Raw genomic sequence first — 54,354 nt, 5'->3', positions numbered from 1 at the left:
CACGGTTCCGCCGGGGCGGTCGCCGCCCAGGCGCTGCGCCGACTCGGTGGGGAACCGGCACCGACGGCGTCCGTCGACGGCGGGATGACGGTGCTGCTCAGCGGACGCGAAGCGGCCCTGCCGCCCGCGGCGCTGGCGTACGCGGAGGGCAGGCTGCTGTCGGCGGTCAGCCCGGCGCGCTGACCCGCGCTCGCGGTCGCCCCTGCCGTCGCTCGGACTGCCGCGCGCACCGGTGACGTTGCGCGACCCCGTGCCCGCGATGCGGAACCTCGGTACCCTCGGAGGCATGAGGGACCACCCCGATGGCGACACCGCCCCGCACCCCGAGGTGTGGACGGGGCGCGCGACCAGCCGAGTCCAGTGGCTGCTCGCCCTCGTCGGTGCCGCCTGTATGGCGCTCGGCATCGAACTGGCCGTCGACTCCGCGTGGACGTCCGGTGTCGCCCCGCTCGTCATGTCCGTCGTGGGCTGCATCGCCGCCGGACTGCTGGTCCTGTTCGGCACGCTGGCGTTCGTCCATGTCGCCGTGAAGGTGGACAACGACACCCTGGAAGTGCGCTGCGGCCACATCGGCCTGCCGCGCCGCCGCATCCCCCTCGCCCAGGTCGCGGGCGCCGACTTCGCTCCCCGGGTCACCCCGTGTCAGTGGGGCGGATGGGGCTATCGCTGGCGGCCCGAGAAGGGCACGGCCGTCGTCGTACGGCGTGGTGAAGGCCTCGTACTGCGCCTCTGGGACGGCCATACGTTCACGATCACCGTGGACAACGCCGAGTCCGCGGTACGGGTCATCCGTGCCCGGCTGCGGCCGAGCCTGCCCGGCGCCACGCACTGACGCCGCGCGTCACTTCTCTTGGTCACTCCTCTTGCGGCGCGGCTCTCTCGGACGCCCGCTCCCCTTCTTCTCCTCTCTCCTCGTCCTCACTCCCGAGCGGATGTTCCTCGCTTCCGAGCGGACGAGCCGTGGCGAATCCGGCCAGCAGGCCCGCCCCCGCCGTCACCGTCGTGAAGCTGAGCGCGTTGCCGACCGACGCGATCACCGCCAGCGCCGTCAGCGAGACACCGGCCGTCAGCGCGACCGGCGTGGGCCGTGATGTCCGCCACAGCGCGTACAGGGCCCAGCAGTAGACCGCGGCGAGCAGCGCCACGCCTACCAGCCCCTGTTCGGCGGCCTGCTGGAGCGGCGCGGAGTGCGGCTTGCCGTCGGGCAGGAACGTCTGCGCGGTGGTGGGGCTCAGTTCGCCGAAGCGCCCCGGGCCCGCGCCGAGCGCCGGATCGTGGTGGGTCAGGGCAAGGGCGTCACGCCACAGCAGGACCCGATGCGTGGTCAGCCGATCGCTGAGGAAGGCGGTCGGGCCGTCCGGCAGTACGTCCTCGGCGATCGCCCAGATCGCCCCGGTCACCATCGCCGCGACGAGCGCGAGCCCCACGAGCGCGGGGCCGCGGCGGCGCAGTCGCGCGGCTGCGAGCGAGCACAGCAGCACGACGGTGGAGGCAACCAGCCCCGTCGTCGAGCCGAGAGCCGCCGCGGCCACCACGATGCCCGCGGCCGAGACCCTCAGGCCGAGGCGTGGCCACGGTGCACGGGTCGCCCACGCGGCGCAGCACGCCGCCCCCGTGGACAACGTCAGCAGCGCGGCACTCGCGCCGTTGTGCCCGAGCGGCGCGACGAACTGCGGCGCGGCCGTGACGTGCGGGGCGGCGATCGCCAGTCCCAGCCCGGCGAACGCTCCCGCGGCGGGCGCGGCCAACGGCAGCAGCGCTCCGAAGATCCGGCCCGACGCGTAACCGGCGGCGACCGCGAGCACCGCCAGCAGCATGCCCTCGGGTCTGCCTCCGTGTGCGGCGGCCGTGATCAGTGACCAGGCCGCGCAGGCACCGAGCACCACGAGGCCCGTCGCGTCCGCGGTGGTGCGCCTCTCGTCCTGTGTCTCCGCGGCCTCGGCCGCGGGCCCTGTCCCCGTGGATCTCACCCCGCCGCCCCCCTGTGACGGGCCCCGGCCGTCCCGGCCGCAACCGGCCGTACGTTCGAAGCTCCGGCACACGGTAACGGTGTTGCGCCGTGTTGTGGACGAGTCGTGCAGAAACGATGCGTCGGAGAGCTGCGCACAGGGCGGCGGAAGGTGGCAACGCCGGGGAAGAGGGGGTGCGGGCCCGAAAGGGCCGAGCTGCCCGCGCTGTCCGCGGGCTGGTCACGCACCGTACACTCCCCGGGTGACCGTCACCGCACCTTCCGTGGGCGAGCCGGAACAGCTCGAACCCCAGGCCGCACCCGCACTCCGGGGTGCCCGCCGGGTACGCCGCCTCGTTCCGGCCGCCGTCGCGGCGCTCTCCGGAGTGCTGCTCTACGTGAGTTTCCCGCCCCGGACCCTGTGGTGGCTGGCCCTCCCGGCCTTCGCCCTCTTCGGCTGGACCCTGCGCGACCGCACCTGGAAGGGAGGCCTCGGCCTCGGCTATCTGTTCGGCCTCGGCTTCCTGCTGCCGTTGCTCGTATGGACCGGCGTCGAGGTCGGCTCCGGCCCCTGGCTCGCCCTCGTCGCCGTGGAGGCCCTCTTCGTCGCGCTGGTCGGCGCGGGCATCACCCTGGTCTCCCGGCTGCCCGCCTGGCCGGTGTGGGCAGCCGCCCTGTGGATCGCGGGAGAAGCGGCACGCGCGCGTGCGCCGTTCGGCGGCTTCCCCTGGGGCAAGATCGCCTTCGGGCAGGCGGACGGAGTGTTCCTGCCGCTCGCGGCCGTGGGCGGCACCCCGGTGCTCGGCTTCGCGGTCGTGCTGTGCGGCTTCGGGCTCTACGAGATCGTGCGCGTGGTCGTCGACGGGCGGCGTGCCGGGGGCACGCTGCGGCGCGGCGCGGCCCTCACGGCCCTGCTGAGCCTGGCCGTTCCGCCCGTGGGCGCTCTCGCCGCGCGATCCCTGGTCAGCGACAAGGCCGAGGACGGCACCACGACCGTCGCGGTCATCCAGGGCAATGTGCCGCGCTCCGGGCTCGAGTTCAACGCCCAGCGGCGCGCCGTCCTCGACTACCACGCGCGTGAGACCGAACGCCTGGCCGCGAAGGTCAAGGCGGGCAAGGCGCCGCGGCCCGACCTCGTGCTGTGGCCGGAGAACTCCTCCGACATCGACCCCTTCGCCAACGTCGACGCCGCCGCCGTGATCCAGGGCGCCGCGCAGGCCATCGGCGCGCCGATCTCGGTCGGCGCCGTCGTCGAGCGCGACGGCAAGATGTACAACGAGCAGATCCTGTGGGACCCGGACAAGGGGCCCGTCGACACCTACGACAAGCGGCAGGTGCAGCCGTTCGGCGAGTACCTTCCGCTGCGCTCACTGCTCGACGTCATCAACAAGAACTGGACGTCGATGGTGCGCCAGGACTTCAGCCGGGGCCACGAGCCCGGCGTGTTCACCATGGCGGACGCCAAGGTCGGGCTCGTCACCTGCTACGAAGCGGCCTTCGACTGGACCGTGCGCTCCACGGTCACCGACGGCGCGCAACTGATCTCGGTACCCAGCAACAACGCGACCTTCGACCGCAGCGAGATGACCTACCAGCAGCTCGCCATGTCCCGGGTGCGCGCCGTCGAACACAGCCGCACCGTCACCGTGCCGGTGACCAGCGGTGTCAGCGCGATCATCATGCCGGACGGGAAGATCACCCAGCGGACCGGGATGTTCGTGGCCGACTCGCTCGTCCAGAAGGTGCCGCTGCGCTCCTACGAGACCCCCGCCACACGGCTCGGTACCCTCCCCGAACTGCTCCTCGTGCTCGTCGCGGCCGGTGGGCTCGGCTGGGCGGTGACGTCGGTGGTGCGCGGTCGTCGCCGGAGCGGTGACGGCCAGGACGTGCGCGCCGATGGGCAGGACGTGCGAGCCGATGAGCAGGATGTGACCGAGGCCGCCCGCTAGGTCCTGTCTGACAATTCCCGTCGTCCGCCCGGAGGGCGGGCCCCGCGGCGTCTGGTGCGTGCGATCGCAAGGCGGAGGGTCGTCCTCGTACTGGATGTACGAGGACGATCCCGACAACGCAGCGAGCGTGCGTGCCAGGCGTCGTGGGGCAGGCGGGAATTGTCAGACAGGGCCTAGGGTCGGCCCATGGCTACTCCCGATTTCATCCGGACCATCCGGGCCTCCGCCGGTCAGCAACTGCTCTGGCTGCCCGGCGTCAGCGCCGTCGTCTTCGACGACGAGGGCAGGGTGCTGCTCTGCCAGCGCGCCGACAACAGGGAATGGACGGTGATCACCGGCATGCCCGACCCCGGTGAGCAGCCGGCGGACTGCGCCGTACGCGAGGTGTACGAGGAGGCGGCCGTCCGGTGTGTGGTCGAGCGGGTCGTCCTTGTCAGGTCCGGGAAGCCGGTCACCTTCGACAACGGTGACATCTGCCAGTTCATGGACGTCACGCTCCGGTGCCGGGCCGTCGGGGGAGAGGCGGCCGTGAACGACGACGAGTCCTTGCAGGTCGGCTGGTTCGACGTGGACGCGCTCCCGGAGATGCGGGAAGGCCAGAAGTTCCGGATCAAGCAGGCGCTGTCTGACGCACCCACGTGGTTCGAATCCACGAGTTCTGACTGAAGTGTGGGGGGCGGCCATATAGAGCCGCAGGTGGCCGCTTCCTAGAGTCGACATATGACCCCGCCCCCGCCCCGCGCCCTTGCGGACTCCGAAGCCTTCGCCCTCGACCTCCGCGGACGCACCGCTCTCGTCACCGGTGCCGCAAGCGGCATCGGCCGCGCCTGTGCGCTGCGGCTGGCCGCCGCCGGGGCCGAGGTGAGAGCGGTCGACCGGGACTCCGACGGCCTCGATGCCCTCGTCGGCACGGCACACGGCCTCGCGGGCGGCGTCGAGCCGCTCGTCCTCGACCTCACCGACCTGGACGCCGCCGAGCGGTCCGCCACCGGCACCGACGTCCTCGTCAACAACGCGGGGCTGCAACTGGTGCGCCCCTTGGAGGAGTTCCCGCCCGAGGTCTTCCACACCGTGCTGACGGTGATGCTCGAGGCCCCGTTCCGGCTCATCCGCGGGGCACTGCCCCGGATGTACGCCCAGGGCTGGGGGCGCATCGTCAATGTGTCGTCGGTCCACGGGCTGCGCGCCTCCGCGTTCAAGTCGGCGTACGTCGCCGCCAAGCACGGGCTCGAAGGGCTCTCGAAGACCGCGGCCCTCGAGGGCGCCCCGCACGGGGTCACCTCGAACTGTGTGAACCCGGGCTATGTGCGGACACCCCTCGTGGAGAAGCAACTCGCGGACCAGGCACGGACGCACGGGATCCCGGAAGAGCGCGTGCTGTCCGAGGTGCTGCTCCAGGACAGTGCCGTCAAACGGCTGATCGAACCGGAGGAGGTCGCGGAGGCGGTGGCCTATCTGTGCAGCCCGTCGGCCTCGTTCGTCACCGGTACGTCGCTGGTCCTCGACGGCGGTTGGACGGCGCACTGACCGGGTTCCCGGCGGCAGTTGGACGGCGTACTGGCGTACTGGCCTGGTTCTCGGCAGCGGTTCGACGGAGCACGGACCGGGGCCTAGACCGCAGTTGGACGGAGCAAGCGTGGTGAGCATGCCAAGAGTTGTCCACAGGGTCGGGTTGCCCGGTCCGCCCGTGGGTCATCCTGAGGGCATGTCTCGCGATCACGTTCAGTCCCCCCAGCGCCCCGGCACCAGTGCCGAGGAGCCGTTCCTCCAGCTCCTGGCCCGCGGCGCGTCCGCCGACGCCTACGAGCAGCCGGTTCTGCTCGCCCGCGCCGAGGGCCTGCCGACCGAGCACGTCCGCGCGCTCGAGCAGGCCAAGCGGCTCGCGCTGCGCGTGCGCGCGGAGATGGAGGGCAGACGCCGCCGCGAGGCGGAGCTGTCCGCGCTCTTCGAGACCGCCCACGACCTGGCCGGGCTGCGCGACCTCGACGCCGTTCTCCAGGCGATCGTCCAGCGCGCCCGATCGCTGCTGAGCACCGACATCGCGTATCTGACGCTGCATGACGAGGCCGCGGGCGACACCTATATGAGAGTCACGGAGGGTTCGGTCGCCGCCCGCTTCCAGCAACTGCGGCTCGGCATGGGCGAGGGGCTCGGCGGCCTCGTCGCCCAGACCGCCCGCCCGTATGTGACGCCCGACTACTTCCAGGACGACCGTTTCCGGCACACCTGGACGATCGACACGGGCGTCCGCGACGAGGGGCTCGTGGCGATCCTCGGGGTGCCCTTGATGATCGGACCCCAGGCCATCGGGGTGCTGTTCGCCGCCGACCGGCGGGCCCGGGTCTTCGAGCGGGAGGAGATCGCGCTCCTCGGCTCGTTCGCCGCGCTGGCCGCCGCGGCCATCGACACCGCGAACCTTCTCACGGAGACGCGGTCCATGCTGGACCGGCTCGCCCGTGCCAACGAGATCATCCGCGACCGCAGCGCGGCGATCGAGCGTGCCTCGGACGTCCACGACCGGCTCGCCGAACTCGTCCTGCGCGGCGGCGGAGTCCACGACGTGGCCGCCGCGGTCTCCCAAGTCATCGACGGCACGGTCGAGTTCACAGAGGCCACCGCCGCACCCACCACGGCGCTGGAGGCGTCCCGCGCCGAGGGACACGCCGTGCGGCACGGGGCCGACTGGATCGCCGCCGTGACGGCCGGCGGCGAACTGCTCGGTGCACTGGCACTGCGTGGCCATCCGGAGCTCGACCCCGTCGACCAACGCACCCTGGAGCGCGCCGCGATGGTGACGTCCCTGCTGCTGCTCGCCCGCCGCTCGGCCGCCGAGGCCGAACAGCGCGTCCGCGGCGAGCTGTTGGACGACCTCCTCGACGCCCGCGACCGCGACCCGCGCGTGCTGCGTCAGCGAGCCGCCCTGCTGCGTGCCGACCTCGACGCCACCCATGTCGTGCTCGCCGCCCATCTCGACGGCGCCGCGGCCGACGCCGACCAGGCCACGGCCGCCCGCCACCGCCTCTGGTCCGCCGCCTCCCACCTCGCGGCCACCCGGCAGGGGCTCGCCGCCGCCCGGGACGGCGGTACGGTCCTGCTGCTGCCCCTCGACCCGGGGGACACGGCGACCGACCTGGCCCGCCGTACGGCACGGCAGCTCGGCACCGCCGTCCGCGACCAGGTCACCGTCGGAGCCTCGGCTCCCGTCGCGGACCTCGCCGGCCGCCCGGACGCCGTGGCCGCGGCCTATGCGGAGGGGCGCCGCTGCCTCGACGCCCTGCGGCTGCTGGGCCGTTCAGGAGACGGGGCCGCCGCCGAGGACTTCGGCTTCCTCGGGCTGCTGCTCGCCGGGGAGCGGGACATCGCCGGCTATGTCCAGCGCACCCTCGGCCGGGTCATCGCCTACGACGAACGCCGCGGTACCGATCTCGTCCGCACCCTCGACGCGTACTTCGCCTCGGGGATGAGCCCGGCCCGCACCAAGGACCATCTGCACGTCCATGTGAACACGGTGGCGCAGCGCCTGGAGCGGGTGGGCCGCCTGCTCGGCGACGACTGGCAGAGCCCGGCCCGCGCCCTGGAGATACAACTGGCGCTGCGGCTCCTGCGGTTGTCGTCGCCGCCCGGCTCCTGACGCGAGCGCGTACTCACACGGCGCGGGCGTCCGCCACCGGGGCGTCCTCGGACTCGGCATCCGCCGAGGAGTCGATCCGGGCCAGATCGCGGTCGCGCGTCTCCTTGGCGACGCCCACCGCGATCAGGGTGAGGACGGCCGCCGCGATGACGTACAGAGCGATCGGTGTCGAACTGCCGTAGTCGGACAGCAGCGCGGTCGCGATGAGCGGGGCGGGCGCCCCGGCCGCCACCGAGGAGAACTGCGCGCCGATGGAAGCGCCCGAATACCGCATCCGGGTCGCGAACATCTCGGAGAAGAAGGCCGCCTGGGGCGCGTACATCGCTCCGTGCAGCACCAGGCCGACCGTCACGGCGAGGACGAGGTTGCCGAAGTTCCCCGTGTCGATCAGCCAGAAGAACGGGAACATCCACAGGCCGACCCCGGCCGCACCGAGCAGATAGACGGGCCGTCGGCCGACGCGGTCCGAGAGCGCGCCCCACGCCGGGATGACCACGAAGTGCACGGCGGAGGCGACGAGTACGGCGTTGAGCGCGGTCTGCTTGGAGACACCGGCCGATGTGGTGGCGTACACGAGGATGAAGGCGGTGATCACGTAGTAGCTGATGTTCTCCGCCATGCGCGCGCCGATCGCGATCAGCACGTCCCGCCAGTGATGGCGCAGGACGGAGACCAGAGGCAGCTTCTCCACACTGGCGCCCTCGACCGCCTTGCGCGCCTCGGCCTGCTTCAACGCCTGCTGGAACACCGGCGATTCATCGACGGAGAGACGGATCCACAAGCCGAGCATCACCAGAACACCGGACAGGAGGAACGGAATGCGCCACCCCCAGGTGCCGAACGCCTGGTCCGAGAGCACGGCGGTCAGGAGCGACAGCACACCCGTCGCGAGGAGTTGCCCGGCGGGCGCCCCGGTCTGCGGCCAGGAGGCCCAGAAGCCACGCCGCCGCGCGTCACCGTGCTCCGACACCAGCAGGACGGCACCGCCCCATTCACCGCCGAGGGCGAAGCCCTGCACCAGACGCAGGGTCGTGAGCAGGACGGGCGCGAAGGTACCGACCGTCGCGTGCGTGGGCAGCAGCCCGATGGCGAAGGTCGCCCCGCCCATCAACAACAGGCTCAACACCAGCAACTTCTTACGCCCGAGCCGGTCCCCGTAGTGCCCGAAGACCAGAGCCCCCAGCGGCCGGGCGGCGAACCCGACGGCGTACGTCAGGAACGACAGCAGCGTGCCCACGAGCGGATCGGAGTCCGGGAAGAACAACTTGTTGAAGACGAGCGCGGCGGCGGACCCGTAGAGGAAGAAGTCGTACCACTCGATGGTGGTCCCGATGAGACTCGCGGCGACGATGCGGGGGAGTTTGGAGGGGGCTGGCGGAGAGGCTGCGGGGGAGGACATCGGCACCACTTCCTGACGATCGACGGGGGACGTTCGCGTGTCGCCACACCGTAGGAACGCGCAGGTCAGGGGCGTATGTGGTGGGACACCATAGTTCTGGGCGTGGGAGTGCGTGTGGTCACCATGGATGCGGTGCCAGAGCCTCTGGTTGTCGTTGACTTGCCTGCATGAACCGGTCGCGGCGTCGGGCCAGGCTGGTCACCCCGCGGACGGGGGGCGGACGTCCACCACGGCCACGGCCGGCTGGTGGGAGCACGCGGCCGTCACGAAGGACTCGGCGTTCTCGGTTGTGGTGAGCACTTCGTTTCCCAGGGCCTCCAGCATGGCGGAGAGTCCCTGGGCGAGCAGTGCGTTGTCCTCGGCTATCAGGATGCGCACGGGCACTCCACGGTGATCACTGTGGGCCCGCCGGGCGGGCTCTGCACCCGCAGCGCGCCGTCAACTGCCTCGACGCGCTGCCGCATGCCGCGCAACCCGGTGCCTCGGCCGTAGTCGGTGATCTCCGCACGGACCGTGCCGCCGACCCTGGTCAGGGTGACCGACACGGAACCGGCGTGGCCGTGCTTGGCCGCGTTGCTCAACGAGTTCGCGCTGCCGCTGGCCCACGATGTCTCGGGCCACCTCGTCGACCCGCTGCTCGCCGGACCGCTGAGGATGGCGCCGCCCCGCCCGGACCGGTCGCGGTCCGGAGCAGCGGCTCGACAGAGGATTGACCAAGAAGCGTTGAGTCTCTGAGGTTCAGGAGCGGTACTGCCAAGGCTTGAGTCGGCCGCGCTCCATGGCTAGTATGCTAGCAATCTAGCGAGCTAGTATCGACCTATGGGTGATACGGAAGTCAAACAGTTCAACGTGTATCTGCCGCTGGGGCTCATCAGGCAGGTCAAGCATCACGCGATCGAGACGGGCATGTCGTTGTCCGCGCTGGTCGCAGAGGCCTTGCGTGCCTACCTCGACGACGCCCATGGGCAACGGCAGTCCTCTTCCGGAAAGGAGTCATGACATGGCAACCGAAGGGTTCGAGGCGGTGTTCGTGGAGACCCACAACTGGGGGAAGAGCGCAAAGTTCTTCCAGGAACTGGGTTATGAGTTGGAGACCTCCACCGGCGACGGCTCCGGTGTGTTCCGCAACGGCGAGGGTCCTTACCTTGTCGTTGTCGAGATCCCCCAGGACCGGGAGCCCGGCGTGCAGGTCGCGCTGAAGGTACCCGATGCGGACCTGTTCCGTACCGATCCGGCCGTGGAGGTGGTCACCCCGTTCCAGGACACGCACTACGGGACCCGGGAGATGACCGTCCGGGACCCCGACGGGCGGCTGTGGAGTCTGCAGGCCCCGGCCAAGGGCTGACGCTTCCCTCTCGTCCGGGTGGGCTGATTCGCCTCGGCCGACGGTGCCTTTTGCCCTGCCTGGCAGTGGCCCTTGCTCACGAACAGGAGGTTCAGCAGCACGCTGCTGAACCTCCTGTTTCGTGAGGACGGCCTGATCGAACCGCCGAGGCGAACTCCGTGGAACGGCAGCGGATGTGCCATGACGGAGACCGAACGCGGCCGCCCATCGAGTCGGCGAGCAGCTTCGCGGGCTCCTGGAGCGGCCCGTGCAAGCACCGTAAGGCGGTCAGGCACTCGCCTTCCCTGGCAGGCGCTGTCCAGCCCGCCCACAGCCGAGGTCGCACGCCTGCGGGCAACGGCGTACGGGAGGAGCCGATGCGCGGGTACCGGGCGGGGACATCCGGAGCAACAAGACGTGTTGGGCTCACCCGGTGGCGGCGTTTCTGCCACTGACCGTGGGGATGCGAGGAGCGAAGGATGGGATACGAATGAGCAGATGGCGCGGCAATCCCTGGGCAGTGCTGCTGACGCTCAGCCTGGGATTCTTCATGACGCTGCTGGACCTGACGGCCGTCAACGTCGCCATCCCCAGCATGATCGGCGACCTGCACGCGTCGCTGGACGAGGTGTTGTGGGTGATCAATGTCTACATCCTCGTCCTCGCCGCACTGCTGATCACGTTCGGCCGACTGGGGGACATGCGCGGGCCGCGCACCATGTTCATCGGAGGTGTCGCGCTGTTCACCGTCGCATCGGTGCTGTGCGCCCTGGCTCAGGATCCGGCCCAGCTCATCGCTACCCGGGCGGTGCAGGGCCTGGGTGCGGCGGCGCTGATGCCGCAGACGATGACGATCATCATCGGCACGTTCCCGGCTGAGCGCCGGGGCGCCGCACTCGGCGTCTGGGGCGGAGTCGCGGGCGTGGCCACGATCGCCGGACCCACCCTTGGCGGGTTCCTGGTCAGCACGGCCGGCTGGCGGTGGATCTTCTTCCTCAATGTCCCGATCGGGGTGATTGTTCTGGCGATGGCCGTCACGATCGTGCCCGACACCCGGCACGGCAACCACCGAAGAGTGGACGTTGCGGGTGTCGCGCTCGCCGCGGCGACGCTGGTATGCCTGACCTTCGCGCTCACCGAGGGGCAGCGGTATGACTGGAACACCGGGATCTGGGCGTTGCTGGGCGCGGCTGCCCTGCTGCTGGTGCTGTTCCTGATCCACCAGGGCACCCGGCAGCACGGCGAACCGCTGCTGCCCTTCGTGCTCTTCCGCGACCGCAACTACGCGGTCATGAGCTTCGTGTCCGCGACCGTCCAGGTCGGCATGCTCGGCCTGTTCCTGCCGGTGATGATCTATCTGCAGTCGGTGCTGAACTTCAGCGCCCTCACAGCCGGACTCGTGATGGCGCCGGCGATGGTGGTGTCAGCGGTGCTGTCGCCGGTCGCGGGCCGGACGGCGGACCGGATCGGCGGCAAGTACGTCCTGATGGCCGGTCTGGCCCTGTTCGCGGCCGGCATGGCCTGGCTCACCTGGGCCATCGATATCGGCCGCGCGTGGTGGGAGTTCCAGCCTGCCCTGGTCACGGCGGGGGTAGGCATCGGCTGCGTGTTCGGCCCGATGGTCACGGTCGCCATGTACAACGTGGAGCCCACGATGGCCGGTGCGGCCTCTGGGGTGATGAACACGATCCGCCAGATCGGCACGGTGATCGGCAGTGCCGCAGTCGGGGCAGTGCTGCAGAACCGCCTGGCCGCCTCGCTGCAGGACGAAGCGGCAAAGCGGGCTGCCGGCCTCCCGGCCGGCGTCCGCGGTCAGTTCCTGACCGACTTCCGAAACGCCGCCAAGAGCGGTCAGGGGGTCGGCGTCGGGCGGAACGGCGTGGTGGTCCACCCGCCGCAGGGAACGCCGACGAGCCTGGCCCATCACATCGATCAGGTGGCGGCGTCCACGTTCGAACACGGGGTCGTCCACGCGATGCGGCCGACCCTGGCACTGCCCATCATCGTGATCGCGGTCGGCGCTGTCTCGTGCTTCTCGGTACGACGCCGACAGGTTGGCCGCCCGCGCCCCGCTCCGGAACCAGTCGACCTCAGCACCTCGGCCTCGACGCGCCAAGAGTTCCTGGGCTGAGGCCGTCGTCGGCGGTTGCCGCCTCTGTGCGTGCCGACAGCGGTCCGGCGGCGGCCAGTCACCCGCGTCCGTCCGCACAGTCGGCACGTCCTGACCGCCACGGAGAAGGTAGCTCAGGTAAGGCGGTCGTCCGGGGGCTGTGGATATGCGCGGTCGGCTCCGCGATGCGTCCCTGGGCTGCCTCGGTCAGCAGATGTCGTGTCCCCCGCAGGCCATGTCGCTCTACGCGAGGGTCGCTGCGCGCGGGTGGCCACGTCCAGGACGGCCTGGCTACCGCCTCGAACGCCTCGGTCCCCTGAGCGGCGCATATCGTCGGCGTATCGAAAAGGGGATATGTGCCGGCAACACAGGGCCGACTTGACTGAGGTCATGTCCTACCGTGAACCAGCACCCCTGCCCCTCCCTGTGACGCTGACCGTCGCGCCGATCAGCGACGCCGAGCACCTGGCCTTCGTACGGGTGCGGCGGTCGGTGAACTTTGCGCAGACCCCGGCGTGGGGGCGGGTGAAGACGGAGTGGCGCAGTGAGTCGCTCGGATGGTTCGACGGCGGGCGGCTTGTGGGGGCGGGGCTTGTCCTTCACCGGCCGGTGCCGGGACTGTCGCGGTTCACGCTTGCGTATCTGCCGTGGGGCCCTGACATCGCCTGGTCCGGGGACATCGGTGCGTGGCTCGACCCGTTGGCGGCATATCTCAAGGCCCGTGGCGCGTTCGCGATCCGGCTGTGCCCGCCGGTGCGGACGCACACCTGGGACGCGGCGCAGGTCAAGGACGGCGTGGCCGATCCGGGGGTGCGGCGGCTCACCAGACTCCCCGACGCGCACGTCGATCCGATCGGTGCCGAGGTGAGCCGACGGCTCCGGGCGGCCGGCTGGCTGCCGCAGAGCCCTGAGGACGGGTTCGGGGCCGGGCAGCCGCAGTTCACGTATGAGGTGCCGCTGGTGGGAAGGTCCGAGGACGATGTCCTGAAGGCCATGAACCAGCAGTGGCGCCGTAACATCAAGAAGGCCGCGAAGGCGGGGGTCGAGGTCACGGTCGGTGCGGTGTCGGATCTCGCGGCGTTCCACGAGCTTTACGTGCACACCGCCGCGCGCGACGGATTCACGCCGCGGCCGCTGGCGTATTTCGAGACGATGTTCGCGGAGTTGAGCGCCGAGGATCCCGGGCGGATCGCGCTCTATCTGGCGTGCCACGAGGGCGAGTTGGTGGCCGCGACGATCCTGGTGCGGGTAGGCGGACACGCCTGGTACGCGTACGGCGCCTCCTCGACGGCCAAGCGTGAGGTGCGGGGTTCCAACGCGTGCCAGTGGGCGATGATCCGTGAGGCTCTGGCGGCGGGTTGCGATGTGTACGACCTGCGGGGCATCACGCCGACGCTCGATGCCGCTGATCCGCATGTGGGCCTGATCCGGTTCAAGGTCGGCACCGGGGGGCGGGCGGTGCGGTACGTCGGGGAGTGGGATCTGCCACTGCGACCGCTGGTCTACCGCGCCTTCGACCTGTACATGCGGCGGCGCGGGCGCTGAGCCCGCGCCGCACGGTTACCCGAGGGCGGCGGCCACCTCGTCGAGGTGGGCGCCGCGCGACGCCTTGATGAGGACGACGTCGCCGCCGGTGAGGATCTCGCGCAGCCAGGCGACGGCCGCTTGGTTGTCGGTGAGCACGACCGCCCGTTCCCCCGCGGCGTCGGCGACGGGACGGGCGGTCTCGCCGACGACGGCCACCAGGTCGGCGCGTGTGGCCGCGTACTCGCCCACCGCTCGGTGTTCGGCCTCACTGTCGGCGCCGAGTTCGAGCATCGCGCCGAGCACGGCGATACGGCGCCTGCCCGCGATCGCGGCGAGCGTGTCCAGGGCGGCTCGGGTGGAGTCGGGGTTGGCGTTGTAGGAGTCGTTGAGTAGGGTCGCGCCGCAGGTCAGGGTGGCGAGCTCCATACGCCACTTGGACAGTGAGGCGGTGCTGAGGTTCACCGCCGAGGTGACCAGGGGGATACCGGCCGCGAGTCCCGCCGCGGCGGCGGCCGCCGCGTTGAGTGCCTGGTGGGCGCCCACGAGCGGCAGCGCGACACGGGCCGAGGCGCCGGAGGTGCGCAGCGTGAAGGTCGTCCGGCCCAGGCGGTCGAGGACCAGGTCCTGGACGCGCACGTCGGCGTGTTCGGCGCGGCCGAAGGTCAGGACCGGCCCGTCGGTCAGCGCGCGCATCGCGACGACGCGGGGGTCGTCGGCGTTGAGGACGGCGGTGCCACCGGGTGTGAGGCCGCGCACGAGTTCGCCCTTGGTCCGTGCGATGGCCGCGCGCGAGCCGAACTCCCCGATGTGGGCCTGGCCGACGTTGAGCACGACCGCGATGTCGGGTGCGACCAGGCCGGTGAGGTGGGCTATGTCGCCGAGGTGACGGGCGCCCATTTCGAGGGCGAGGAAGCGGGTGTGCGCGTCGGCGCGCAGCATGGTCAGGGGCACGCCGAGTTCATTGTTGTACGAACCGTGTGTGGCGACGGTCGGCCCGGCGCCCGAAAGGACCACGGACAACAGGTCCTTGGTGCTGGTCTTGCCCTGCGAGCCCGTCACCGCGACGACGGTCAGCCGCTCGCGCAGCCGGGCCACGGCGTGGGCGGCGAGTGTCTGCAGTGCGGCCGGTACGTCGTCGACGACGACGGTGGGGAGCGGTGTCGGGCGCGAGCCGAGCACGGCGGTGGCACGGGTTCGGCCGGTGTAGTCGTGGCCGTCGACGCGCTCACCGACCATGGCGACGAAGAGACCGCCCGGTTCGCCGTGCCGGCTGTCGAGTACGGCCGGCGCACTCACTGCGACCGTCGCGTCACCCGCGACCCGGCCGCCGACGAGCGCGGCGATCTCGGCGAGGGAGAGGGGGCACGGGGCGAGGGATGGCCGGCTCTGAGTCATGGCTCCAGTGAAGGCGGCGGGGTGTTGCCGGCGCGTATGCGGTTCTCGATACGCCGGCGATACGTGGTGCGCTCCGGTGAGTGCTCGCCCTCGCCGCTCGGCGTCCGGGGACGGGCCGAGGCTCCGGCCGGACCGCCGGAGCCTCGCCGTGTTCATCCCAGACTCACCTGTGTGATGGGAAAGTCGAAATAGGTGTCCGGGTAGGGCTCGTCCTTGAGCGTGTAATGCCACCATTCGCAGGCGTAGGAGCTGAATCCGCTGGTCTCCATGATGGAGCGAAGACGCCTGCGGTTGTCCGCCGCGGCCCGCGAGATTCCTTCCGCTCCGTGGTGCGAGACCGAGTCCATCAGGTCGTGGTCGCCACCCATGGCGGCGAGGTCGCCGCTGTCCAGGTGGTACAGCGTCAGATCGACGGTACTGCCGCGGCTGTGGCCCGACTTGGCGGCCACATATCCGTTCTCGAACATCTCGGACCGGTCGATATTGGGGTAGTGGCGGTGCTTGGTGCGGTCGTCCTCCGGCTGCTTCGACCAGCGCAGGAAAGAGGCCACGGCGCGTTGCGGGCGGTAGCCGTCCCAGAGCAGCAGGCCGAATCCGTGCGAGGCTGCTTCTTCTCGCGCGCTCTGCAATGCCGCACACAGGGCCCTGGTGCCGACGATGCGATTGGCCAGGTATCCCTCGACCGGTTTTCCGGTGAAGTTGTCCCAGGTGGCGTACTTGGCATCCCAGCGGACCCCGGGCATGAACTCATCCAGGAATACGAAGTCGTTGAGGACGACATCGTTACGCATCAGTCTGCTCCGTCGGAGTCAGGGGCCGGGCGAGCGTCCCGGTCACCAGGCGGTCGATCACTTCGGACAACGGAACCCCGGCGGCGGCCATCATCCTCGGATACCTGCTGTACGAGGTCATGCCGGGGAATGTGTTGACCTCGTTGAGGACGACCTGTCCGTCGTCCCTGAGGAACAGGTCCACGCGCGCGAGTCCGCTGCAGCCCAGGGCGCGGTAGACGGCCTTCGCCACTTCCTGGACGCGTGCCCGGGATTCAGCCGGGATATCGGCGGGGACGATCGGCGTCGAATTGTCGGAGCCGGTCTCGGGCTCGTCCTCCTGGTGGATCCGGAAGAATCCGTGGGAGAGGGCGATGCGGTCCACTTCTCCCGCGGTCAGGTCCGTTCCGCCGCCCAGGATGGCGCATCCGACCTCGCTGCCGGCGACCGCCTCCTCGACCAGGACTTTCGTGTCGTACCGTCGGGCGACGTCCAGCGCGGCCGGCAGTTCTTCCGCGTTCGTCACCTTGCTGACCCCGAAGGACGATCCCGAGCGGGCCGGCTTCACGAAGAGGGGATAGGTGAGCCGGTCGGCGTCGATGTCCTCGCCCGCAGCGACCGTCCAGAAATTCGGCGTGGCGATTCCGGCGCCAGCGGCGACGGCATAGGCGAGGGACTTGTCCATGCCCAGCACGGAACTCTGGACGTCGCAGCCCACGTACGGGATGCCGGACAGTTCGAGCAGGCCCTGGATCGCGCCGTCCTCCCCGAGCCTGCCGTGCAGGACGGGCACCACGACATCCAGGCCGATCGTCTCGTACTTCCCCTGATCGAGGACGAGCAGCCCGCGCACGCCGCGGTCCGGGGAGAGCGCGGCGGGCCGGCATGCGCCGCGCTCCCACTCCGCGTCCGGGCCGTCGCAGAGTTTCCAGGCGCCGCTGCGCGTGATCCCGATGAAGTACGGCTCGTACTTGTCCAGGTCGAGGTTCCGGGCGATCTCCTGCGCGGACTTGATGGAGATGGGGTGTTCCTCGGAGCAGCCTCCGAAGAGGATTCCGACCTGAATCTTGGCCTTAGACATGTTGATTCCTGCTTTCGAATTCAAGGCAGTTGGTGATCGAGTTCTCGACCGTGTCGCTCAGGGCACGGTCCGTGTAATACGCGGTGTGCGGACTGATGAACGCGTTCGGCATTTCCTGCAGCCGCAGAAGTGGCTTGCTGTCGATGGGCGCGTTCCGTCGGTCGGTGTAGAACACGCCTTCCTCGCCCTCGACGACGTCGAGGGCGACACCGCCCAGGCGTCCGTCCTCCAGCGCCGCGACCAGCGCGGTCGTGTCGATGAGGGCACCGCGCCCGGTGTTGATCACGAACGCGCCGGGTTTCAGCCGCTGGATGCGTTCACGGTCGAGGAGGTGGTGCGTCTCGGCGTTGAGCGGCGCATGGAGCGTGACGGCGTCGCTCGACCTCAGCAATTCATCGAGCGACACCTCGTCGCCGGGGTCACCGGATTCACGGGCGCGATGTCCGTACGCCAATATCCGGCATCCGAAGGCGCGGAGCCTTTCCATGACGGCCGTGCCGATGCGCCCCGTTCCGACCACGCCGACGGTCAGGTCGCGCAGCTCTTTCCCCCGTACGTCGTGCAGTCGGTAGTCGTGCGCATCCACGCGGCGGACAGTGGACTTGGCGTGACGCACCGCCATCAGCAGCAGCATCACCGTGTAGTCGGCGACGCTGTCGGGGGAGTAGCAGACGTTCTCGACGGAAATGCCGACGCGGCCCGCATAATCCACATCGATGTGGTCGTACCCGATGCTTCTTGTGGAGATATAGGAGACGCCGACTCGGCTCAGCGCGCGAAGTGTCGCCGGGGTGATCCGGGTCTTGTGTCCGACACTGATGCACCGGTGTCCGGATGCAAGGTGGACGTTGTCCTCCGACACGGAAGAATCTGTGATCGTCGGCGTCACCCTGAAGCGAGGCGCCAGCTCCCGGAACCGTGCGGCTTCGTCCCGTCCGCATCCGAAAGCCGTGATTCCCACTGGTTCGCTGTAGGTCATGCCTCCATTCAAGGAACCGGGGTGTTGCCGCCGCGTCTGCAGTTTTCGATACGCTGCCGATACGTTGTCGGCCCGTCCAGGCGCTGATTTGCGACGTCCGCCACGACCACGGCCTCTCCGCCGAGGTCGGACATGGCTTCCTGTCCGAGATCGCCGCTCGGACCGCGTATCACGACTGCGGGGACGTGTGCGCGGGCAGTTCCACCGTGATGCGCAGGCCGCCGGTGTCGCGTGGGGTGAGGGTGAGGGTGCCGTCGTGTGCGCGAGTGATGGTTGCGACGATGGCCAAGCCGAGGCCAACGCCCGTCTGATCGTCGTGGATGCGCTCGGTGCCCCTCTGGAATGGTTCGGTGAGTGTCGAGACCAGATGTGGAGCGAGTCTCTCGCCGGTGTTCTCGACCGTGAGCGTCACGGTGCCGGGGCGGGCGCTGGTAGTGACCCGCACCCTGCCCTGTTCAGGCAGATTGTGGACGATCGCGTTGTGCACGAGGTTCATGGTCAGTTGCAGCAGGAGCGCCGGCGATCCGCTCGTGGGGGTGATGTCGCCGCGGGTCTCCAGGGTGACGCCGTTCTTTTCTGCGAGGGGGAGCAGTGTTTCGGTGGCTTCTTCCGCCATGAGGGACAGGTCGACCTGCTCTCGGGCGAAGGATCGCTGGTCGGCTCGGCTGAGCAAGAGCAATGCTTCAGTGAGGTCGATCGCTCGGGTATTGACAGCTTGGAGGCGGTCGAAGACTTCGCCGGTGTCGTGTGATGGATCGGTGCGGGCCACGTCGAGAAGTGACTTCGAGATTGCCAGCGGGGTACGTAGTTCGTGCGAGGCGTTTGCCGCGAATCTCCGCTGCTCGGCGACATGTGCTTCAAGCCGTGCGAGCATCGAGTCGAAGGCGTCGGCGAGTTCGCGGAATTCGTCCTGGCGGCCCGGCATCTGGATACGGTGCGAGAGCGATCCCGTGGCGGCCGTGCGGGTTGCGTTGGTGATGCGAGCCAGGGGGGCGAGCATACGGCCGGCGAGGATCCACCCTCCCAAGAGACCGAACACGAGAAGAAACGCCATCACTGCGGCTGCTATGGGGGCGAAACCGCGCACAAAATCGGTGACCGGGTTCCTTTTCCATGCCCCCTGTGCATTGGTTCGCAACCACCCCTCTTGCAGGAGGAACACGCCCATGACGGCGAGCAGCAGGGCACCGGCGAGCATGAGGAATCCGGCGTAGCTGAGGGTGAGCTTGAGGCGGACACTCAATCCGGGCGCTCTGTCCGCGGCTCTCTCCCCCGCCTTCGGCCTACGGCTGTGCATCGATTCGATAGCCGACGCCGGAGACCGTGGCGATGATCCACGGCTCACCGAGACGCTTGCGCAGTGCTGAGACGGTGATGCGCACAGCATTGGTGAATGGATTGGCGTTCTCATCCCACGCGCGCTCCAGAAGCTCCTCGGCGCTGACGACACCACCCTCGGCGGCGATGAGGACCTCGAGTACGGCAAACTGCTTGCGCGTCAGCGCGACGTAGCGGCCGTCCCGGTAGACCTCGCGTCGGAACGGATCCAGCCGCAGGCCCGCGATCTCACGGACCGGAGGCCGGCTGTGTGCACGCCTGCGGTCGAGCGCCCGGATCCTGAGGACGAGTTCCTGCAGTTCAAACGGCTTTGTGAGGTAGTCGTCGGCGCCGAGTCCGAAGCCGGATGCCTTGTCGTCGAGGCGGTCGGCCGCGGTCAGCATGAGGATCGGCATGCCGCTGCCCGAGTCGACGATGCGTCTGGCGATCTCGTCACCAGAAGGGCCGGGGATATCGCGGTCGAGGACGGCGATGTCGTAGCTGTTGATGCTCAGCATTTCCAGGGCGATGTCGCCGTCGCCCGCGAGGTCGGCCGCGATCGCTTCCAGGCGCAGGCCATCGCGGATGGCTTCAGCCATATAGGGTTCGTCCTCGACGATCAACACACGCATACTCTCGATGCTACGAGCGGGCACCTATCGTCCGCGTATCAAAACCGCATACGCGCGTCGGCAACACCGCGCCACCTCTAACCTCCATCAGGCGTGCTGCAGTTGAGGGTGGGCAGGGCAGCGGCCCGAGTGTCGCCTCGGGCGGGCGCCGGGTTCCACTGCTCCGGGCTGGTGATACTGGCGTCGGGACGGAGAAATCTGCTGGTCAGCCAGGGTTCGGGACGTAGGCGCGGTACCCGTTGCCGGTGCGCCGCGCGGGCAACAGCCCCCTAACAGCTCTGTCTGGCCTGGCTGTTGGCGAAGTCGCCCACTGTGATTCCCCTTTCCGGGTGCGAGCCGCCCGGAGACGATCCGGGACTCGGGGCGGGCCGCGGACCTCACGCTGACAGAGGAGGAGAGGGCACGCCTCGACGAGGCGGTCGCAGGGGCCCGGTTGAACGGTGAGGTCCGGTCCTGCGGCTGCGGCTGCGGCTGCGGAGCAAGGTGGAGGGTGAAGACGCGGAGGGCCGCGCCGTCTCAGAGTGACCGGCGGCGCCCCACCGTTCGCCGAGCGGCGCGGATGTCCTGGTCACCGCAGGGCACTCATGGTGTGCCACTGGTCCCAGTCGACGTTCCAGTCGCCGAGGCCGTTGTTCACGGCTACTTCCCCCTTGGTCTCCGCGCCCAGGACCTCGAACGGGTCGCCTATGCGGGCCGTTTCGTAGAGCCATTTGGCGTCGGCGTCGCTCATGCCGATGCAGCCGTGGCTCCTGTTGGCCCTGCCGAAGTAGGCGGCGTTCCAGGGTGCGGCGTGTGCGTAGGTTCCCGACCAGGTCAGCCGCATCGAGTAGTCGACCGTCTCGTCGTAGGTGTCGCCGAGGCCCACGGTCTCGGAGTTCATCCGGATCGTGCCCTCCTTCGCCATCAGCACCTCCGTGCCGCGCCAGGAGCCCGTTTCGGGGCCGGGGGTGCCGCCGGAGACCGGAAAGGTCCGCACGGTCTTGCCGTCGCGTTTCATGATGAGCCGCTTGCTGTCGAGGTCGACCTTGACGACCTGCCGCGCGCCGATGGTGAAGTCGAGCTTGTAGTCGCGTACGAACCAGCCGCCGCTCTTGCCCGAGTCGGTGCCGTTCAGCCGGGCGTCCAGGCTCACCTTGGTGCCGGGCTGCCAGTACTCCTTGGGGCGCCAGTCCACCCGGTCCTTGCCGGACCAGTCCTTCATCCACCCCCACGAGCCTTCTGTGCTGTTCGAGGTGGTGACCTCGAGTTGCTTCTCCACCGCGGCTCTGTTCCGCACGGGGAAGTCGAAGACCAGGGAGATCGGCTGGGCCACGCCGACCGTGGTACCGCTGCCCGGCCGCCAGTCCACCTTGTTGACCTTGTCGGCGGCGGCGGTGGTGACGGACTCGTTCGCCTGACCTGCCGTGCCGTCCTCCGTGCGGGTCGCCGCCTTGACCGTGTATGTGGCGCCGGGCGCGGCGTTGCGGGACGAGGTCCAGGTCCGGCCGTCGTGCGACAGCGTGCCGGTGAGCCTGCCGCCCTGGGCGTCGGTGACGGTGACCGAGGTGAGGGTGCCGTCGTGCGTGGCGACCTCGACCGGCTTGCCGGCCTTCGCTCGCACACCGTGGGGCGTCACGGTGACCGTCGCCGCCCCGCTGTGTGCCTGTCCGCCGCCGGCTTTCGCGTCCGCCTTCGCCGACGTCGAGCCGTCGGCGGAGCAGGCGGAGAGCGTGGCGGTCAGCAGGACGGCGACCGCCGTGGCGGTGATGACGGCACGAACCCGCACGGGGCCCGTGCGTATCGGTCCGACACGTGTCTGGCTCAACGGATACCTCCGTGAAAGTCGGGAAGACGTGGGGACTCTAGGCCGCGAAAAGCACCGGACATCGGCGTGTCGCCCGTGTGACAGCAACTGCACAGGAACGGTCATGATCCGGTCACATTCGTCGCGCGGCACGGTCACGGACGCCTGTGAATCTTCCTCGCGTTCCGCGCTTCACGGCTCGGTTCCTCACCCGATGACAACGGCAACCGAGGAGGCGCGGTGTCAGCGTTGCTCGTGACGGCAAGATCTGGTCAGCAGGATGCGTGGCTGGGGCCCGTCTCCGAAGAGGCGTACCGCGCGTTCCTGGCGTCCCGCACCGGTTCCGCCCTGGCCCCCGGCTTTCTGCAGTGCCCGTCCTGGGCCGCGGTGAAGGACGGCTGGCAGGCCCAACTGCTCGGCTGGGGACCGCAGATCGGCTCCGGGGCGGGGAAGCTGAGCGGAGTGGCGCTGGTGCTGCTGCGCCAGTTCCCCGGAACTCGTAGGTACTTCGCCTACCTGCCCGAAGGCCCCGTCGCCGACTGGACCGACCCGGATCTCGACGGCTGGCTCAACCCACTGTTGCGCCATCTGCGCGCCGCGGGAGCGTTCGCCGTACGCATCGGTCCCGCGCCCGCCTACCGCAGGTGGGATGCCGCCGGACTCAAGGCGCAAACCGGCCCCGGGCGACGCCTGACCGACGTGCTCGCCCGTGAGGTCGACCCCTTGGGTGCCGCTGTGGCCGAGCGGCTGCGGTCCCGCGGCTGGGCGCGCTGCGGTGGCGACAGCGACGGGGACGCACAACCCCGCTACGTCTTCCGGGTGCCCCTGGCCGGGCGTACCTCCGACGACCTGTGGACCGGGCTCAACCAGGAGTGGCGGCGCAACATCCGCCGGGCGCGCAAGGCGGGCGTGGAAGTGAGCGTGGGAGGGGCCGCCGACCTTCCCGAGTTCTACCGGCTGCTGAGGATCACCGAGGAGCGCGACGGCTTCCGGCTCGGCCGCTCACTCGCGTACTACGAGCGCCAGTACGCGGCCCTCAACGCCGAGGAGCCGGGCCGGATGAGGCTCTATCTCGCCCAGTACCAGGGCGAGATCCTGGCCGCCCACACTTTGATCACGGTGGGTCGGCGGGTCTGGTACCAGACCGGGGCCTCCGCCGACCATCGGCGTGAGGTCCGCCCCTCCAACGCCCTGCAGTGGCAGATGATGCTCGACGCCCACGCCCGGGGCGCGGAGGTCTACGACATGCGCGGGGTACCGTCCACACTCGACCCCGAAGCCCGCTCGTTCGGGCTGTTGCGCTGGAAGCTCGGCACCGGCGGGCAGGTCGTCGAGACGCTGGGAGAATGGGAGACACCCTTGGACGGCACCGCCAACCACACGCTGTACCGCGCCTTCCAGATGTACCTGGCCCGCCGGTGAGCGCCTCCAGGCCTCCGGCCGTCCCAGGCATCCCGGGTACTCCCGCCCCTCACGGCACTCCGGATGCCTCCGGAGCCCCGGCAGCCCGACCTGCTGCCGCTGCCCCCACGAGCGCCGGCGCTTCCACGACGGAGCGACCGGCCCACCGGTCCGGCTCGGTACTGCGCAGCGGCGCGGCCATGGCAGCAGGGTCACTCGTCTCCCGCATCACCGGATTCATACGGTCCGCCGTGGTCGCCGCCGCGCTCGGCGTGGGGCTGACCGCCGACGGCTACGCGGTCGGCAACACCGTCCCCAACATCGTCTACACGCTGCTCCTGGGCGGTGCCCTCAACGCCGTCTTCGTGCCCGAGCTGGTCAAGGCCGCCAAGGAACACAAGGACGGCGGGGCCGCGTACACGGATCGGCTGCTCACCGTCTGCACGGCGGCCCTGCTGCTGATCACGGCCGGGGCGGTGTTCGCCGCGCCTGCGATCGTCGCGGCCTACACCGACTACACCGGCGCGCAGGCGACGATGACGGTCGCCTTCGCGCGCTACTGCCTGCCGCAGATCTTCTTCCTCGGTCTGTTCACCCTGCTCGGGCAGGTGCTGAACGCGCGGGGCCGGTTCGGCGCCATGATGTGGACCCCGGTCCTCAACAACGTGGTCGTCATCGCCGTCTTCGGTCTGTACCTGGCGACGGCGGGAACCGGGGGCACACTCACCCCCGGTGAGACCGCCCTGCTCGGCTGGGGTACCACGGCCGGGATCGTCGTCCAGGCGCTGGCGCTGCTGCCGTCCCTGCGCGCGGCGCGCTTCAGCTGGCGGCCCAGGTTCGACTGGCGGGGCAGCGGACTGTCCCGGCCGCTGCGCTCCGCCGGCTGGCTGGTGCTGCTCGTGCTCACCAACCAGCTCGCGTACTGGGTGGTGACCTGGCTCGCGACGGTGGCGGGGCAGCATGCGGCGGCCCAGGGGATCGACGGTGGGGCCGGGTTCAGCGCCTACAGCAACGCGTATCTGCTGTGGGTCGTGCCGCACGGGATCGTGACCGTCTCACTGGTCACCGCGCTGATGCCGCGGATGAGCAGGGCGGCGGCCGACGGCGACGCCACGGGCGTACGACGGGACGTCTCGTATGCCCTGCGCAGCAGCACCGCGGTCATCGTGCCCGCCGCGTGCGCGCTCCTCGCACTCGCCGGGCCGATCATGGCGATCGCCTTTCAGTACGGCAGAACCAGCACGAACGACATCGCTGTCATGGCGGGGGCGCTCGCCGCCTTCGCGCCGGGACTGATCGCCTTCTCCGGGCAGTACGTCCTCTCGCGGGCGTTCTACGCGCTCTCCGACACCCGCACGCCGTTTCTGCTGAACCTCGTGATCGCCGGACTCAACGCGGGCCTGTCCGCGGCCGCCTGTCTGCTACTGCCCGCCCGCTGGGCGGTCAGCGGCATGGCCGGGGCGTACTCGGTGGCGCTCTTCGCGGGCTGGGCGGTCACCGCGTACGTACTGGACCGCAGGCTCTCGGTGACGACGGGCTCCGGGCGCGTGTTGCGGCGCTCCCCGTACGCGTCCGCGCTGGGCCGGCTGCTGCTGGCCGCGGTTCCGGCCGCCGCGCTCGGCCACCTCGCAGCCGCCCGCGCGGCCCCTCTCGGTCCGCTCGGGGCGGTGACGGCGGGCGCGGCCGTCATCCTGGCGACCTTCGCACTGCTGGCGCGTCCCCTGCGCCTGACCGAACTGGAGGCCGCCCTCAGGGCGGTGCCCCGCACCATCCGCCGCCGGACCTGACGAGGCGGCACCGCGACCGCCCTCCTTACCCCAACTGACCAGCAGTTCCCCCCATTTGGCGAAGTGGAATACTCGGCACATGCCACGCGTCCTGCTCATAGAAGACGACGCCTCCGTCCGCGAAGGCATCGAAATCGGCCTGCGCCGCCGCGGGCACGAGGTGCGCTCCGCTCCCACCGGGGAAACCGGGCTGGCGGCCATCGCCGAATTCCGGCCCGATCTGCTGCTCCTCGACCTCATGCTGCCCGGCATGAACGGTGTCCAGGTCTGCCGTCAGGTGCGCGAGGCAAGCCAACTGCCGGTCATCATGCTCACGGCCCGCGGCGACGACTTCGACGTCGTGGTGGGGCTGGAGGCCGGGGCCGACGACTACATCGTCAAACCCGCTCGCACGGAGGTGATCGAGGCCCGCATCCGGGCCGTGCTGCGCCGCATCGACGAGCCAGGCGGGCGACCCGCCGTGGAGTTCCACGGCGACCTCGCTATCGACCGTGTGGGGCTGAGCATCACCAAGGCCGGGGAGCGCGTGGTGCTCGCCCCTTCCGAACTCAGGCTCCTGCTGTATCTGACCGCCGCGCCGGAGCAGGTCTTCAGCCGGCAGCAACTGCTCGAGCAGGTCTGGGAGCACAGCTTCCACGGCGACGCCCGCCTGGTCGACGCCTGCGTACGGCGGCTGCGCCACAAGATCGAGGACGTGCCCGGCAACCCCCGCTACGTCCAGACCCTGCGGGGCTTCGGCTACCGCTTCGGACCGCTGTGAGCCGTTGGAAAGCCCGCATCGGGCTGCGCACTCGACTGGTGCTCGCCTTTCTGCTGGTCGCCGCCGTCAGCGCCGGGACCACCGCGTCCCTTGCCTACCGCAAGGCGCGCAACACGATCCTCGAACAGGCCCAGGACACGGCCGTCTCCTCCTTCCGCGACCGGGTCCAGGAACTGTCCACGCCGCTGCCTGTCGAGCCCCTGTCCCTTCGCGAGCAACTGCTTCAACTCGCCCGGCAGAGCAAGCCGCACCCCTGGGTGGTGTTCGCCGAATACGGATCGATCCGGGTCTCCTCCGGCACCCAGCCCGTTTCGACCGTGATCACCCCCGAACTGCGCTGTGCCGCGCTCGCCAGCCCCCGCGGCATCTTCCAGCGGGTCGACAAGGACGGCGACCCGTGGCTGACCATCGCCGTTCCGACCGTTTTCCATGACGGGAAGGCCGGCCGGCCCACCGGGCTGGTGCTGTACGCCGTGATGCGGCTGGCCGACGAGGAGGCCAACATCAGGGCCATGGTCACCGCGGCCCGCGACGGGGCCGTCCCGGGGCTCGCGATATCACTCGTCCCCGCCCTGCTGGCGGCGCGCAGCGTGCTGCGCCCTGTCCGCGACCTGCGGAAGGCAGCGCGGAGCATGGGCAGCGGTCGCCTCGACACCCGCATCCAGGCCAAGGGCCGCGACGAACTCGCCGACCTGGCCCGGACCTTCAACGAGTCCGCGGTCGAACTGGAGCACACTGTCGGCGAACTCCGGGAGGCCGAGGCGCGCGCCCGCCGCTTCGCCTCCGATGTCTCCCACGAACTGCGCACCCCGCTCACCGGGATGCTCGCTGTCACGGAAGTCCTGGACGAGGACGCCACCCAGCTCGCCCCCGACACCGCCGCCGCCGTCCGGCTGATCAGCGCCGAGACGGACAGACTGGCCGTACTCGTCGAGGACTTGATGGAGATCTCCCGCTTCGACGCTCGGGCCGCCGAGCTGAACCCCGACGAGGTCGACGTCGCACAGACCATCCGCAAGACCCTGACAAGCCGTCACTGGACCGATCCCGCGCAGGTCGTCACCGACCTGCCCGACGGCATCCGGGCCCGGCTCGACCCCCGGCGCTTCGACATCGTCATCGCCAACCTCGTCGGCAACGCACTGCGGCACGGCAGCGCGCCCGTCGTGGTACGGCTGCGCACCGAGACGTACGGTGACGGCGCGCCCGGCACGACCCGGGCGACCGTGGCGACCAGCGTGAACGGTGCGGCCCGGCTTGTCACCGAGGTCGCGGACAGCGGCCCCGGCATCCCCGAGGACGTGCTGCCGCACATCTTCGAGCGCTTCTACAAGGCGGACGCGGCCCGCACCCGTTCGGCGGGCAGCGGTCTCGGTCTCGCCATCACCCTGGAGAACGTGCGCTTGCACGGAGGCACGGTCCGGGCCGCGAACGGGGCGCAGGGCGGCGCCGTCTTCACGGTGGAGATACCCCTGGTGGCAGGGGAGAGGACCGTATGAAGCGTCCGAGCACCGCCGTGGGCCGAGCCGTCGCCGCATGCCTCACCGCCGTGGCCCTGCTGACCGGCTGCGGAGTGCAGCAGACCGACGTCATTGAGGCCGGCGGGCCTGCCACCGTCGGTGTCTTCCCCGACCCCGAGAATCGAATGCTTCTCTTCTTCCTCTCGCCTCAGGGCCACCTGACACCGGTGACCCGACGGGTCGGAACGGCCCCTCCTCCAGCGGGCGCCGGGCCGGTGGACCCCGGGAAGGTCGTCGCCGCGCTGTTCGCCGGCCCACGGGCGAACGAGCGCGAGGCCGGGCTCCACACGGAACTGCCGCCGCAGTTGACGGGAGCCGTGTGGACAAAGGCGACCCCCGGCAAGCTGACCCTCCATCTCCCGCTCGCGGTACGGACCTTCAAGGCGGCCGCGGTGCGTCAGGTGGTGTGCACGATCGCGTTCACGGACGGCGACGGCGGTGCGGAAGTGACCGTCATCGGCCCCGACGGCACACTCCCGCCGACCCACTGCTAGTGAAGGTGGTGTTGCGGTTGGTGAAGTCGTTCTGCGGGCCGCCCGAGCCCGGATCGAGGTACGAGGGGCCGGGGCCCGCCTCGCCGATGGCTCTCCGGGGCGTCCGGCATGGGGGCCACGGGAGCCGAGAGGGACACCGGGGGTGGCGTACGGCGTCCTGACGAGGGCGGCTGAGGACCATAGTGCCGATCAGGCGATGGGGCTGGTAGTTGGTGACTTCCTCCAACTCGCTTGGATCAGGCGGATATTCGATGCGGTTCGGCTACGAGTCCGGGTTGGATGAGGGTATGGACAACCATCAGGTCTGCACTGACACGGGCACGGGCAACGGCTTCGTGGCCACGCACATGGCCTGTTCCGAGTCAGGCCCGGTGTGGGACGGGAGGTGGGTCGGTCCGTGAATCGATTCGGTGGCCCTGGTGGGGGCCTGGACCTGCCCAACGGCGGTACTGAGGTGTTCGTCGAAGTCATGATGCTCGCGGTCAGCGCGCTTGCTCGGGAACCGTGGGAGTACCGGTTCGCCGCGCTGATGGCCGCGCAGGACCAGAACATGGTCGGGCGGGGATGCGTGGGTTTCGACCTGGACGAGGTCGCCTGGGGGAGTACGGACGAGGAGCGGGCCGCCGTCCGGGACTTCGTCCTGCGTGCGGTCGACCTCGCGGCGCGGGAGTACCGGTGGGACGAGCTGGGGTATGAACCGCCTTACGCCAAAGGCTACTTGAGCCGATTCCGGGCCATGGTGGAGGAGTTCGGCCCAGCCCGCGACGGAAGTGCCTCCGCGCGTGCGGCCGTACTCCCCGGGCATGACGACGACGTGCTGGCGATGTGCGTCCGACACCGCGTGCTCGCTCTTGCGGAATGGGGCGGCTGCTGCGTGTTCTGCACACGCTGAGTGCCGCCGGGGCCGGGGCTGGTTTTACACTCTTAGAGGTGAGTGTTAAATTTGTAGACATGCCGAAGGTCCCCGCCTCCCAGGTCGTGCTCGACGCCGCCTACCGCTGCTTCTGCCGTAGCGGATACCGCCGCACCACGGTCTCCGACATCGTCGAAGAGGCCCAGATGTCGCGCCCGACCGTCTACAAGTACATCGGGAGCAAGGAAGAGGCGATAGTCGAGGTCGTCCAGTCCCGGCTGGATCAGGCCGGTGCGGCGGCGCGCGCGGCGGCCGAGGGTGCGGGCACGCCCGAGGAGAAGGTCCTCGCCGTGCTCATGGCGAAGCTGGAGGTCGCCATCGAGCTGTGGCACGACAGCCCGGCGCATGCCCGGGAACTGCTGTCGGCCGCAACCGCCCAGGCCCCCGGCCTGGTCACCGACTACACCGAGCGCCTCGCCGAACTCCTGGCAGCGGCCCTGGCCGACGTCGCCCCCGCCGACACCGCGCAGCAGGCCGCCGCCGTCCTGCTCACCTTCACCCGCGGTCTGGAGGAGGACCTGCGCGACGTCGACGGGGTACGCCGCGAACTCCGCGCCGGCGCCCAGATGATCACCCGCGGGGCGCTCGCCCGCCCCATCCCCTCCCGGGCCTGACACCGGCACCGGCAGGCCAGCCACACACGAAAGACACCACCATGACCAGCACCGCCCCCACCTACTACCGCGATCAGCAGGCATGGCGCGACCTCCAGCAGTTCCTGCCCTCCCGGCTGCGTCTGACCGACGCCACCGCGCCCGAGGAGGAGTTCTGGAACTGGCGCGGCCACCGCGTTCACCTGGATCGCTACCGCAACCCGGAGGCGAAGGCCAAGGTGGTCCTGCACCACGGGGTGGGTACCAACGGCCGCCAGATGTCTCTGGTGTTGGGCGCACCGCTGGCGAAGCGAGGCTTCGAGACCGTCGCGCTGGACAACCTCGGCTACGGCCTCACCAAGGTCCGGCCCGGCGCCACCCCGTCCTACGACGACTGGGTCGACCTGGTCGTGGACTTCCTCGCCTACGAACAGTCCCGTGACGACCGTCCGATCGTGCTCTACGGCCTGAGCGCGGGCGGCATGCTCACGTACCACGTCGCCGCCAAGGCACCCCGTAACACCCTCGCCGGTATCGTCGGCATGACCTTCCTCGACCAGCGCGATCAGCGCGTACGCGACGAGACCGCTCACGACAAGCTGACCTCCCGGGTGGGAGTCCCCTTCTTCCACCTGCTGGCCAGGACTCCCGGGGCCCACCTGAAGTACCCCATGACCCTGGCCTCCAAGATGTCGGCCCTCGCCAACGACCCGGCCGCGCTCAAGGTGATGCTGAACGACCGTACCTCGGCGGGCAATTGGGCCAGCGTCCGCTTCCTGGACCGCTACGGCAGCTACGCCCCGGCCGTCGAACCGGAGAACTTCGACGCCTGCCCCGTCCTGCTCACCCAGCCCGCCGAGGACCGCTGGACCCCGCTCCACCTGAGTCGGCCCTTCCTGTCCCGCATCACCGAAGTCCCCGTAGACATCGTCATGCTCGAAGGCGCGGGCCACTACCCGCTCGAAGAGCCTGGCCTCCAGCAGATGCAGGACGCCATCGCGGACTTCGTCACCCAGCACACCACCTGACCGTCGGCGCACAACGGCGACACTCGCTGGAGCGACCGTGCCACCCGAAGACGTCAGTGAACGAGAAGGGGTACCACCACGATCGCGATGAGGTCCACGCAGAAGTGCGTCACGATCGGTGCCACAAGGCTCTGTCGCCACATGTAGACAAGAGCGAAGACCATGCCCGTCGCGCCGACCGTCAGTACCCCCACGACCCCTTGGTAGCCGTGGCCGATGGAGAAGAGCGCAGAGGACAGCAGCATGGCCCAAGTGCGGCTGTGGAGAACCCTCGTGAGGCGCGAGATCAGATACCCGCGGAAGATCGTCTCTTCGGCGATCGCGACCACGGTGACGAGTAGGACGGCGAGCAGCAGGTCGGCGACATGCGGTGCGGGCAGCAGGCCTGTGGCGGGTGTCCGCGGTCCGGGCAGGCCCGCCGCTCGCAGTACGGCGTTCAGCACCTGCATGCCGACAAGCACCGGTACCGTAAGAACGATCCCCACCATGGTCTCCCGCCCGACGCTGCCGCGGACCCAGCCGACGGTGGTGACAGGCTGTCGGCCGCGGGAGAGCAGAAGCAGGATCAGGGCGATCAGACCCACATCGCGCAGGATCGTCGAGGCGGCGATCAACGGGAACGGCAGGGGGCTCTGGCCGACCGTGAGGAACGACAACGCCATCGACGGCACGATCAGCAGGAGGAAGACCCCCGTCTCGGCCAGCTCCTGGCGGCGGGTGAGGCCCCCGGTGGACGACCCATCCTGCATGCGGACTCCCCGTCTGTACGTCCCGGCCCGTGCGACAACGCGGCCCCTCGGCGGAGCCGCAGCGCCCAGCCTGGCACTGGACGACCCCCTTGACGAAGGAGCGGCAGCGCCGGACGGCGCCCTGAAGTCGCAGGCGGTGACCACACCGGTGCTCGACCCGGCCGGCAAGGACGCCCCGCCCAGTCTGAGGGCGGCGCGGCGGAAAACCGGCGTGCGTAACTGATTCGAATGGGTGGATCGAGAGGGTCGACCTGCCTTGCGTTCTTCAGCCGTTCACCGGTCACCGTTCAGTGGACGCAGAACTCGTTGCCCTCCGGGTCCTGCATCACGACAGCGATGGAACCAGAGCTCTCCAGAGATCGGTAACCATCGGCCAACTGTAGTGTGGCCGGAGGGGTATGGTCTCCGCCCCGTTGAGTTCAACGGTCGGTCACCGAGCATGCCTCACCCGCATCAGCAGCGGAATCGCGGCCAGTTGCAACACCGCGGAGAAGACCACCAATGCCGTCAGGGACACCTCGTACAGGGCGCCCAGTGCGAGGCTGCCCGCGAACCAGCAGATACCGAAGACGGTGTCGAACAGGCCGAAGGCCGAGGCTCGTCGGTCCGTGCTGACCATGCCCGTGACGGCTGCCTTGACGATCGACTCCTGCGCGGCCGTGCCCAGCCCCCACAGCACCACACCGAACACCGCGAGGGCCGCGCCGCCGAGGAAGACCAGCGGCGGGAAGCACGCGGTCAGCAGCGTGGCCGCGGCGACCGTCCGCAGCCCCCACCGGTCGAACAGGCGCCCGAGCAACAGCGCTGCCAACGCCTCGGTCGCCATGGCTCCCGCGTACAGGACAGGGATCCACGCGGTCGCCACCACGTGATGCCTGCCCAGGTGGAAGGCGATGAGGGGGTAGTCGGCGTAGGCGGCGGCGATCAGGCCCATGGCGGCCAGGAAGATCCAGAAGGTGCGCGGGACGCCCCGCCGGTCCGGAACACGCTCGCCGGTGTCCAGCGCCGTGGGGTGGGGATACTGCCGCCACGCGACGGCCAGTACGACCAGGGTGAGTACGGCAGGGACGGCAAGCACGGCGAACCCGGCGCGGTAGCTGCCGTGGAGGTAGAGCACCCCGGCCATGACGAGCGGCCCCAGCATCCCGCCGGTCGCGTCCAGGGCCTCCCGCACCCCGAAGACCCGGCCGCGGCCCAACTCGGCGGTCGCGTGGGCGAGCATCGCGTCCCGGGCGGGGCTGCGCATCGCGCGTCCGCTTCGCTCGGCCACGATCAGCAGGGCCGCGACCGGCCAGTTCCCCGCCAGGGCCAGTAGTGGGACGACCGTCATCTGGACCGCGTGACCGACCGCGGTGATCGGCCAGTACCGGCCGGTGCGGTCGGCGGCGTAGCCGAACACGAACCGCAACGCGTACCCGAGCAACTCCCCGCCGCCCGCGATCGCCGCGACCACGGCGGCACTGGCACCGAGAGAGCCGAGGAAGGGGCCGGTGATGCTGCGGGCACCCTCGTGCGTCATGTCGGAGAACAGGCTCACGATGCCGATGAGCAGCACGAACCGGAAGGCGGACCCGTCGGGCGGAACGGGAGGACGGGGCCACTTGCGCGGGGACGACGCGGCCTGTTCGCGGCGCATACGCATCCGCCCAGCCGTCGCGGCCAGGTGGCGCCCGATGACCCGGCCTGAGCGGTCCATACGGAAGGTGCGCTGTCGGTCAGCCCACCACTGCGCCCGAAACGGCACGATGACGGCACCTCCCGGCTGGTGACGGTCGGCGGGCGGACGCGTGCGCGCCGTCCGCGCGAGTAGAGGCCATCAGCACCGGATGTGCGGTCAAGGGCGAGCCTCATCGCCCGCTTCCATGGTGCGCCCCCACCATCACATCTGCATCTGCCAGTCGGCACACACGAGACCACGAACACCACGTGCAAAGGACTCCGAAACACTGCCGTTCGACTTGTCAGAGGCGTGTCAGAGGCTCTTGCTACGTTCCACGGATGATCCAGAATCTGGAAGATGTCGTCGTCCGGGCCATTGCCCGATGCGATGGTGACGTCGAGGAGCTCGAAGAACTGGCGGACCGTACTCCGGAAGCCCTGACGCCCTGTTTACCCCGGCTGCTGGCTGCGGATGTGGTGTATCCGGCGAAGCTGTATCGCGCGGCCGACATCGAGACGCAGCGCGGCCTGGTCGCGAAGGCGGATGCGGGCGGTAACAGCGGTCTGCGCCTGAATCACCTGCTGATGGCCTTGGCGCAGACGCGCGGCCCGGTCGCCGAGGCAGCCTTTCGCCGCTGGCGCGACCAGCCACCACCCGATGCTGACAAGCTCTGCATCGGGCCCGCCGAGTACATGCGGGAAGGCGGCTGGATGCTGGAAGGAGACCGTGTCAGGGAGCTGTGCGGTCCCGTCTCCTATGAACTGCGGGCTGAAGAGGACGAGGCGGAGCGAGGCGGTGTCGGCGTCGATCCCACAGGCAGGCTCTGCCAGGGATGCGGCGGTCCGATGTGGACCGCGCTGGACCTGGACTCCGCCGACGAGCGGGTCGCCGAGGCACTGGCACACGTCGGCTGGTCGGGACGGCTGCGGGTGGCGATCTGCTACGAGTGCAATGTCCACCGCGACACGGAGTTCATCGAGGTCGGAACGGACGGGACCTGTCGCCTGTCAGATCCTCCCGAGCCCGGCGCAATCGTCCCGGGCCCGGAGGTCGAGGACGACGATGAACTACCTTCCGTGCGATGGAGTCTCGGACGCCGAACGGGGCTCCATCCCAGCGGCTCGGCACTCGGCGGTCGGCCCGTGTGGACGGGAGACGCCACATACCCCGAGTGCCCGGTGTGCGGCACGCTCATGACCTACATCGCCCAGGTCGACATGGAGAACATCAGTTACGTGCCCATGTACTTCACGTTCTTCCTGCACACCGAGTGCGGTCTGGCGGCCATGGTCTCGCAGGGCGAATGAGACGCGACCGGCCCGGCTCCCCGGTTCAGGGAGCCGGAAGGGCGCGTCACATCGTCAGCGTGCCGCTCATCCGCGCCCTGCTCTGGCGTTCGGTCAGCCGGGAGCCGGACTCGCGGCGGGCGGCGCGGCGCAGCAGCGGTACGGCGAGCAGGAAGCCGACGACGGCCCAGCCGGTCAGTACCAGCGCGACCGTGGGCAGTTGCCAGGAGCCGGAGGGCTCCGCGGCCCGCGCGGCGTCCGGCAGCAGGGCCGAGCGCACGCCCTGTGCCATCCACCGGAGCGGGAAGACGGACGCCACGTTCTGCACCACCACCGGCAGTCGGCCGATCGGGAACATCGCCCCCGAGGTCACCAGCAGCGCCATCGCGGGCAGCATGACCATCGCCAACGCCTCGCGGGCGTTGGGCAGTACGGCACCGATGGCCGCGCCCAGGGGTACGACGGCGAGCAGACCGAGGCCGATGACCCAGATCAGGGTCAGCCAGCCGCCGAGGCTGTGCGGCAGTGGCCCGTCCACGAACAACGCGGCGGTGCCCAACAGGACGGTGACGGTGCCCATCGCTATGGCGACGATCAGTACGGACTTGGCGACCAGATAGGCCGGTATGCCGCCGGGCGTGGCCCGCAGCCGCAGCAAGGTGCCCTCGTCGCGCTCGGTCACCAGGATCTGCGGGAGGTTGATCAGCCCCACCTGGAACAGCAGATACGCGACGAACCCGGCGATCGTCAGGTGCGCGCCGGGGATATGGGTACCGGGCAGGTCGTCATGGACGAAGGAAGCGACCACGAGAGCGGTCACCACGTTGCTGAGATGGCTGACGAACTCCTTGCGGTTGCGCAGGAGATGACGCACCTCGATACCGCCGCGCCGCAGCCCGGCCTGCCATGGGCGCAGCCGCCGACCGCGGGGGTGGACCGGCCTCGGGGCATCGGTGGCCCCGTCCGTCGCGCTGCTCCCGCCCCGCGCGGTCCCGTGCCGCACCGCTGCCATATCCGTCTCCCTCATGCGGATCGTTCCTCCCCCGCCCCGGCGCCCAACAGGGCTGTGCTGTCGGCGGTTCCGGAGACCGCGGCGCTCCGGGCGCCCGTGGTCCCGCCCGTGTGCTCGCGCACCATGTGCAGATAGGTGTCCTCCAGCGTCGGGCGGCGGACCTCCAAGGCGGGGATCGGCCCGTCGGCCTCGCGGTGCAGTTCCCAGACCAGCAGTGAGGGATCCGCGGTGCGCTCGCGGCGCGGCGTGCCGTCCGGCGCCGTCCAGCGGACCTCTGCCCGGGCGGCGGCCCGCCGGGCGAGTTCGGTGGGTGTGCCGCAGGCCCGGATACGGCCGTTGACCAGCATCGCTATCCGGTCGGCCAGACGGTCGGCCTCGGCCAGATCATGGGTGGTCAGCAGGACGGTGACGCCCTCGTCACGGGCCAGCCGCTCGACCAGTTCATGGAACTCGCGCCGCGCCTCGGGGTCGAAGCCGGTGGTGGGCTCGTCCAGGAAGAGCAGCTCGGGACGGCCGACGATGCCGAGCGCGACGTCGAGGCGTCTGCGCTGGCCACCGGACAGCTGGTCTACGCGGTGCCGGGCCCGGTGGGCGAGACCGACCGACTCCAGCAGCTCTTCCGGGTCGCGCGGATCGGGGTAGTACGTCGCGAAGTGCCGCAGCAACTCGGCGACTTGCCAGCGACGGTGGTCGCGCCACGACTGGAGTACCAGGCCGATCCGGCCGCGCCAGGCGTCGTCGGCGTGCGCCGGGTCCTTGCCGAGGACCCGGACCTCCCCGGCGGAGCGCCGCCGGAAGCCCTCCAGGATCTCGACGGTGGTGGTCTTCCCCGCGCCGTTGGGGCCGAGCAAGGCGAAGATCTCTCCGCGGTGGATGTCCAGGTCGACGCCTCGAAGCACCTCGGTGCTGCCGTACGACATCCGCAACTCCCGTGCGGAGACGACCGGTTGGCGGGGATCGGCGGCTGTGGTGGGGGTGCTGGTCATCGGCTCGTCTCCGCGGGCTGCTGCTCGGGCGCCGTCTGCCGCGCCGCCGCGGGGCCCGCGCCCTCGACGATGGCGCGGAGAGCGGCGACATGGCCTTCGAAGGCGGCGCGCCCGCGGGCCGTCAGCCGCACCTTGGTACGGCGGTTGCGCCCACCGCCCTCCTTGCGGATCTCCAGGTACTCGGCCTCCTCCAGGGTGTGCAGTTGCTTGGAGAGCGCGGAGTCGCTGAGCGAGAGGCCGTCGCGGATGAACGAGAAGTCGGCCCACTCCGTGGCGGACAGCAGGGCCACGATCGACAACCGGGTGGAGGGATGGATCAGTTCGTCGAAGCCCGTGGGGGTGCTCATGCGTCCGCCTTCCCGTGCATGCCTCGTGCGGCGTCGCCGGGCAGCGCGCGTTCGCGGAGTGTGCTGACCGCCCAGCGGTTCGCCGGTCCCGTGAAGAGGACGAACACGGCAGCCGCGGCGGTGGCTGTGATCAGACTGGGGCACGGCAGGGAGAGTGACTCCGCCAAGTGGTCGGCGAGCAGGATCGTGCCGCCGGTGAGGCACCCGCCCGCGACGAACGTGGCGAAGCCGCGCCAGCCGTACCGGGAGCGGTGCAGCCGCATCCGGGCGCGGCGGCTGTGGACGACGGCCAGGTAACCCAGGACGCCGACATAGGCGGCGAGCGTCAGCCACAGGCCCCATGCCGGGAGCTCGAGCCCCATGCCCGCGACGAAGACCCACATGACCGCCGCCGTGAGGTAGGTCGTCCTGGGATCACTGTGCGCGCATCGCTCGATCTCGTCGTACACCCGCTCCTGTGGCACCCGGATCCGCTGGAGATCCTGCCAGGCCCGCTCGGCATCCACCGGTGTGGTCATGCCCTCGCCTCCCCGAAGACGTCGCTGGACCGCGGGGCACGCCGTAACGCCCCCGCGTCTACTTGCCTAGTGGGAAAGTTAGCTCCGACTTTCCCAGCGGGCAAGTCGAAATGGCTCCAGCGTCCCCGCGGCGACGGACATCACGGCCTCGATGAAGTGGGCGTCGCTCAACGGCCCGGTCGACCAAGGGGAGTTGCGCTGACGGACCGGGCTTCTTTTGTTGACACGCTTATGGATCTTCAGGAGGTAGGCGGGAGGCACGTGACGGGCGCACCGAGAGGTGCGGAAGTCTGTGCGAGCAGATGCGGATTCACGGATTCACCCCACATGTCCCGCTTTGGCGACCGCTTTTGATCGATTGTCGCCGTTTGCGAGCGGGGCTCTCTGAATATGCCCGGCCGTACGGCGGTGGGCACCTGTACCCATGACGCTACTTTCTGGCACCGCGCCGCTGCACCAGGTAGTAGCGTCCTGCTTCCGGCCTCTTCTGCCGGACGGCAAAGACCCCGGCTCTCATGGTTGGTAGCCCGCGTGCCGGGGTCTTGTCGCTCACAACGCCAGCCCGACACAAGGGAGTCCCCTGATGCCGCTACGCCGACGCCCAACTCGGCTTCCCGCGGGCGCGAACGCACTCGCGGAACCGAGCCGCGAACGTATCATCCCGTCACCGCATCCAGCTCAAACCCCGGTGTGGCATGTCAAGGCTGTCATGCTCCGCGGGAGCCTGCCGGTCGCCGCGATCTGCCTTCCCCTGCTCGCGATCCCGGGCGCTCTGCCGCCGCGTGTACTGCCCCTGCTCGCCCTCTTTCTGACGGCCGCCCACAAGTCTGTGCTGGTCCGCCAGTGGATTAGCCGCCGCTGACCTGATCGCCGGTGGGGCGCGGACCGGCGCCCCGCGTCCCACCGGCTCCAGCCCGCGTCCGGCCGTCCGCGGTCGGACGGCCGGTACAGATACCCGTCCAGCACCCCCGAAAGAGGTTCTCCGTGTCCACTCGTTCTCTCCCGCAGACGGCTGACGGCACACCGCGGCCCGCCCGCTCCGTACCGTCGGTCTCCCCGGCCCGTGCCACCCGCTGCACCGAGGCCCTTCGCGACTTCGCCGAGGACTGCACCGTGGTCTCCGAAGCCCTGCTGTCCAGCGCGTACGGCGCAGCCGCACCCAACACCGAACTCCTTCAGCATCTCGTCAGCCTCCGGGACCTGGTGGACGAGGCGATCGGAGTCGTGGTCGTCCGTCAGCGAGCACAAGGCAAGCCGCTCGCGGAACTCGCGCCGATCGCGAGGATCACCGAGGACAGACTGCGCAGGAAGTACGACCCGCCCTCCGTCGACCATGCCCTGACCATCCGCCACCGACCCAAGCCGGTCACCCCCGCCCAGCCCGCCGCGGCCGCTGACGGCACACCGACCCCGAGCCGCCCGAGCCGCCGCCTGGCCGCCGCCCTCACGCGTATGCGGAACAGCTCCAACCGCCGCCAGCGGGAACTCGCCCAGCAGATGGGCGTCGACGAGTCCTACGTCTCCCGTCTGCTGTCCGGCCAGCGCGATCTGTCCTGGAAGCACGTCAGGATCATCTGCGAGATGTGCGGGACCGATCCCAAGCGGATGAAGCCGCTGTGGGAAGCAGCCGCCGACGTGCAGCCCTCGAACGCCGACGACCCCGTCCAGTACTTGCGCACCTATCTGCGGGGGCTGCACTACGCGCTCAACTCACCGGACGCCGAAGGCATTCTCGCTGCCACCCAGTACACCATCAGCGCCGACGATCTCGACCGCGCGCTCCACGGTCCCGGCGTCCCGGAGTGGTCGGTGGTCGACCGTCTCACCGTCGTCCTGCAGAGCCGGACCGCCGTCACCCGGCCCCTGTGGCGCCGTGCTCAGGCGGCGGCCGAGAACGGCCTTACCACCGCCGCCAGTTGATCCGCCTGCCCATGGCCAGGGGAAGGACCATGAAGCCCACACCGCCCGCCCCGTCCGTACTGACAACCGCCTTCTACGCCTTCTACGACCTGCACCGCCCGGCCTACCACGCCTACGCGGCCGCACGCCTCCCTCAGGAGGAGGCCCAACTCAGCGTCACCCAGCTCTTCGACCTCGTCGCCGGCAACTGGACCTGGCTCATGACCGAGCGGTGCCCCTCCGCCTGGGCCTGGGAAGAGCACACCCGGGCCGTCGCCCGTCGCGCCGGGCGCACCTCCACCCCGGCCGAGGACGCCGCGCTCCTCCATGACGACCTCCGCCTGAGCATCGACCGCATCGCCATCATCACCGGTGCCGCCCCCGCCCGGGTCACCGCGCTCCTGGCCGCCGCCCGCCGCATCTGTCATCCGGGCAGTTGAAGTTCCACGGGTTATGACGTGCGCTGAGGATCAACTGGTTCATCGGCTTCGTCGAGTGTCGCGAGTGCGGTGGTGGCCTCGGACTGACGTGGGCTGCTCAGTGCGGCAAGCGCGTCGCGGGCGGCGAGCAGTGTGTCGCGGGCCTCCGGGTGCCCGGTGGCGCGGAGTACCAGGCCCAGGTCGAGTCGGGCCGGTTCGGTCCAGGCCGGCATCTGCGCGGCCTCGAAGGCGGCGAGGGCCTGGCGGAGCGAGGGTTCGGCCTCGGCCCAACGTCCCAGAGCCGCCAGGTCGTTGCCGATCTGCTGCTGGGCCACCGCGTGGTACAACGCGATCAACTCGTCCCGTCGGCCCGGGATTCCCGCGCGGCAGATCCGCTCGCTGCGGCGGTGGATGTCCAGGGCTTCCGCCGTCCGACCGGCCTGACGGAGCAGGGTGCCAAGGGAGTTGAGGACCGTCAGCTCGGCAAGACGGGCCTGCGGGGACTCCTGCGAGGCCAGGCGGTGGGCCGCCGCACGCAGCCGCGCCTGAGCCTCTTCCGTCCGGCCCAGCAGGTGGAGCGCGCCCGCGCCGTAGCCGAGTGCCCAGCCTTCCTGAAGCCCGTCCCCGCAGCCCCGGGCCGCCACGAGCGCGGCGTCCGCGGTCGTCAGTGCGGTGCGCGGATCGTGGACGCAGAGGTTGTAGGCCCAGGCGAGGTAGTTGAGGTGGACCGCCTCCTCCTGACCGCTGCCGAGCGCGCGGGCGGAGTCGGCGGAGTGCTGGAACACCTCCACCCACTGCTCCCAGTGCTGGTTGAGGTCGGAGAACCAGTGCATCGCCTCCGCCGTGTCCAGGACCTGCCGGTGGTGACCGGTGTCGTGGGCCCGGCGCAGCGCGGCGAGCCACTGGGCTCGCTCGGCCTCCAGCCAGGCCCGCGCCTCCTCCCGGCCGATGGGCGCGCTGTCCGGGTCCGGGTCGCCGTACGGAGAGGCCGGGTCATGCTCGACGTCGAAGTGCAGCGCCGCGGCCGTGGCCCGGCGCAGCATCCAGCGCGTGGCCCGGTCGAGGGCGGCATCGCGGATCTCGGGGCCGTCCTCGGCCTCGACCTGCTCGGCCGCGTAGAGCTTGAGCAGGTCGTGGAAGCGGTAACGCTCGGCGGTGGCATCGCTCTGGAGCAGCCCGGCGTCGGTCAGCTCCTCGGCGCAGGCGACCGCGTCGTCGTAGGGGAGGTCGGCCAGGAGTGCGCCGGTCTCGGGGCTGAAGTCCGCCCCGGCGGCCAGCGAGGCACGGCGCAGGAACGTCCGGGATTCCGGGGGAAGCTGGCGGTACGAGAGCGCGAACGCGGCACGCACCCGCAGGCTTCCGGCCTGGAGGCCGTCCAGCCGCCGCCCCTCGGCGGCGAGGCGGGCGACGAGCTTGCCGAGGCGTTCGTGCGGGCGGCTGAGGAGGCGCTGGCCCGCGATCCGGACCGCCAGCGGCAGATGTCCGCACAGATCGGCGAGGTCACGTGCGGCCTGCGCCTCCGCCCGCACCCGGTCCGGTCCGATGATGCGGGTCAGGAGTTCGACCGCCTCCTCGCGCCGCAGCAGGGCCAGATCACAGCGGCGGACGGACTCCAGACCCGCCAGGGAGCGGCGGCTGGTGACGAGGGTCAGCGACGGGCCGGTACCGGGCAGCAGGGGAGCGACCTGGGACTCGTCGACGGCGTTGTCCAGCAGCAGGAGCACACGTCGGTCGCCGACCAGGGATCGCCACATACCGGCACGGTCGTCGGTGCCGACCGGTATCGCGGCGTCGGCGACCCCCATCGCGCCCAGCAGCCGGGCGAGCGCATCGCGAGGAGTGGTCGGTTCGGGATCCATGCCGTGCAGGTCCAGGGCGAACCGGCCGTCAGGGAAGTACGGGGCGAGACGGTGCGCCGCGTGCACCGCGAACGCGGTCTTGCCCAGACCGGGCTGCCCGGCGACCACCGTGACCACCGGCCGGCTCGGCTCGATGTCCTGGGCCAGCTCCAGCAACCGGGCGAGAGCCGGGACGCGGGCGGTGAAGTCCTGGATGTCGCGCGGCAGAGCCAGGGTGGAGGGGGCGGCCGGGCCGGTGGCCGTCCGGGGGCGCGGACGGCCCAGCGCGGCGGACGTCTCCAGGCTCGCCGCCTCGTCGTCGTCCAGTCCCAGCGCTTCGGCCAGCAGTCGAACCGTACGGCGCTGTGGCCCTCGGGTGCGCCCGCGTTCCATGTCGGCCAGCGCCCTGACGCTCACCCCCGCCGCGTGCGCGAGAGCCTCCTGGCTCAGTCCGGCGCGTGCCCGCAGGTGGCGCAGTCGCTGCCCGAAGTCCCCCGTGAAAGGCGTGCCACCGCGCACCGTCGATGTTCCCCGATCGTCCGGCCCGTCCGGATACGAGCCCCCGGCAGAAGTATGGCGGACGGTACTTCTGCCGGGAGAACCGCCTGGTGAGGCAGGCGCGGAGGTGGTCGACTCAAGGCAGGCGCGGCACGTCCCTCAGGTATGTGAACCAGTCATTCGAACGATGTGTTCGGTGCAGACCGCGGCCCCGTACTACTCACGGAAGAACCTCCATGAACACTCTTCGCCACCGCTCCGCCCTGCTCGCTGTCGCGGGCACGGCCCTCGTGCTGTCCCTCACCGCCTGCGAGAACGGCGAGGGCGTCAAGTCGGCGCCCGCGGGCACCTCTTCGGTGACCGCGGAGGCCTCGGACGGCAAGGGCACCGGCACGTCCGACCCGACGGGTTCGACCGACTCGGCGGCCTCGAAGGGCTCGACAGGATCGACGGGGTCCAAGGGCTCGGCGGGCTCCACGGGGACGACCGGCGCCGACGGCTCTTCCGGCTCGACCGGCAAGCAGGCGTCCGCCTCCACCCCGGTCTGCACCGCGCGGGATGTCACCGTCACCGCCGCCAAGGAGGGTGGCCCGCCCTACACCCACCTCGTCCTCACGGCGAAGAACACCTCCGGCCACTCCTGCCGACTGACGGGATTTCCGCACATCCAGTTCCTGGAGAGCCACAAGCAGGACGTACCGTCCGTCGCCAAGAGCAAGCCGGCCGCACCGGTCGTGCTCGCGGCGGGAGACCCGGCCTACGCCCTGGTGAAGCTGTCCGACGGCGGGGTCGACGAGGACAACGAGCCGGTGTTGGCGTTCTCCGTCATGCTGGAGGGCGACTCGACGGTCATCGTCGTCAGCGCGCCCGGCAGCGGCGGCGTCGCCGTCGACCCGGCGAAGGCCCTCACCGGCTACTGGACGCCCGAGCTGCGCAACGAAGCGGACGACTTCTGAGGACGGCGTCCGAGACCCGCTGCGGTACCTGACGGACCGAGGGGCCCGTCAGGTATCGGCAGCTTCACGGCTGCCTCCCCGGCCGACGTCTCCGGTCGGCCGTCACCCGCGTGCCCCCTCAAGATGCCGCTTCGTCCGAGCTGAGCAACGCTTGACGCGTCGTCAGTCTGTTCGTCTCGTCCACCATGCCGGAGGGCTCGATGAAGCGCACGCGCGCTGCCGGAGTTGCTCTTGTCGCCGCCGCCCTGTTGTTCGACGGCACCGGAGCCGCGTACGCCGCCACGACACACGCTTCACCCGCCGCTCATCCCCGCATGAGCGCGAACGCCTCGCACGCTCCCACGAACGCCTCGCACGCTCCCACCAAGCGGCAGATCGCGGCTCTGTTCCGCAAGTGGAACGCGGCACTGGCCACCGGCAACGCGTATCGCGTCGCGGACCTCTACGCTCCCGGCGCCGTACTGCTCCCGACCGCTTCCCCGCGCATCCGCACCACCCGGGCCGGGATCGTCGACTACTTCGAGCACTTCCTGCGGCGCGAGCCCGTGGCCGTGATCCAGCGGCAGATCATCGACGTCCTCGGCCCGACCAGCGCCGTGAACACCGGTCTGTACCGCTTCACCCTCACCATGCTGGACGGCAGCAAGACCACGCTCGACGCCCGGTACACGTTCGTCTACGAGCTGCGCCACGGCAGGTGGCTCATCATCAACCACCATTCCTCGGTCGTTCCCACCGAACTCGGTTGGGTGTTGTCGGGCCGTCAGCCCGGTAGTTGAGCACCCCCACACCCAGCGCCACGATGACCGCACCCCCACTGCCGGGCGTACTGGCCGACCTCGCCCCGGTGCTCGAGGGCTGGGGCTACGCGGCGGTCGGCGGCCTGATCTTCCTGGAGGACTTCGGCGTTCCGGTTCCTGGGGAGACCGTGCTGATCGCCGCGGCCGTATACGCCGGGGCAGGGCGGCTGAACGTGTTCGCGGTCGCTGTGATCGCGGTGGTCGCGGCCGTCGCGGGCGACAACATCGGCTACGTCATCGGCCGTTACGGCGGCCGCCGCCTCGTCGCGCGGTTCGGCCGCTACGTGCTGCTGACCCCGGAGCGGGTCGCCAAGGCGGAGGAGTTCTTCACCCGGCACGGCGGCAAGGTCATCACCGTCGCGCGCTTCATCGAGGGCCTGCGCCAGGCCAATGGCATCATCGCCGGACTCAGCGGCATGCCCTGGCGCCGCTTCCTCGCCTTCAACGCCCTTGGCGCGGTGCTCTGGGTGGGCACCTGGGTGACCCTCGGAGCCCTCGCGGGCAACCACATCGACACCTTGTATCCGGCCGTTCAACGCTACGGGTTGTACCCGACCGCCGCAGCGGTGGTCGTACTGATTGTCCTCGTGGCGCGTCGGCGGCTGCGTCGCCGTACCCCTTCGGAGTCGCCGCCGTCGCCCGCCCCGGACGACCGGGATGACCAGGACGGCCAGGGCGACCGTTAACCTGGTCCACGTCAGTAGGTGCGGTCCGTAAGGGCGGCAGGTAGAAGGGGCGGGTCCGGTGGCGGACATCGAGACAGCACGCAAGGAATTCCAGCGGATCGACGAGAACGGCGACGGGTTCATCACCGCCGCCGAGTTCAAGACCGCCCTCGCACAGGGGGGTGACTGGAACGTGACGGAGTCGGTGGCGGAGGCCGTCATCGCGTCCCGGGACCTCGACGGTGACAAGCTCCTGTCGTTCGACGAGTTCTGGGCGCACCTGAACAAGTGACGTGACCGCGAAGGGGGCGCCCGCCGACCGGCTGGGCGCCCCCTTCCTCGTCGTTCGCCTCAGGAACGCTTGCCACACCTGCTCTTTCGCCCGGCCCGAGCCGTGGTCCGAGTCGCGCTCCGACCCCAGGTCCGACTCCCGGTCCTGGTGCCGGTCCCGGTCGCGGTCCGAGCCGCAGTCCGACTACCGGTCCGACCGCTCCAAGGCGCCTTGTCCCGAGCCTGGGTGCCCCAGTACTGGATGGTCTCCAGCGGCCCGCTGGGGGTCTGCCGACGCCGGGCCCGGCGCCGTCGGAGCAGCACTCCCGCCGTGGTCAGCGCCGCGGCCGCCCCACCGCCGGTGAGCAGCGAACGCTTGTTTGAACGCTGTCCGTCCGGACCGGTCTGCCCGGCCCCACCCGCTCCTTCCTGGGTCCCGGCGGGCCCGATGTCCGAACCGGTGCGGCCCGTGCCGCCCATCTGCTTGTGCCCGTCGTGACGGTGAGCGCGGGCGGCCCGCCGCTCCTGCACCGTGTGCGTGGCGTGCGCCGCCTTCTCCTGGGCCCGGTGCGCGGCCTGTGAGGCACCGCTGCGAAGCTGGCCCGTCATCGTGCCCGCCTTGTTCTTCAGGCCGGAGGCGCGGGCCTTGGCCCGGCTCTTCACATCAGCTCTGTAGGCCAGCTCCTCGACGGTGTCGCCGAGCCGGCTCCGGGTCTGCGCGATCTGCTGCCTCAGCTCGTCGGGGCCCTTGGCGCCGTAGGCCGCTCCGGGCCCGCCGCGCGCCCCTCGCATCCTGTCGCTCATCGGTGGTGTGCCCTTCCCTTGATCTCCCCGACGTCCGCTCTGACGCTCTGCATCGTCTCCTGGGGCTTGGGTGGTACGGCCCGGCGCAACTGAGTGCGTCCGACGATGCCCAGCAGACCCGCGAGCAGCATCAGCCCGAACGCCACGGTGAGTGCCGCGGCCCACACGGGCAGCAACAGCACCAGGGCGGCGGCCGCCGCCGCGGCGAACGCGAACAGCGCGATGTAGGCGAGCGCGCCGGACGCGCCCAGCATCCCTCCGCCGCGGCCCGCACGACGCCCCTTGTGCGTCAGCTCCATCTTCGCGAGGGCCATCTCCTGCCGTACGAGCTGGGACATCTGCTCGGTGGCCTCGTGGACGAGCTGTCCCACCGAATGGTCGCCCATCGGGCGCTCGCCGGGCGCACGCTCGCCCATCGAGCGGTCGCTCGGCGCACGCTCGCGCAGGTCGCGGTCCCTCATCAGGGCCTCGTCCCTCGCGCGGTCGTCCACCGGATGTGCGCCCGTCGGGCGGTCGCGCACGGGGGTGCGCCGATCACTCCTGGGCCTTGCTTCGATCGTCCCGGTCACGGTCTCCGCCTCCTCTCGGTCCGGAGCACCCGAGTACCCCGGGTACCCGGGCTCACTCGCGCTACCCACACCACTTCGTGTGGGTGAGTCGGCCGTCCGCCGCTGGGCGTGCACTCGTCCGAGTGAACGCAGGCCGTCGCGCCGAGTCGGTCGGACCGGTCGGCCGACGCGGCGAAGACGGCTTGGTCGCACGTCCGGGGGCGTACGGAGCCGAGGCGGCGGCGTGGACGGCCCGCACGCGGCCGTGCCGGACGCGGCGATCGCGTCGTTACGATCGGCGCTGCCGAGGCCGATGCAGCGCTGTCTGCCGTCATGCACAGACCTGACCTGCTGTTATGACGCTATGCAGGCGCTGCGGAGGCCCGGTGTTCGGCAGGACGCTGTTCGGCGGGACGACGGGGAGGGACGCGTACACATGGCGCAGGAGCGGGGTGGCCAGGACCGGGAGCGGAGCGCGGGGGTGCGGTTGGCGCGGCTGCTGCGCCGCTGGTGGGAGGAGGCCGGGAGCCCGGCCGGTGGTACCCGGCCGACGCAGCAGGCGCTCGCCGCGCGGCTGGGGGTCGACCAGACGACACTGTCGCGCTACCTGAACCCGACGCATCTGTCGACCGCTCCGCTGAGAGTGGTGGAGTCCCTGCACACTCAGTTGCGCGCCCCGGCGGCGGAACTCGAACAGGCGCGGGCGCTGTGCCGGGCCGCGCTGCGCGAGAACAGCCGTCGACGGGCCGCCGACGGTGCGGGGGAGCAGGGCGTGGCAGCGGGGCGTGCGAACGGACCGGACGGATCCGAGGAACTCCCCGCCCGCGATGCCGTTCCCGTTCTCGAGGAGGTTCCTGTTCTCGAGGAGGTTCCTGGATCGGCCTCCGGGGAGGGACCCGACGCCGCCGTCACGCGCGGTGCCGTATCCGGTCGGCTCCGCACTCGCTGGCTGCGGCCGACTCTCCTCGTGGCGGCCGTCGTCCTGGCGTTCAGTTCCGGAATGGTCGTCAACGCCCGTCTCTCCGCGCCGGACCGCGGGGCCACGGTCGCCGCCGCGGCCGGTGCCGCTTCCGCGAGCGAGGCGTCGTACGAGTGGCCGTTGCTGTACATGGACGGGCAGGACCAGTACACCCGTGCGCGCGCCCTCCAGTACCTGCTGAACGCGTACGGCTACAAGGTGCGGACCGACGGGTTCTTCCGGGAGGACACCCGGGACGCCGTCATGGACTTCCAGCGCAGGAAGTTCCTGCCGGTCGACGGCAAGGTGGGCAAGCTGACCTGGCCGGAGCTGGTGCGGGAGGTCGGGCCCGGCGCCAAGCCCTTCGAGGTGCGGGCCGTGCAGGAGTTGCTGAACAACGTGGGCCTGGGCGGCACTTCGGTGTCGGGGAAGTTCACCGCGGTGACCGCCGAGGACGTGCGGTACTTCCAGCACAGGTACGGCATGCCCGAGACCGGCCGGGTGGACGTGGACACATGGCTGGCCCTGCTGGTGAATCAACTCCCTCCCGTCAAGGCGCCGGAGTACCAGAGAGGCACGAGCCCGCTGCCTTCCGCTTCCGACTGAGCAGGACGGCGATCCGGGCCGCCCGAGGGCGGGGCCTTCACTCCCGGGCGTGCCCCGCATTCCTTATGCAGCGCGATGCACCGAGCCATAACACCAGGTCAGCCCCCTGCCATGCACGGTGCATCGATGCACCTCGGCAAGCAGCCGGGATCTTCTTCTCCCGCCCGGCCGTCCCGGCCATGCTGATTCCGCGACCGGCACTCCCGACGGTTCGCCCCTCGGCGGGCGACAGGTCCGGGCACACGTCCCGGTCCGCTCTCTGTTCCTTGTCAGCACCGCCGTTCCTTGTCAGCACACTGCCCGAAGGGGGCACTCATGTCCGCTGTCCGCAAGACCATCACGTCCGTCACGTCGGCCGTCGTCATCGCCGGTGGGCTGGCCCTCGGCGCCGCCGGCCAGGCGAGCGCGGCCTCCTGCCCGTCCTCCGCGTCCCCGGTGATCAGCGGGGCCTCGGCCCACTGGAACCTGCATTGCTCGGGCGGCAACCTGAACGTGTCCGGCTGGGTCCAGGACACGCGTATGGACGGCAAGTGCGCCGTGGTCCGCATCAACGCGGGCAACGGCGCCTACCGCAAGAAGTCCGCGTGCAACTCCGGTGTCCGGGAGTCGTTCACCTTCACCTTCACCAAGACGAAGTCGGCCCAGCTCCGCCTGGCCATCGCCTGACCGCGCACCGGGGCGGGCCGCACGGCCCGCCCCTGCCGCACACCACCCCCATGTCACACCCACAAGCCCTGCGGAAGAACGAGGGGTACACATGAGCAGCGACGGACTTCCCCTGCGCGGCGCCGTGATCGCCTGGGCCGTGGTGACCGCGCTGGCCCTGGCACCGACCGCCGCCGCACAGCGGCCCGCCGAGGCGCCGTCGGCGGCAACTTCGGCGACCACGCTGGTCTTCGACAAGAACCAGCACGACCCCACCGACTCACGACTCTCCGTCTACCGGGGCAAGAAGCTCTGGGCCGTCTACCGGGCCGGGTCGGGCCTCGGCGTCAGGAACGACTGCGTGCGCGGCAAGGGCTGGCTGCCGAACGGTAGTTGGGAGATCAGGCGCAAGACCCGTACGTACGAGGGTGAGTTGATCAAGGGGTATGCCGTCTACCTCCAGGACATGAGGTGCTCCCGAGGCACGGTGACGCGTACGGAGATGTTCATCCACTCCGAGATGAACCGCGACGGCAGCCAGGGCCGCGGTGAGGCGCGCAGGTGGGACGGCGCCGTCGACTACCGGTCCAACGGCTGTGTGAAGGTGGAGCCGACCGACATCAAGAAGATGTTCCGGCTCCTGGACCGCATCGGCTGGCCGACACACCTGCGGGTGGTGTCCTGAGTACCGCGTCCCGTCAACTCGGCGACCGCCGCGCAACACCACCGTCTGGTTCCCGTCGCCCGCAGGAGTGAGCCGCCCCCGCGCCACCCGCCGCGCGCCTGCCCCGCCGCGAAGACTGGCGCCATGTCTGTGCCTTCACTCACCGTGCGGCTGCTGCGGCGTGCCGCCCTGGTCGCGGCCACCGTTCTGGCGACCACCCTGTCCACCACGCTCGTCGCCGCGCCCGCCGCACAGTGCGCGGACTCCTGCGGCGGCTCCGTCGTCGTCGCCCCGCTGTCCCAGGAACCGCCCAGCACCGGCCCGTGCGCGAGTCCGGAACCGGTGGTGTGCGAGATCCGCCGGTCCACCCCGGCGGAGCGGGTGGAGCAGCGGGAGATCCGTATGCGGTACCACCAGCTCATCGGCGACATGGACCGTGAGCGGTGCGCGATGCGTACGGAGGGTCGGAGCCCGGAGGAGATCGCCCGTCGCTTGGTCGACATGCGCAACGACGCCAAGGAGATCACGCGGGCCGGGATGTCACCGGAGGATGTCCGGCTGCTCGAGGAGCGCAACATGGCGAAGTACGGCAACCCGCTCGGCCCGACGGCCGACCAGCTCTACGTCAAGTACGGCTCCTGGGAGAAGGTCGCGGACGCGGCCACCCGGACCAGCGGCGCGGTCGACGGCGAACTCGGTCTGGAGTACCGCCCGTGCCCCTGTGAACTGGCCCCCGCGGCCTGACGGTTCCTCCTACGTGTGCTGCTCGTCGGTGTCGGCGGCGTACGTGCTGATCTCGATCAGGTTGCCGTCGGGGTCCCGTAGGTAGGTGCTGGTCATCGGGCCCAGGGCACCGGTGCGTGGTACCGGCCCCTCCTCCACCTCGACACCGCAAGCGGTCAGGTGCTGGAGGACCCGGCTCTGGGGCAGTTCGGTCACCAGGCACAGATCGGCGCTTCCCGGCGTGGGGCGGGTGGCGCGCGGCATGAGTTCGCGGCCGACCTCATGCAGGTTGATCTTGCTGGTTCCGAAAGCGAGGGCGCGGCGTCCCTCCCCGAAGGTGACCGCCCGCATACCGAGGACTCGCTGGTAGAAGTCGAGGGTCCGCTCGATGCTCGCGACGGTCAGCACCAGGTGGTCGATTCCCGTGATCTGTACGGGAGATACGGGAGATACGGGAGAAGCGAACCGGCCGAGCTGCCGCGCGCAGGCGTCGCGCGCGGCGGCGGAGAGCAAGTCGCCCGAGCGGGCGAACAGTTGATGGAGATCCGCGCCGTAGCGTGCGGCCAACTCGTCGTTGTGGGCCAGTACGTCGAGTTCATTGGCGGCGGTGATCTCGATGAACGCGCGCAAGTCGGCGTCGCTCGGCGTGTGTTGGGCACCGGTGAAGCGATCACGGAAGACGATCGGCTCGGTGCCCCCGAACTGCGGGTAGACGACGCCGCGGTCGCAGCACGCGTACAGATGGACCAGAGCCTCGGCGCGGTCGCCGATCAACTCGGCCAGCGGGGAACGATCGGTGACCGGATGCAGCCACTGGTCGAACCCGTCGGTCCCGTATGTCGCATGGCACAGCCCCGCCATCTGCACCACGGGATCCGCTCCCCAGTCCGCCAGCAACTGCCGAACGCGGCACAGGTGTTGCAGGAGGGTGCCGCCGGGGTGCGGCATGCCGGCGGCGCCTCGGTCGCGGAGGAAGGTCTCGACACGAGACCACGGGGGTGTGGGTGCGGAGCCATCAGCCAGAGCCATGGTCACGAGTTATAGTCGTGACGTGACGGTCCAGGCAAGCCCATCAGGCGAGGTACCCGCGGCGGAACTCGCGTTCAACTTCCGCTCCGGGCGCCTCTGTCTCGCGTTCGTGGCCACGGTGGGCGAACGCTGGCGCGGCCGGTACGAACGTCTGCGCCGACCGTCCGATCTCGCGCGGTGGTGCCGGGAAGCGGGGCTCCTGGACGCGCCCGTGCGGGTCACGTCCCGCGAACTCGACGAAGCGCGGGAGCTGCGTGAGGCGATCTACCGCCAGGCGCAAACACTGATCAGCGATCGCCCGGCAGCCCGCCAGGACGAGGCGTTGATCAACGCGGCTGCCGCTGCCCCACCCCTCGTCCCCGTCCTGCGCTCCGGACACGTCCGGCTGACACTCCCGTCCGACGGAGCCGCGCAGGCCGTACTCAGTACGCTCGCCCGTGACGCGATCGACCTGTTCGGCGGCAGCGCCCGTGAACGCGTCCGGGAGTGCGCCGGCCCGGAGTGCGGACTGCTCTTCGTCGACACGAGCCGACCGGGCCGACGCCGCTGGTGCTCCAGTACGGCCTGCGGAGGGAAGGAGCGGGCCGCCGCCTACCGTCGCCGTAAGCGCGAGGAGCCGGAGAGCGGCGACGGCCCTGGGTGAACTGGTGCGGATCCAGGGCTACTTGCGCAGGATCATGCCGAGGTCGATGGTGTCGGCCATCACCTGGTAGCCGAGGTCGCCCGGGTGGAGGTGGTCGCCCGAGTCGTAGGCCGGGAGCATGTACGCGGGGTCGGCGGGGTCGCGGAGGGCCTTGTCGAAGTCGATGACGCCGTCGAAGGCATGGCTGGTACGGATCCACTCGTTGACGGCCTGGCGCTGCTGCTCACCGTAGGCGGAGCCGTACTCGCCGCCGAACCTGGCGTTGGAGCCCATGAAGGGCGTCAGCGTGCCGCCGTAGACCTTCAGTCCGCGGGCGTGGGCCCGTGCGATGACCTCCTGGTAGCCGGAGATGAGGTCCGCTGCCTTGGCACCGGCCGCGCCGATGTCGTTGATACCTTCCAGCATGATCACGGACTTGACGCCGCTCTGGTTCAGTACGTCGCGGTCCAGCCGGTGCAGCGCGCTGATGCCGAAGTACACCGGGACACGGTCGGCGAGGACTTCGTTGCCGCTGATCGAGGCGTTCGCCACCGCCGGTACCGCGCCGGGCAGTTGGCTGAGGCGCCGCACCAGATAGTCGGGCCAGCGGTGGTCGGCGTTCATGGTGGAGGCGGCGCCGTCGGTGATGGAGTCGCCCAGGGTGACGACGGTGCCGTCGGCGCCGTGACCGCGTACCACGTCGACGCCGTCGACCAGCATCATGCAGGTGGTGGTCGTCGGGTAGTCGGTGCCCCCGGCGGCCGTGGCATGGTCACCGGCCGACGAGAGGAAGCTGTTCTGCATACCGAGGTTGTGATGGGTGACCGGTCCGGTGCTCCCCGGCACATACACACTCACCGACAGCCGTGACAGCTCTCTCACACTCAGGTTCACCGGGTCGCTGAACAACTCTGCCCCGGCCGGTACGTCGGCGGACTTCCGCCCGGAGAAGGTGAGTTCGCGCAGGGTGCCGCTCTCGAGAGAGGCACCGGAGCCCTGGCGGGCCACGGTGGCGTGGCCCACGTGCAGGGTGCTCGTCCCGAACGAGTTGGTCAGCCGGACGCGGATGCGCTGCCCGGCCGCCCCGGTGGTGAGGACGTCACGGACGGTCTGATGGGACAGCCCCTCGGCACTGGGACAGGTGGCGGACGAGGTGGTTCCCTCCACCGGACTCCCGGCCCAGGCCGTGGCCCAGGGCCCGGTGCCGGGCCGCGGTGCTGCCGATGACGGTGCTGCCGATGACGGGGTGGCCGCGATGAGCGAAGCGCCCGCGGCGAGAACGGTGGAGAGGGCGAAGGCGGCGGTACGTAACCTCGGACTGGCCATGTAAGTCTCCTGATCTGATGCCTGCGTCGGTGCTCTGCGATGGCGCACGTGCGGCGGCGGAGAGAGTCGGTGTGGCCGGTGATGTGACGTCATGGTCACCTGGTGAGCGCGGGATCGAGTGTGCGATCACGGGGGACTCGGGTCAACCCCGCGCATTCCTGTGCTCAGCGGCTCGCCTGGTGACCGGCTCGGGCCTGGATGCCGTCCAGCACCATGTCGAGCATCCGGTTGAACTCGGTCGCGGAGCCGAAGTCGGTCATCAGAGGTGCGAGGGCGGACATCGTCGGGTGTGTCTCGGTGTCGAACTCGGGGACGGGGCCGGGTCCGTCGGGGCCTTCGCCCGTGCGTGCCAGCAGATGTCCGTTGAGGAAGCCGAACAGCACCATGGGGGCGTCCGCGACCACTTGGTCGGGCAGCCCGGCCGCACGCATCGCGGTGAGCAGGCGTTCCAGGGCGGTGAGGGCCACCGGTGAGGTCTGGGCGCGGGTGGCCAGGAGCGGGAACACCCGGGGGTGGCGGTAGGCCATGTCCCGGTAGAGGTGCGCCGTGTGGCGGGCGATCTCCTGCCAGTCGTCGCCGTTGTGCGCCGCGTCGTCGGTGCCCGGCGGCATCTCGGCGAGCACGGCCTCGGAGACCGCGTCCAGCAGCGCCGCCTTGCCCTTGATGTGGTGGTAGATCGACATCGGGTCGACGCCGAGTTCGTCCGCGAGCCGCCGGACTCCGAAGCGCTCCAGGCCGTCGCGGTCGACGAGCGCGACGGCGGTGGCGGCGATGCGCTCGCGGTCGAGCCCCGCCGAGGTGCCCCGTGTGCGTCTGGCCACACCCAACTCCCTCTGTCTCTCCCCCTGTTTGCACAACCTACACCGTAGAAAGTACCTTGCTGAGCGAAACCTACGGCGTAGATTTCAGTGCGCCGGTGTGTTGGGGTGCCGGTGTGCCGACCGACCCGTCGGCACCGGAACGGATCATCTGAACTCCAGGAGGAGACATGAGCGAGAAGGCCATCGGAACGGACCGCCCCTCGGCCGTCGACGGGTTACGGCGGCAGGCCACGGGTGGTGCGCCGGACTGGTCGGCGATGACGGCCGACGAACTGGCCGCGTTCCGCGACGCGGAGAACCGAAGGCGCGCGTCTCCCGACATGCGTGCCATCACCGGGCACCCGGACCCGGGCGCCGCGATCGACTGGCAGGAGGTGGCATTGCCCGGCCGTGACCTCCCGGTCCGGGTGTACCGGCCGACAGGGCACGACAGCGACGGTGACGGCGCGGGCCGGGGCGAGCTGCCCCTCGTACTCCACGTGCACGGAGGCGGGTTCGTCGGTACGGCGGTGCAGTGCGACTGGGTCACCAGCCACCTCGCCGCCCGACTCCCCGCACTCGTCGTCTCGGTCGAGCACCGCCTCATCGCCCCGGACAGTCCACTTGCGGCGGCCGTCGACGACGGTTGGGACGTGCTCCGGCACGTGAGGGAGAACGCCGCGTCCTGGGGTATCGACCCGGCGCGCATCGCCGTCTTCGGCGAGAGCTGCGGCGCGTTGATCAGCGCCCTGACGGCGATCCGGGCGCGGGAGGCCGGGCTACGGCTGCGAGCGCAGGTGCTGGTCAACCCCGCGGTCGACGTGACCGGGACGATGCTCGACCACGCCTCGGTCGCCGAGCACGCCGACAGTCCGACGCTCACCGTGCCCCAACTCCGCCTGCTGCGACGGCTGGCCGTCCCGCCGGGCACCGACCCTCGCGCACTGTCACCGCTGTACGCCGACAACCTGGGCGGGTTGCCCCCGGCGCTCGTGGTGGTGCCGACCCGCGACCCGCTGGCCGACCACGGCCGCCGCTACGCCGAACGTCTGCGAGCGGCCGGGACGCCCGCGCGACTGACCGAACACCCCGAAGCGGGGCACGCGTTCCTCAGCATGCCGGGCGTGGTGCGGCAGGCCGAGGCCGCGCGTGCGGAGATCTTCGAGTTCCTCCGGGACTCTCTCGCCGCGTCGCACGGAAGGGAGGCGCTCTGATGACGAAGACACCGCGTGAGCGATGGGCAACCGGAGCGATGTGCACGGGACTCGGTCTCACCGTCCTCGCGACGATCGCCCCGTACGTCGACCGTTCCGCAACCCACCTGATGGCCCGTCACATTCGCGCCGCCTACCCCACGTACACCCCCACACGCGTCGACTCCGCCG

Annotated in this window: 55 protein-coding genes, 2 pseudogenes and 1 riboswitch (2 of these 58 running past the window's edge); of the genes and pseudogenes, 33 read left to right on the top strand and 24 right to left on the bottom strand. The window is 70.3% G+C overall.

Annotated elements, in window-relative coordinates; translation table 11 throughout:
* Together ACZ60T_RS03455 and ACZ60T_RS03450 are read left to right on the top strand one after the other, a co-directional pair.
* Positions 1 to 183 carry the 3' portion of a glutamate racemase gene (locus ACZ60T_RS03455; RefSeq protein WP_365630690.1) on the top strand. The gene continues 603 nt to the left of window position 1, outside the view, so the window shows 183 of its 786 coding nt (coding positions 604–786); the start codon falls outside the window, past its left edge; the stop codon is at positions 181 to 183.
* A 103-nt stretch (positions 184 to 286) separates the two neighbouring features.
* Complete coding sequence (locus ACZ60T_RS03450; protein WP_365630688.1) at positions 287 to 832, top strand: hypothetical protein; 546 nt, start codon at positions 287 to 289, stop codon at positions 830 to 832.
* Between the two features lie 22 nt (positions 833 to 854).
* Here ACZ60T_RS03450 and ACZ60T_RS03445 read toward each other — a convergent pair whose 3' ends face one another.
* On the bottom strand, positions 855 to 1,970 hold the full coding sequence (locus ACZ60T_RS03445; protein ID WP_469664030.1) for an O-antigen ligase family protein: 1,116 nt from the start codon (positions 1,968 to 1,970) through the stop codon (positions 855 to 857).
* Positions 1,971 to 2,211: 241 nt separating this feature from the next.
* On the opposite strand from ACZ60T_RS03445, the gene lnt reads away from it, so the two are divergent.
* The 4 genes from lnt to ACZ60T_RS03425 all read left to right on the top strand — a co-directional run bounded on the left by lnt (position 2,212) and on the right by ACZ60T_RS03425 (position 7,528).
* The gene (gene lnt, locus ACZ60T_RS03440) at positions 2,212 to 3,897 is read left to right on the top strand and encodes an apolipoprotein N-acyltransferase (protein WP_469664028.1); all 1,686 of its coding nucleotides are present in this window, start codon (positions 2,212 to 2,214) and stop codon (positions 3,895 to 3,897) included.
* 186 nt (positions 3,898 to 4,083) lie between these two features.
* Positions 4,084 to 4,563: an NUDIX hydrolase gene (locus ACZ60T_RS03435; protein WP_365630684.1), complete on the top strand. Its 480-nt coding sequence runs from the start codon at positions 4,084 to 4,086 to the stop codon at positions 4,561 to 4,563.
* 54 nt (positions 4,564 to 4,617) lie between these two features.
* Positions 4,618 to 5,424 carry a 3-hydroxybutyrate dehydrogenase gene (locus tag ACZ60T_RS03430; protein WP_469664026.1) on the top strand — a complete coding sequence of 269 codons (807 nt, stop codon included), beginning with the start codon at positions 4,618 to 4,620 and terminating at the stop codon, positions 5,422 to 5,424.
* Between the two features lie 178 nt (positions 5,425 to 5,602).
* Positions 5,603 to 7,528, top strand: coding sequence for a helix-turn-helix domain-containing protein (locus ACZ60T_RS03425; protein WP_469664025.1), 1,926 nt, complete (start codon positions 5,603 to 5,605; stop codon positions 7,526 to 7,528).
* Between the two features lie 13 nt (positions 7,529 to 7,541).
* Here ACZ60T_RS03425 and ACZ60T_RS03420 read toward each other — a convergent pair whose 3' ends face one another.
* The 3 genes from ACZ60T_RS03420 to ACZ60T_RS03410 all read right to left on the bottom strand — a co-directional run bounded on the left by ACZ60T_RS03420 (position 7,542) and on the right by ACZ60T_RS03410 (position 9,508).
* A complete protein-coding gene (locus tag ACZ60T_RS03420) occupies positions 7,542 to 8,927 on the bottom strand; it encodes an MFS transporter (RefSeq protein ID WP_469664023.1) in 1,386 nt (461 codons plus the stop codon).
* Between the two features lie 198 nt (positions 8,928 to 9,125).
* A complete protein-coding gene (locus ACZ60T_RS03415; RefSeq protein ID WP_469664021.1) occupies positions 9,126 to 9,305 on the bottom strand; it encodes a helix-turn-helix domain-containing protein in 180 nt (59 codons plus the stop codon).
* Positions 9,293 to 9,508, bottom strand: a complete 216-nt coding sequence (locus tag ACZ60T_RS03410; protein WP_469664019.1) for a sensor histidine kinase — start codon at positions 9,506 to 9,508, stop codon at positions 9,293 to 9,295. The genes ACZ60T_RS03415 and ACZ60T_RS03410 overlap by 13 nt, the downstream gene beginning before the upstream one ends.
* 238 nt (positions 9,509 to 9,746) lie before the next feature.
* Here ACZ60T_RS03410 and ACZ60T_RS03405 point away from each other — a divergent pair, with 238 nt between their 5' ends.
* The 4 genes from ACZ60T_RS03405 (at position 9,747) to ACZ60T_RS03390 (ending at position 13,906) form a co-directional block, all read left to right on the top strand.
* Complete coding sequence (locus ACZ60T_RS03405) at positions 9,747 to 9,926, top strand: ribbon-helix-helix domain-containing protein (protein ID WP_365630674.1); 180 nt, start codon at positions 9,747 to 9,749, stop codon at positions 9,924 to 9,926.
* Between the two features lies 1 nt (position 9,927).
* Positions 9,928 to 10,272, top strand: a complete 345-nt coding sequence (locus tag ACZ60T_RS03400; protein WP_469664017.1) for a VOC family protein — start codon at positions 9,928 to 9,930, stop codon at positions 10,270 to 10,272.
* 499 nt (positions 10,273 to 10,771) lie between these two features.
* Positions 10,772 to 12,382, top strand: coding sequence for an MFS transporter (locus ACZ60T_RS03395; protein WP_469664015.1), 1,611 nt, complete (start codon positions 10,772 to 10,774; stop codon positions 12,380 to 12,382).
* 369 nt (positions 12,383 to 12,751) lie between these two features.
* On the top strand, positions 12,752 to 13,906 hold the full coding sequence (locus tag ACZ60T_RS03390) for a lipid II:glycine glycyltransferase FemX (RefSeq protein WP_365630668.1): 1,155 nt from the start codon (positions 12,752 to 12,754) through the stop codon (positions 13,904 to 13,906).
* A gap of 15 nt (positions 13,907 to 13,921) precedes the next feature.
* Here the strand turns inward: ACZ60T_RS03390 and ACZ60T_RS03385 are convergent, their stop codons facing one another.
* The 6 genes from ACZ60T_RS03385 to ACZ60T_RS03360 form a co-directional block, all read right to left on the bottom strand.
* Positions 13,922 to 15,283, bottom strand: a complete 1,362-nt coding sequence (locus ACZ60T_RS03385; RefSeq protein ID WP_469664013.1) for a UDP-N-acetylmuramoyl-tripeptide--D-alanyl-D-alanine ligase — start codon at positions 15,281 to 15,283, stop codon at positions 13,922 to 13,924.
* A 152-nt stretch (positions 15,284 to 15,435) separates the two neighbouring features.
* Positions 15,436 to 16,074, bottom strand: coding sequence for a D-Ala-D-Ala dipeptidase VanX (gene vanX / locus ACZ60T_RS03380; protein ID WP_469664011.1), 639 nt, complete (start codon positions 16,072 to 16,074; stop codon positions 15,436 to 15,438).
* Positions 16,067 to 17,134: a D-alanine--(R)-lactate ligase gene (gene vanA / locus ACZ60T_RS03375; protein WP_469664009.1), complete on the bottom strand. Its 1,068-nt coding sequence runs from the start codon at positions 17,132 to 17,134 to the stop codon at positions 16,067 to 16,069. Before vanA ends, vanX begins: the two co-directional genes overlap by 8 nt.
* A complete protein-coding gene (locus ACZ60T_RS03370; RefSeq protein ID WP_469664007.1) occupies positions 17,127 to 18,113 on the bottom strand; it encodes a D-isomer specific 2-hydroxyacid dehydrogenase family protein in 987 nt (328 codons plus the stop codon). The genes vanA and ACZ60T_RS03370 overlap by 8 nt, the downstream gene beginning before the upstream one ends.
* A gap of 169 nt (positions 18,114 to 18,282) precedes the next feature.
* Positions 18,283 to 19,410 (bottom strand): sensor histidine kinase, encoded by a 1,128-nt coding sequence (locus ACZ60T_RS03365; RefSeq protein ID WP_469664005.1) that lies wholly within the window; start codon positions 19,408 to 19,410, stop codon positions 18,283 to 18,285.
* Complete coding sequence (locus tag ACZ60T_RS03360) at positions 19,397 to 20,062, bottom strand: response regulator transcription factor (protein WP_469664003.1); 666 nt, start codon at positions 20,060 to 20,062, stop codon at positions 19,397 to 19,399. The genes ACZ60T_RS03365 and ACZ60T_RS03360 overlap by 14 nt, the downstream gene beginning before the upstream one ends.
* Before the next feature lie 273 nt (positions 20,063 to 20,335).
* Between ACZ60T_RS03360 and ACZ60T_RS03355 the strand changes: the two are divergent.
* Positions 20,336 to 20,480, top strand: a pseudogene (locus tag ACZ60T_RS03355) (aldo/keto reductase); the annotation flags it as partial.
* 150 nt (positions 20,481 to 20,630) lie between these two features.
* Here ACZ60T_RS03355 and ACZ60T_RS03350 read toward each other — a convergent pair.
* Complete coding sequence (locus tag ACZ60T_RS03350; RefSeq protein ID WP_469664001.1) at positions 20,631 to 21,827, bottom strand: L,D-transpeptidase; 1,197 nt, start codon at positions 21,825 to 21,827, stop codon at positions 20,631 to 20,633.
* A 258-nt stretch (positions 21,828 to 22,085) separates the two neighbouring features.
* Between ACZ60T_RS03350 and ACZ60T_RS03345 the strand changes: the two genes are divergently transcribed.
* From ACZ60T_RS03345 to ACZ60T_RS03325, 5 genes are all read left to right on the top strand, one after another.
* A complete protein-coding gene (locus tag ACZ60T_RS03345; RefSeq protein WP_469663999.1) occupies positions 22,086 to 23,267 on the top strand; it encodes a lipid II:glycine glycyltransferase FemX in 1,182 nt (393 codons plus the stop codon).
* A complete protein-coding gene (gene murJ, locus ACZ60T_RS03340; protein WP_469663997.1) occupies positions 23,192 to 25,033 on the top strand; it encodes a murein biosynthesis integral membrane protein MurJ in 1,842 nt (613 codons plus the stop codon). The genes ACZ60T_RS03345 and murJ overlap by 76 nt, the downstream gene beginning before the upstream one ends.
* A gap of 79 nt (positions 25,034 to 25,112) precedes the next feature.
* Positions 25,113 to 25,793 carry a response regulator gene (locus ACZ60T_RS03335; RefSeq protein WP_469663995.1) on the top strand — a complete coding sequence of 227 codons (681 nt, stop codon included), beginning with the start codon at positions 25,113 to 25,115 and terminating at the stop codon, positions 25,791 to 25,793.
* Positions 25,790 to 27,292: an ATP-binding protein gene (locus tag ACZ60T_RS03330; protein WP_469663993.1), complete on the top strand. Its 1,503-nt coding sequence runs from the start codon at positions 25,790 to 25,792 to the stop codon at positions 27,290 to 27,292. Before ACZ60T_RS03335 ends, ACZ60T_RS03330 begins: the two co-directional genes overlap by 4 nt.
* On the top strand, positions 27,289 to 27,807 hold the full coding sequence (locus ACZ60T_RS03325) for a hypothetical protein (RefSeq protein WP_469663991.1): 519 nt from the start codon (positions 27,289 to 27,291) through the stop codon (positions 27,805 to 27,807). Before ACZ60T_RS03330 ends, ACZ60T_RS03325 begins: the two co-directional genes overlap by 4 nt.
* Here ACZ60T_RS03325 and ACZ60T_RS03320 read toward each other — a convergent pair.
* Positions 27,803 to 27,895, bottom strand: a pseudogene (locus tag ACZ60T_RS03320) (flavodoxin family protein); the annotation flags it as partial. The gene ACZ60T_RS03325 and the pseudogene ACZ60T_RS03320 sit on opposite strands and share 5 nt — an antisense overlap.
* Before the next feature lie 309 nt (positions 27,896 to 28,204).
* On the opposite strand from ACZ60T_RS03320, the gene ACZ60T_RS03315 reads away from it, so the two are divergent.
* The 3 genes from ACZ60T_RS03315 to ACZ60T_RS03305 are packed head-to-tail and all read left to right on the top strand — an operon-like array spanning position 28,205 to position 30,341.
* Positions 28,205 to 28,699 carry a hypothetical protein gene (locus ACZ60T_RS03315; RefSeq protein WP_469663989.1) on the top strand — a complete coding sequence of 165 codons (495 nt, stop codon included), beginning with the start codon at positions 28,205 to 28,207 and terminating at the stop codon, positions 28,697 to 28,699.
* Positions 28,700 to 28,758: 59 nt separating this feature from the next.
* Positions 28,759 to 29,334: a TetR/AcrR family transcriptional regulator gene (locus ACZ60T_RS03310; protein ID WP_469663987.1), complete on the top strand. Its 576-nt coding sequence runs from the start codon at positions 28,759 to 28,761 to the stop codon at positions 29,332 to 29,334.
* 41 nt (positions 29,335 to 29,375) lie between these two features.
* The gene (locus ACZ60T_RS03305; protein ID WP_469663985.1) at positions 29,376 to 30,341 is read left to right on the top strand and encodes an alpha/beta hydrolase; all 966 of its coding nucleotides are present in this window, start codon (positions 29,376 to 29,378) and stop codon (positions 30,339 to 30,341) included.
* 53 nt (positions 30,342 to 30,394) lie between these two features.
* Here the strand turns inward: ACZ60T_RS03305 and ACZ60T_RS03300 are convergent, their stop codons facing one another.
* Together ACZ60T_RS03300 and ACZ60T_RS03295 are read right to left on the bottom strand one after the other, a co-directional pair.
* Entirely contained in the window at positions 30,395 to 31,090 is a 696-nt protein-coding gene (locus ACZ60T_RS03300) for a CPBP family intramembrane glutamic endopeptidase (protein ID WP_469663983.1), read from the bottom strand.
* Between the two features lie 430 nt (positions 31,091 to 31,520).
* A complete protein-coding gene (locus ACZ60T_RS03295; RefSeq protein WP_469663981.1) occupies positions 31,521 to 32,834 on the bottom strand; it encodes an MFS transporter in 1,314 nt (437 codons plus the stop codon).
* 56 nt (positions 32,835 to 32,890) lie between these two features.
* Positions 32,891 to 32,954: riboswitch (Fluoride riboswitch) on the bottom strand.
* 134 nt (positions 32,955 to 33,088) lie between these two features.
* Here ACZ60T_RS03295 and ACZ60T_RS03290 point away from each other — a divergent pair.
* Entirely contained in the window at positions 33,089 to 34,057 is a 969-nt protein-coding gene (locus ACZ60T_RS03290; RefSeq protein ID WP_469663980.1) for a hypothetical protein, read from the top strand.
* 46 nt (positions 34,058 to 34,103) lie between these two features.
* Here ACZ60T_RS03290 and ACZ60T_RS03285 read toward each other — a convergent pair whose 3' ends face one another.
* Genes ACZ60T_RS03285 through ACZ60T_RS03270 form a run of 4 tightly spaced genes read right to left on the bottom strand, consistent with a single transcriptional unit; the run spans position 34,104 to position 36,899 of the window.
* On the bottom strand, positions 34,104 to 35,063 hold the full coding sequence (locus tag ACZ60T_RS03285; protein WP_469663978.1) for an ABC transporter permease: 960 nt from the start codon (positions 35,061 to 35,063) through the stop codon (positions 34,104 to 34,106).
* Complete coding sequence (locus ACZ60T_RS03280; RefSeq protein ID WP_469663976.1) at positions 35,060 to 36,034, bottom strand: ABC transporter ATP-binding protein; 975 nt, start codon at positions 36,032 to 36,034, stop codon at positions 35,060 to 35,062. Before ACZ60T_RS03280 ends, ACZ60T_RS03285 begins: the two co-directional genes overlap by 4 nt.
* A complete protein-coding gene (locus ACZ60T_RS03275) occupies positions 36,031 to 36,381 on the bottom strand; it encodes a winged helix-turn-helix domain-containing protein (protein WP_365630062.1) in 351 nt (116 codons plus the stop codon). Before ACZ60T_RS03275 ends, ACZ60T_RS03280 begins: the two co-directional genes overlap by 4 nt.
* Positions 36,378 to 36,899 (bottom strand): hypothetical protein, encoded by a 522-nt coding sequence (locus ACZ60T_RS03270; protein WP_469663974.1) that lies wholly within the window; start codon positions 36,897 to 36,899, stop codon positions 36,378 to 36,380. Before ACZ60T_RS03270 ends, ACZ60T_RS03275 begins: the two co-directional genes overlap by 4 nt.
* A 984-nt stretch (positions 36,900 to 37,883) precedes the next feature.
* On the opposite strand from ACZ60T_RS03270, the gene ACZ60T_RS03265 reads away from it, so the two are divergent.
* Together ACZ60T_RS03265 and ACZ60T_RS03260 are read left to right on the top strand one after the other, a co-directional pair.
* Positions 37,884 to 38,819: a helix-turn-helix domain-containing protein gene (locus ACZ60T_RS03265; RefSeq protein WP_469663972.1), complete on the top strand. Its 936-nt coding sequence runs from the start codon at positions 37,884 to 37,886 to the stop codon at positions 38,817 to 38,819.
* Between the two features lie 29 nt (positions 38,820 to 38,848).
* The gene (locus tag ACZ60T_RS03260; RefSeq protein WP_469663970.1) at positions 38,849 to 39,238 is read left to right on the top strand and encodes a hypothetical protein; all 390 of its coding nucleotides are present in this window, start codon (positions 38,849 to 38,851) and stop codon (positions 39,236 to 39,238) included.
* 11 nt (positions 39,239 to 39,249) lie between these two features.
* On the opposite strand, the gene ACZ60T_RS03255 is transcribed toward ACZ60T_RS03260, so the two are convergent.
* Complete coding sequence (locus ACZ60T_RS03255; protein WP_469663968.1) at positions 39,250 to 41,574, bottom strand: ATP-binding protein; 2,325 nt, start codon at positions 41,572 to 41,574, stop codon at positions 39,250 to 39,252.
* Between the two features lie 215 nt (positions 41,575 to 41,789).
* Here ACZ60T_RS03255 and ACZ60T_RS03250 point away from each other — a divergent pair, with 215 nt between their 5' ends.
* The 4 genes from ACZ60T_RS03250 to ACZ60T_RS03235 all read left to right on the top strand — a co-directional run bounded on the left by ACZ60T_RS03250 (position 41,790) and on the right by ACZ60T_RS03235 (position 44,266).
* A complete protein-coding gene (locus tag ACZ60T_RS03250) occupies positions 41,790 to 42,509 on the top strand; it encodes a DUF4232 domain-containing protein (protein WP_469663966.1) in 720 nt (239 codons plus the stop codon).
* Positions 42,510 to 42,709: 200 nt separating this feature from the next.
* Positions 42,710 to 43,288: an SgcJ/EcaC family oxidoreductase gene (locus tag ACZ60T_RS03245; RefSeq protein ID WP_469663964.1), complete on the top strand. Its 579-nt coding sequence runs from the start codon at positions 42,710 to 42,712 to the stop codon at positions 43,286 to 43,288.
* A 23-nt stretch (positions 43,289 to 43,311) separates the two neighbouring features.
* A complete protein-coding gene (locus tag ACZ60T_RS03240; protein WP_469663962.1) occupies positions 43,312 to 43,995 on the top strand; it encodes a DedA family protein in 684 nt (227 codons plus the stop codon).
* Between the two features lie 58 nt (positions 43,996 to 44,053).
* Complete coding sequence (locus ACZ60T_RS03235; protein ID WP_365630085.1) at positions 44,054 to 44,266, top strand: EF-hand domain-containing protein; 213 nt, start codon at positions 44,054 to 44,056, stop codon at positions 44,264 to 44,266.
* A gap of 59 nt (positions 44,267 to 44,325) precedes the next feature.
* Here the strand turns inward: ACZ60T_RS03235 and ACZ60T_RS03230 are convergent, their stop codons facing one another.
* Together ACZ60T_RS03230 and ACZ60T_RS03225 are read right to left on the bottom strand one after the other, a co-directional pair.
* Positions 44,326 to 45,048, bottom strand: a complete 723-nt coding sequence (locus ACZ60T_RS03230; protein ID WP_469663960.1) for a DUF3618 domain-containing protein — start codon at positions 45,046 to 45,048, stop codon at positions 44,326 to 44,328.
* The gene (locus tag ACZ60T_RS03225) at positions 45,045 to 45,464 is read right to left on the bottom strand and encodes a phage holin family protein (protein ID WP_365630619.1); all 420 of its coding nucleotides are present in this window, start codon (positions 45,462 to 45,464) and stop codon (positions 45,045 to 45,047) included. The genes ACZ60T_RS03230 and ACZ60T_RS03225 overlap by 4 nt, the downstream gene beginning before the upstream one ends.
* A gap of 568 nt (positions 45,465 to 46,032) precedes the next feature.
* Here ACZ60T_RS03225 and ACZ60T_RS03220 point away from each other — a divergent pair.
* From ACZ60T_RS03220 to ACZ60T_RS03205, 4 genes are all read left to right on the top strand, one after another.
* On the top strand, positions 46,033 to 47,160 hold the full coding sequence (locus ACZ60T_RS03220) for a peptidoglycan-binding protein (protein WP_469663958.1): 1,128 nt from the start codon (positions 46,033 to 46,035) through the stop codon (positions 47,158 to 47,160).
* A 315-nt stretch (positions 47,161 to 47,475) separates the two neighbouring features.
* Positions 47,476 to 47,826: a hypothetical protein gene (locus ACZ60T_RS03215; RefSeq protein ID WP_469663957.1), complete on the top strand. Its 351-nt coding sequence runs from the start codon at positions 47,476 to 47,478 to the stop codon at positions 47,824 to 47,826.
* Between the two features lie 91 nt (positions 47,827 to 47,917).
* A complete protein-coding gene (locus ACZ60T_RS03210) occupies positions 47,918 to 48,490 on the top strand; it encodes a L,D-transpeptidase family protein (protein WP_469663955.1) in 573 nt (190 codons plus the stop codon).
* A 123-nt stretch (positions 48,491 to 48,613) separates the two neighbouring features.
* Positions 48,614 to 49,213 carry a hypothetical protein gene (locus ACZ60T_RS03205; RefSeq protein ID WP_469663953.1) on the top strand — a complete coding sequence of 200 codons (600 nt, stop codon included), beginning with the start codon at positions 48,614 to 48,616 and terminating at the stop codon, positions 49,211 to 49,213.
* A 9-nt stretch (positions 49,214 to 49,222) separates the two neighbouring features.
* On the opposite strand, the gene ACZ60T_RS03200 is transcribed toward ACZ60T_RS03205, so the two are convergent.
* Entirely contained in the window at positions 49,223 to 50,221 is a 999-nt protein-coding gene (locus ACZ60T_RS03200; protein WP_469663951.1) for a VOC family protein, read from the bottom strand.
* Between the two features lie 22 nt (positions 50,222 to 50,243).
* Between ACZ60T_RS03200 and ACZ60T_RS03195 the strand changes: the two genes are divergently transcribed.
* Complete coding sequence (locus tag ACZ60T_RS03195; RefSeq protein WP_469663949.1) at positions 50,244 to 50,864, top strand: CGNR zinc finger domain-containing protein; 621 nt, start codon at positions 50,244 to 50,246, stop codon at positions 50,862 to 50,864.
* An 18-nt stretch (positions 50,865 to 50,882) separates the two neighbouring features.
* Here ACZ60T_RS03195 and ACZ60T_RS03190 read toward each other — a convergent pair whose 3' ends face one another.
* Complete coding sequence (locus tag ACZ60T_RS03190; protein ID WP_469663947.1) at positions 50,883 to 52,169, bottom strand: SGNH/GDSL hydrolase family protein; 1,287 nt, start codon at positions 52,167 to 52,169, stop codon at positions 50,883 to 50,885.
* Between the two features lie 164 nt (positions 52,170 to 52,333).
* On the bottom strand, positions 52,334 to 52,990 hold the full coding sequence (locus tag ACZ60T_RS03185; RefSeq protein ID WP_469663945.1) for a TetR/AcrR family transcriptional regulator: 657 nt from the start codon (positions 52,988 to 52,990) through the stop codon (positions 52,334 to 52,336).
* Between the two features lie 257 nt (positions 52,991 to 53,247).
* On the opposite strand from ACZ60T_RS03185, the gene ACZ60T_RS03180 reads away from it, so the two are divergent.
* Together ACZ60T_RS03180 and ACZ60T_RS03175 are read left to right on the top strand one after the other, a co-directional pair.
* Positions 53,248 to 54,183, top strand: a complete 936-nt coding sequence (locus ACZ60T_RS03180) for an alpha/beta hydrolase (protein ID WP_469664747.1) — start codon at positions 53,248 to 53,250, stop codon at positions 54,181 to 54,183.
* Positions 54,183 to 54,354, top strand: partial view of a hypothetical protein gene (locus tag ACZ60T_RS03175; RefSeq protein WP_469663943.1) — the 5' end (the start) only. Its footprint extends 284 nt past the window's final position; 172 of the gene's 456 nt are visible here — the first part of the coding sequence; it begins with the start codon at positions 54,183 to 54,185; its stop codon lies off the right edge, out of view. Before ACZ60T_RS03180 ends, ACZ60T_RS03175 begins: the two co-directional genes overlap by 1 nt.

It is taken from the genome of Streptomyces sp. NPDC104371, assembly GCF_055583785.1.
The sequence above is the reverse complement of the archived record's forward strand: the minus strand, read 5'-3'. Positions and strand labels throughout refer to the sequence as shown.

What these genes read in the sequence shown, in the direction of transcription:
- ACZ60T_RS03450 (WP_365630688.1), top strand. Translation starts at nt 287, where the DNA reads ATGAGGGACCACCCCGATGGCGACACCGCCCCGCACCCCGAGGTGTGG.
- ACZ60T_RS03435 (WP_365630684.1), top strand. Translation starts at nt 4,084, where the DNA reads ATGGCTACTCCCGATTTCATCCGGACCATCCGGGCCTCCGCCGGTCAG.
- ACZ60T_RS03430 (WP_469664026.1), top strand. Translation starts at nt 4,618, where the DNA reads ATGACCCCGCCCCCGCCCCGCGCCCTTGCGGACTCCGAAGCCTTCGCC.
- ACZ60T_RS03425 (WP_469664025.1), top strand. Translation starts at nt 5,603, where the DNA reads ATGTCTCGCGATCACGTTCAGTCCCCCCAGCGCCCCGGCACCAGTGCC.
- ACZ60T_RS03420 (WP_469664023.1), bottom strand. Translation starts at nt 8,927, where the DNA reads ATGTCCTCCCCCGCAGCCTCTCCGCCAGCCCCCTCCAAACTCCCCCGC.
- ACZ60T_RS03405 (WP_365630674.1), top strand. Translation starts at nt 9,747, where the DNA reads ATGGGTGATACGGAAGTCAAACAGTTCAACGTGTATCTGCCGCTGGGG.
- ACZ60T_RS03400 (WP_469664017.1), top strand. Translation starts at nt 9,928, where the DNA reads ATGGCAACCGAAGGGTTCGAGGCGGTGTTCGTGGAGACCCACAACTGG.
- ACZ60T_RS03390 (WP_365630668.1), top strand. Translation starts at nt 12,752, where the DNA reads ATGTCCTACCGTGAACCAGCACCCCTGCCCCTCCCTGTGACGCTGACC.
- ACZ60T_RS03385 (WP_469664013.1), bottom strand. Translation starts at nt 15,283, where the DNA reads ATGACTCAGAGCCGGCCATCCCTCGCCCCGTGCCCCCTCTCCCTCGCC.
- vanX (WP_469664011.1), bottom strand. Translation starts at nt 16,074, where the DNA reads ATGCGTAACGATGTCGTCCTCAACGACTTCGTATTCCTGGATGAGTTC.
- vanA (WP_469664009.1), bottom strand. Translation starts at nt 17,134, where the DNA reads ATGTCTAAGGCCAAGATTCAGGTCGGAATCCTCTTCGGAGGCTGCTCC.
- ACZ60T_RS03370 (WP_469664007.1), bottom strand. Translation starts at nt 18,113, where the DNA reads ATGACCTACAGCGAACCAGTGGGAATCACGGCTTTCGGATGCGGACGG.
- ACZ60T_RS03365 (WP_469664005.1), bottom strand. Translation starts at nt 19,410, where the DNA reads ATGCACAGCCGTAGGCCGAAGGCGGGGGAGAGAGCCGCGGACAGAGCG.
- ACZ60T_RS03360 (WP_469664003.1), bottom strand. Translation starts at nt 20,062, where the DNA reads ATGCGTGTGTTGATCGTCGAGGACGAACCCTATATGGCTGAAGCCATC.
- murJ (WP_469663997.1), top strand. Translation starts at nt 23,192, where the DNA reads ATGGGAGACACCCTTGGACGGCACCGCCAACCACACGCTGTACCGCGC.
- ACZ60T_RS03335 (WP_469663995.1), top strand. Translation starts at nt 25,113, where the DNA reads ATGCCACGCGTCCTGCTCATAGAAGACGACGCCTCCGTCCGCGAAGGC.
- ACZ60T_RS03325 (WP_469663991.1), top strand. Translation starts at nt 27,289, where the DNA reads ATGAAGCGTCCGAGCACCGCCGTGGGCCGAGCCGTCGCCGCATGCCTC.
- ACZ60T_RS03310 (WP_469663987.1), top strand. Translation starts at nt 28,759, where the DNA reads ATGCCGAAGGTCCCCGCCTCCCAGGTCGTGCTCGACGCCGCCTACCGC.
- ACZ60T_RS03305 (WP_469663985.1), top strand. Translation starts at nt 29,376, where the DNA reads ATGACCAGCACCGCCCCCACCTACTACCGCGATCAGCAGGCATGGCGC.
- ACZ60T_RS03300 (WP_469663983.1), bottom strand. Translation starts at nt 31,090, where the DNA reads ATGCAGGATGGGTCGTCCACCGGGGGCCTCACCCGCCGCCAGGAGCTG.
- ACZ60T_RS03290 (WP_469663980.1), top strand. Translation starts at nt 33,089, where the DNA reads ATGATCCAGAATCTGGAAGATGTCGTCGTCCGGGCCATTGCCCGATGC.
- ACZ60T_RS03285 (WP_469663978.1), bottom strand. Translation starts at nt 35,063, where the DNA reads ATGAGGGAGACGGATATGGCAGCGGTGCGGCACGGGACCGCGCGGGGC.
- ACZ60T_RS03280 (WP_469663976.1), bottom strand. Translation starts at nt 36,034, where the DNA reads ATGACCAGCACCCCCACCACAGCCGCCGATCCCCGCCAACCGGTCGTC.
- ACZ60T_RS03275 (WP_365630062.1), bottom strand. Translation starts at nt 36,381, where the DNA reads ATGAGCACCCCCACGGGCTTCGACGAACTGATCCATCCCTCCACCCGG.
- ACZ60T_RS03270 (WP_469663974.1), bottom strand. Translation starts at nt 36,899, where the DNA reads ATGACCACACCGGTGGATGCCGAGCGGGCCTGGCAGGATCTCCAGCGG.
- ACZ60T_RS03260 (WP_469663970.1), top strand. Translation starts at nt 38,849, where the DNA reads ATGAAGCCCACACCGCCCGCCCCGTCCGTACTGACAACCGCCTTCTAC.
- ACZ60T_RS03250 (WP_469663966.1), top strand. Translation starts at nt 41,790, where the DNA reads ATGAACACTCTTCGCCACCGCTCCGCCCTGCTCGCTGTCGCGGGCACG.
- ACZ60T_RS03245 (WP_469663964.1), top strand. Translation starts at nt 42,710, where the DNA reads ATGAAGCGCACGCGCGCTGCCGGAGTTGCTCTTGTCGCCGCCGCCCTG.
- ACZ60T_RS03240 (WP_469663962.1), top strand. Translation starts at nt 43,312, where the DNA reads ATGACCGCACCCCCACTGCCGGGCGTACTGGCCGACCTCGCCCCGGTG.
- ACZ60T_RS03230 (WP_469663960.1), bottom strand. Translation starts at nt 45,048, where the DNA reads ATGAGCGACAGGATGCGAGGGGCGCGCGGCGGGCCCGGAGCGGCCTAC.
- ACZ60T_RS03225 (WP_365630619.1), bottom strand. Translation starts at nt 45,464, where the DNA reads ATGGGCGAGCGTGCGCCCGGCGAGCGCCCGATGGGCGACCATTCGGTG.
- ACZ60T_RS03220 (WP_469663958.1), top strand. Translation starts at nt 46,033, where the DNA reads ATGGCGCAGGAGCGGGGTGGCCAGGACCGGGAGCGGAGCGCGGGGGTG.
- ACZ60T_RS03215 (WP_469663957.1), top strand. Translation starts at nt 47,476, where the DNA reads ATGTCCGCTGTCCGCAAGACCATCACGTCCGTCACGTCGGCCGTCGTC.
- ACZ60T_RS03210 (WP_469663955.1), top strand. Translation starts at nt 47,918, where the DNA reads ATGAGCAGCGACGGACTTCCCCTGCGCGGCGCCGTGATCGCCTGGGCC.
- ACZ60T_RS03205 (WP_469663953.1), top strand. Translation starts at nt 48,614, where the DNA reads ATGTCTGTGCCTTCACTCACCGTGCGGCTGCTGCGGCGTGCCGCCCTG.
- ACZ60T_RS03200 (WP_469663951.1), bottom strand. Translation starts at nt 50,221, where the DNA reads ATGGCTCTGGCTGATGGCTCCGCACCCACACCCCCGTGGTCTCGTGTC.
- ACZ60T_RS03190 (WP_469663947.1), bottom strand. Translation starts at nt 52,169, where the DNA reads ATGGCCAGTCCGAGGTTACGTACCGCCGCCTTCGCCCTCTCCACCGTT.
- ACZ60T_RS03180 (WP_469664747.1), top strand. Translation starts at nt 53,248, where the DNA reads ATGACGGCCGACGAACTGGCCGCGTTCCGCGACGCGGAGAACCGAAGG.